The 42,267-nt window shown below is 73.1% G+C and carries 22 protein-coding genes and 2 pseudogenes; 18 read left to right on the plus strand and 6 right to left on the minus strand.

Features of this window, described 5'->3' with window-relative positions; genetic code table 11:
- The 4 genes and pseudogenes from AB0J02_RS35460 to AB0J02_RS35475 form a co-directional block, all read left to right on the plus strand.
- Window positions 1-195: pseudogene (locus AB0J02_RS35460) on the plus strand (hypothetical protein); the annotation flags it as partial.
- 385 nt (window positions 196-580) lie between these two features.
- Window positions 581-1,126, plus strand: a complete 546-nt coding sequence (locus tag AB0J02_RS35465) for a hypothetical protein (protein WP_363197961.1) — start codon at window positions 581-583, stop codon at window positions 1,124-1,126.
- Window positions 1,127-1,145: 19 nt separating this feature from the next.
- Window positions 1,146-2,339 carry a histidine kinase gene (locus AB0J02_RS35470; RefSeq protein ID WP_363197962.1) on the plus strand — a complete coding sequence of 398 codons (1,194 nt, stop codon included), beginning with the start codon at window positions 1,146-1,148 and terminating at the stop codon, window positions 2,337-2,339.
- A complete protein-coding gene (locus tag AB0J02_RS35475) occupies window positions 2,336-3,025 on the plus strand; it encodes a response regulator transcription factor (protein ID WP_363197963.1) in 690 nt (229 codons plus the stop codon). Before AB0J02_RS35470 ends, AB0J02_RS35475 begins: the two co-directional genes overlap by 4 nt.
- Before the next feature lie 452 nt (window positions 3,026-3,477).
- Here the strand turns inward: AB0J02_RS35475 and AB0J02_RS35480 are convergent, their stop codons facing one another.
- From AB0J02_RS35480 to AB0J02_RS35500, 5 genes are all read right to left on the minus strand, one after another.
- Window positions 3,478-4,413: a DMT family transporter gene (locus AB0J02_RS35480; protein WP_363197964.1), complete on the minus strand. Its 936-nt coding sequence runs from the start codon at window positions 4,411-4,413 to the stop codon at window positions 3,478-3,480.
- A gap of 141 nt (window positions 4,414-4,554) precedes the next feature.
- Complete coding sequence (locus tag AB0J02_RS35485; protein ID WP_363197965.1) at window positions 4,555-5,502, minus strand: LysR family transcriptional regulator; 948 nt, start codon at window positions 5,500-5,502, stop codon at window positions 4,555-4,557.
- Between the two features lie 74 nt (window positions 5,503-5,576).
- Window positions 5,577-6,494 carry a TIGR03619 family F420-dependent LLM class oxidoreductase gene (locus AB0J02_RS35490; RefSeq protein ID WP_363197966.1) on the minus strand — a complete coding sequence of 306 codons (918 nt, stop codon included), beginning with the start codon at window positions 6,492-6,494 and terminating at the stop codon, window positions 5,577-5,579.
- On the minus strand, window positions 6,457-7,572 hold the full coding sequence (locus AB0J02_RS35495; protein ID WP_363197967.1) for an MFS transporter: 1,116 nt from the start codon (window positions 7,570-7,572) through the stop codon (window positions 6,457-6,459). Before AB0J02_RS35495 ends, AB0J02_RS35490 begins: the two co-directional genes overlap by 38 nt.
- 123 nt (window positions 7,573-7,695) lie before the next feature.
- Window positions 7,696-9,114 carry an MFS transporter gene (locus AB0J02_RS35500; protein ID WP_363197968.1) on the minus strand — a complete coding sequence of 473 codons (1,419 nt, stop codon included), beginning with the start codon at window positions 9,112-9,114 and terminating at the stop codon, window positions 7,696-7,698.
- A 90-nt stretch (window positions 9,115-9,204) separates the two neighbouring features.
- Here AB0J02_RS35500 and AB0J02_RS35505 point away from each other — a divergent pair, with 90 nt between their 5' ends.
- On the plus strand, window positions 9,205-10,134 hold the full coding sequence (locus AB0J02_RS35505; RefSeq protein ID WP_363197969.1) for a LysR family transcriptional regulator: 930 nt from the start codon (window positions 9,205-9,207) through the stop codon (window positions 10,132-10,134).
- Window positions 10,135-10,234: 100 nt separating this feature from the next.
- Here AB0J02_RS35505 and AB0J02_RS35510 read toward each other — a convergent pair.
- Window positions 10,235-10,393 (minus strand): annotated as a pseudogene (locus tag AB0J02_RS35510) (inorganic diphosphatase); the annotation flags it as partial.
- 281 nt (window positions 10,394-10,674) lie between these two features.
- Between AB0J02_RS35510 and AB0J02_RS35515 the strand changes: the two are divergent.
- The 13 genes from AB0J02_RS35515 to AB0J02_RS35575 all read left to right on the plus strand — a co-directional run bounded on the left by AB0J02_RS35515 (window position 10,675) and on the right by AB0J02_RS35575 (window position 42,184).
- Window positions 10,675-12,324, plus strand: coding sequence for an ISL3 family transposase (locus AB0J02_RS35515; protein WP_363198038.1), 1,650 nt, complete (start codon window positions 10,675-10,677; stop codon window positions 12,322-12,324).
- Between the two features lie 855 nt (window positions 12,325-13,179).
- Complete coding sequence (locus AB0J02_RS35520) at window positions 13,180-13,434, plus strand: acyl carrier protein (RefSeq protein WP_363197970.1); 255 nt, start codon at window positions 13,180-13,182, stop codon at window positions 13,432-13,434.
- 73 nt (window positions 13,435-13,507) lie between these two features.
- Window positions 13,508-13,693, plus strand: a complete 186-nt coding sequence (locus AB0J02_RS35525) for an MbtH family NRPS accessory protein (protein WP_363197971.1) — start codon at window positions 13,508-13,510, stop codon at window positions 13,691-13,693.
- Window positions 13,694-13,703: 10 nt separating this feature from the next.
- Complete coding sequence (locus AB0J02_RS35530; RefSeq protein WP_363197972.1) at window positions 13,704-25,745, plus strand: amino acid adenylation domain-containing protein; 12,042 nt, start codon at window positions 13,704-13,706, stop codon at window positions 25,743-25,745.
- Window positions 25,742-27,301, plus strand: coding sequence for an amino acid adenylation domain-containing protein (locus AB0J02_RS35535; protein WP_363197973.1), 1,560 nt, complete (start codon window positions 25,742-25,744; stop codon window positions 27,299-27,301). The genes AB0J02_RS35530 and AB0J02_RS35535 overlap by 4 nt, the downstream gene beginning before the upstream one ends.
- Before the next feature lie 6 nt (window positions 27,302-27,307).
- Entirely contained in the window at window positions 27,308-30,559 is a 3,252-nt protein-coding gene (locus tag AB0J02_RS35540; RefSeq protein ID WP_363197974.1) for an amino acid adenylation domain-containing protein, read from the plus strand.
- The gene (locus AB0J02_RS35545) at window positions 30,556-34,944 is read left to right on the plus strand and encodes an amino acid adenylation domain-containing protein (RefSeq protein ID WP_363197975.1); all 4,389 of its coding nucleotides are present in this window, start codon (window positions 30,556-30,558) and stop codon (window positions 34,942-34,944) included. The genes AB0J02_RS35540 and AB0J02_RS35545 overlap by 4 nt, the downstream gene beginning before the upstream one ends.
- Window positions 34,945-34,994: 50 nt before the next feature.
- Window positions 34,995-35,906 (plus strand): hypothetical protein, encoded by a 912-nt coding sequence (locus AB0J02_RS35550; RefSeq protein WP_363197976.1) that lies wholly within the window; start codon window positions 34,995-34,997, stop codon window positions 35,904-35,906.
- An 86-nt stretch (window positions 35,907-35,992) separates the two neighbouring features.
- Window positions 35,993-37,060: a pyridoxal-phosphate dependent enzyme gene (locus AB0J02_RS35555; protein ID WP_363197977.1), complete on the plus strand. Its 1,068-nt coding sequence runs from the start codon at window positions 35,993-35,995 to the stop codon at window positions 37,058-37,060.
- On the plus strand, window positions 37,057-38,331 hold the full coding sequence (locus AB0J02_RS35560; RefSeq protein ID WP_363197978.1) for an ATP-grasp domain-containing protein: 1,275 nt from the start codon (window positions 37,057-37,059) through the stop codon (window positions 38,329-38,331). Before AB0J02_RS35555 ends, AB0J02_RS35560 begins: the two co-directional genes overlap by 4 nt.
- A complete protein-coding gene (gene argH, locus AB0J02_RS35565) occupies window positions 38,328-39,803 on the plus strand; it encodes an argininosuccinate lyase (protein ID WP_363197979.1) in 1,476 nt (491 codons plus the stop codon). Before AB0J02_RS35560 ends, argH begins: the two co-directional genes overlap by 4 nt.
- 12 nt (window positions 39,804-39,815) lie before the next feature.
- On the plus strand, window positions 39,816-40,895 hold the full coding sequence (locus AB0J02_RS35570; protein WP_363197980.1) for a GntG family PLP-dependent aldolase: 1,080 nt from the start codon (window positions 39,816-39,818) through the stop codon (window positions 40,893-40,895).
- Window positions 40,892-42,184 (plus strand): MFS transporter, encoded by a 1,293-nt coding sequence (locus tag AB0J02_RS35575; RefSeq protein WP_363197981.1) that lies wholly within the window; start codon window positions 40,892-40,894, stop codon window positions 42,182-42,184. The genes AB0J02_RS35570 and AB0J02_RS35575 overlap by 4 nt, the downstream gene beginning before the upstream one ends.
- Window positions 42,185-42,267: the final 83 nt, after the last annotated feature.

A 42,267-nucleotide genomic window follows, 5' to 3' on the forward strand; every position in this document is an offset into this window, starting at 1 on the left:
GAGGCCGACCACGGGTTCGTCCACACCGAGGTTCTTCAGCTTGGCCGTCAGCTGGAGGAGTCACTGCCACAGCTCCTGTCCATCATCGACGCCGTCACCGCAGGCGACCCCGACGCCGCCGACGCGGCCGCCGAGGCGCAACTGGCCAGCCTGATCGACCAATTGCGCATGACCGAAAGACTGCCGTTGCACTGAGCACGATCCGGCCGAGGATCCTGGGGCTTTCAGCAAGCTCCGCCGCCTCGGTCCTCAGGGTTCTTTGCGCACGTTCTGATACACCGCCGCAGGCAACAACCGGTTCAGGCAGTCCGAACGGGCGTTGCGGCACCTTCGAGAGTTTCGCGACAGCCTGCAAGTCCCGTCCCCCGCGCCAGCGCATCAATCGGGTTCGACGGCCGAGCTGCCCGGGATCCTCACCATGACGACGGGCACCAACTCCCGTTCGCAGGCGGTGATGTGCCGTGCCGTCATGTGAAGGGACTCCCTCCACCGGGATCGTGGGTGAGCCTCGGGAAAACTCCACCCGCGGCTCCACCCATGGGCCCAGGTGTGTACGGGCGCGTGGCGACAGGCTAGGTGCATGACCACGACCGACTGGATCACCGACATCGCCCTCCTCCTCGTCGTCTTCCGGCAACTGCGAGAAGGCCGCCTGGACATCAAGTCCTACCTCATCCCGCTGGGGATCGTGTCCTACGTGGCCCAGACCTATCTGAGCAGCGTGCCCACCGCGGGCAACGACCTGGTGCTGATCGGCACGCTGGTCGCCATCGGCGCGGCGCTCGGCATAGCGGGCGGCGTCTACACCCGTATCCGCAGTGCCGGCGAGCATCTCTTCATCAAGGCGGGCGCGGTCTCCGCCGTCCTATGGGTGCTGGGCATGGGGGCACGCATGGGCTTCCAGCTGTGGGTCGACCACGGCGGCTCCGACAACCTGGCCCGGTTCAGCGCCGCCCACCAGATCACCACGGCGGACGCCTGGGTGGCCGCGTTCGTGCTGATGGCGCTCACCGAGGTGGTCACGCGACTTGCCACGATCTACGTCCGCAGCCGCATGGTCACCCGTGCACAGCAGCCGGCCGTGGACGGGCAGGGTGCGGTGGCCACCGCGGACCAGGCACTCTGAGACGGGTTATCGTCGCGCCGTGTTCGTTTCTGACAACTTCTGCGCCCCTGGGCCGTCTTCCGAACGGGAGTCCGGCCCTCGGGCCGTGCTGCCCCGGCGCGACGCCCCTCTCCAGTGGGTCATCACCCTGGTGATCATCGTCATCGCGGTCTCCACCGTCCGGCCGGTGGGCGTCAGTGGCCGTGGCCTTGCCGTGGCCGTCCTGCTCGTGCTCAACTCCGTCGCCCTGATGGCCAGACATCTGCCGCCCGGTTTCCCGCCCCGGGCCGGCCTGGCCTGGCTGACCGCCGGTGTCGTGGCGGCCGCCGCCCTGTTGCAGGTGAGCACCAGCGGTTCCGGCTATCTCTACGCCTACTTGCTCGTCGGCCACGCCGGCTACCGGCTCACTCTCAAACCGGCCCTGGCGGTCGCGGCCCTGTCCAGCGTGTTGTGCGGCGGTGTCCTGTACTTCTACCTCGGCCCCGGTCACCAGGTGCTGACCTGGACCTTCGGCCTCGGAACCGGCGTCCCGGTGGTCGTCGGAATCCTGAGCCGCAGCAGACAACAGGCCGTGGAGGCGATGGTCGAGGCCGTCGAGTCCACAGCGCGGGCCGCGCAGGCCGAAGCGCAGGCGGCCGTGCTCACCGAACGCGGTCGCATCGCCCGGGACGTCCACGACGTGCTGGCGCACTCACTGGCCGGGATCAACATGCATCTGGAACTGGCGGACGCCCTGATCGACACCGGCGACCTCGACAAGGTCCGCGCGGCGCACGACAAGGCGCACAGCATGGTCAAGGAGAGCTTGAAGCAGGCCCAGTGGACCGTGCACGCGCTGCGCGAGGACTCCCTTCCGCTGCTGGAGAGCCTGACCGCCATGGTCGAATCGTCCGGTCACCGTGACGTCCTCACGGTCACCGGAACCGTCCGCGAGCTGCCGGCCCAGGTCACCCAGAATCTCTTGCGCATCGCACAGGAGGCGCTGACCAACGCGGCCCGGCACGCTCCCGGGGGCGAGGTCGGGGTGGAGTTGGTCTTCGACGCCGGGTCGACCGCGCTCACCGTCCGCAACGGGCCCGCGACCGGCGAGGTGAGCGCCGGTGTGGGCAGCGGAATGGGGCTGATAGGAATGCGCGAACGCGTCGCTCTGCTGGGCGGCACCATCGCCGCGGGTCCGCTCACCGAGGGACCGGACCGGGGCGGCTGGCAGGTGGAGGCAGTGATCCCAGGATGACGACGAACGAACCGACCCAGGACGCGCAGAACTCGGAGAACCCGCAGCCTTTGAGGGTGGTCGTCGCCGATGACCAGGCCGCCGTCCGCGAGCCCTTGGCCGCGGTGCTCGACATGGCAGAGGACATCGAGGTCGTGGCGGTCGCCGCGGACGGCGCGGAGGCACTCGCCGCCGTCGCCGCCACACCGGTCGACGTCGTACTGATGGACCTGCGCATGCCTGTCATGGACGGGACCGAGGCGACCCGCCGGCTCAGCGAGGAGCATCCGGAGGTGGCCGTGGTCGTGCTGACCACCTTCGCCGACGACGACTCGATCCTGGCCGCGCTGAGCGCCGGGGCCCGCGGCTACCTGACGAAGAACGCGGGGCGCCAGGACATCATCCGCGCGATCCGGGCCGCCGCCGCGGGACAGGCCGTGCTCGACCGCGAGGTCCAGAACCGTCTCCTGGCCACCGCCCGCACGCGTCCGCCGACCGGCACACAACCGCTCCCCCCAGACCTCACCCGCCGCGAACGCGAAGTCCTCACGCTCATAGGCCAGGGGCTGCCCAACCGGGCCATCGCCGAGAAGCTCTTCATCAGCGAGGCCACGGTCAAGACCCACATCAACAACTTGTTCGCCAAAGCCGGGTTCCAGGACCGCGCCGACGCCGTCCGCCGCGCCATCGCGGCCGGCCTGGTGTGACCCGACCGCTCGGTTCCGGGTCGTTGGCACGCGCTACCGCGCCCCTGGGAACAGGTGGAGGATTGCGGCGAGTTGGCGCATGTGGTCGGACGGGTTGGTGCCGGAGTACGGGGTGACCGTGTCGAGGACGGCGCCGAATGTCGCAGCGGCGGCGGTGCGGCCGCTGGGGACACCAATACGGTGAGGCGTCCCCCGGGGTATGGACACAGGGGCTCATGCCGCGATTGAGAGTTTAGCTGCTCGCAGATGCTGCTGTTCGAACTCCACCGGTGACCCTCGAACTCGCCAACTGACGTACGCCATGTCTTTCCCCCTGTAGTTCAGTTGTCAAGTCGTTTGCTGACGGGCCAGGTTATGTCGCCGGACGTGGCGCAACCTGGCCGGGCACATACCGAGCCCGTGGGTCCGACCGCCCCGTTGCGGTCGGACCCACGGGCTCCTGCCCGCCGTGCTTACGGTTTGCCGGCGGCGCTGCCGACCTGTGGTGTGACGGGTCGCGCCGCGGGCTCGGGCGCCGACTTGGGCTTCCGGCGCAGCAGTCCGGTGGCGGCGAGCACCGCCACGGCGCCGACCCAGACGGTCCAGCCCAAGGGTTCGTGCAGGGCCACGGCGCCGAGGAGTACGGCGACCGCGGTCATCAGGTAGGTGACGGTGGAGGCCACCGTCGCGCCGTCCTTGATGATGAGTTCGAAGTTGAGGAGGGCCGCGAAGCCGGTGCAGACCACGCCCAGGACGATCACCGAGAGCACCGAGTCGGTGCGCCAGGTGATGGACTGCATGCCGAGGAAGGGCAGGACCACGGCGAGCATCACCGTGGCGAGGGAGAGCTGGCCGCCTGCCAGCATCAGCGGCGGGATGCCGCGGCCGACCAGGTACTTGCCCATGTAGGCGAAGCTGGCGCCGAAGCTGATGGAGCCGAGGAAGAAGCACAGGATGCTGGATCCGCTGCCGGTGCCCGCACCGTTCCAGGGCGAGGCGATCAGCGCGGTGCCTCCCAGGCCGAGCAGGACACCGGCCGCCTTGGCTCCGGTGACGCGCTTCTCGGAGCCGAGCAGCAGAGCGGCGGCCAGGGTCCAGATCGGGGCGCTGCCGTTGACTACGGCGGCCACGCTGCTGGAGCCGTCCATCTCACCCTCGGCGTACAGGGTCCAGGGAATCGCGTTGCCCAGGAGTGCGGCCACCGCGAGGTGCCCCCAGGTCGCCGCCCCCTTGGGCAGCCGCAAGCCCTTGGCGTATCCGATCGCGAGGATGACGATCGCGCCGAGCGCCAGGCGGATGAGGACCATCTGGACTGCGGAGAACCCGTATCCGGAAATCTTGATCCACATGAATACCGAGCCCCAGATGAGACTCAATGCGGCCAGCCGCGTATAGGTTGCCTTGGACATGGGTGTGCCCGCCCTCCGGGATGATGCGGTGATGTGGCGGTGTGCGCGCCAGCGGAATGAACCTGCCTCAGCGTGGCATTCGGCAGGCGCCGTGATCCAGCAATGTCTGGTGGGGGGGTACCGTCCACCGGACGTGGATGGTCAGGCGGCGCTGCGCGCGTCGGTGTCCTGTTCCGGCAGCCTCGGGGCCACCAGTTCGGTGGCGACCTCGCGCAACGCGTCCAGGACCGCGGCGATCTCCGGGGATGCCTGGCTGCCCTCGCGGACGGCGGCGAACACGTAGCGGCTGGGCGGGGTGTCGGCGAAGGAGCGGATGGCCACCTCGGGCCGGGGCGCGGGGCGGGCCAGGCGGGGCACCAGGGCGACGCCCAGGCCGAGTTCGACCGCGGACAGGGTGGCGTCCCAGTCGCCGATCGCGTGGGAGGCCTGGGGGGTGAAGCCGGCCGCGGTGCAGGCCGCCACCCCGATGTCGTGACACATCCCGGTGGTGGCGAAGATCCATGTCTCGTCGGCGAGGTCGGCCAGTCGGAGGCCGTCCTCGGCCGCCAGCCCATGCGAGACGGGCAGCGCCACGTCGAAGGGGTCCTCGCACAGGATGACCCGGTGGAAGCGTGGTCCGTCGCCGCCCGGGCTGTGGGCGGTGTCGGCGGAGATGACCACGTCGGTCTCACCGCGGTGCAGCATGGCGAAGCTCTCTGGCGGATCGGCCTCGGCCAGGGTGGTGCGCAGCAGCGGCCGGTCCTTCTTCAACCGGGCCACCGCGGGCAGGATGAGTGCGGACAGGGTCGTGGAGAACCCGGCCAGGGCGACTTCGCCGCACTCGCCGCTCTGGTGGGCCGCGAGTTCGGCCTGCATCTGCTCCATCTGCTGGAAGACCGTGTCCGCGTGGCGCAGGACGATCCGGGCGGCACTGGTGAGCCGCAGCCGGCGCCCGGCCGGCTCGGTCAGCTGCACACCCAGCTCCTTGCCCAGGGCGCTGATCTGCTGGGAGACCGCTTGCGGTGTCAGGTGCAGCGCCTGGGCGGCCGCGCCGATCGTGCCCTGCTGGCTCAGTTCTTGCAGCACGCGAAGTTTGCGCAGGTCAGGCACGTCTGACGTCCTCCGTAGGGGGGTGTCACGTGCAGCACCATGCGGGAACCTGCACGTCCAGCGCGATCAAGTGGTCACAATATGTTGCCTGTTGCGGGATCGATGATTTGGTTTACGAACATTTCAAGAACCTCCAGGTCCTCGTCGGTTCGTCCGCGAGGCCGGTGCTCGCCAGGGTAAGTGGGGTCCAGGATCACCGCCTGCGCGCCCCCGGCGGCGAGCAGGGCCAGGTCGTCGCGGATCTGGGACGGGGTGCCCTCGCCCAGAACCCGGGCGTTGTCCAACGGGCGCTGGGTGAGGCGCAGTTTGATCCGCGGGGCCAGGGCGGGCACCGGTCGTTCCTCTTCCTCGGCCGCCTGGCGCAGGGCCGGCACGCCGACGCCGAACAGCCAGTCCCCGGAAACCGATGTGGGGTGCCAGGCGTCGCCGTAGCGCACGGCCCGGCGCAGGGCCCCGCGGCTGTGACCGCCGACCCAGACCGGCGGGCCCGGACGCTGTACGGGCAACGGTCCGGTGTGCACCTCGCGGAAGGAGACGTGCACACCGTCGAAGGAGGCGACCTCGTCCGCCCAGCACTCCTTCATGGCGGCCAGGTATTCGTCGCTGATGGCACCCCTCTTGCGGTAGGGGACGCCCAGGACGGCGAACTCGCGTGGGGCCCAGCCCGCCGCGGCGCCGAAGGTCATGCGCCCGTTGCTGAAGCGGTCGATGTTCGCGACGATCCGCGCGGTGTGCACGGGAGGCCGGTACGGCAGGATCGCCACGGTCGTGCCGAGGCCGATGGTGTCGGTGGCCGCTGCCAGGTAGGCGAGGGTGGTGAGCGGGTCGTAGAACGGGGCCGGGAAGAGGTGGTTCACCTCAGGGGTGAGCGCCACACGGTCGGAGACCATCACGTACTGGAACCCGGCCTTCTCGATCCGCAGCGCCCACTCGACCAGGTTGTCGGGCGTGGCCTCAGGGCCGTAATTGGGGAGATTGACGCCGATCTTCATCAGGGGTTCCCTTCCGGGGGCCGGTGACAGAGGGCTCCTGCCGGGCGGAGGCAGGCAGGAGTAGTGAGAGGCAGTGCAGGAGGAGACCGGCCGCGGCGGCGATGGCGGCGAGGAGGGGCAGCCAGCGGGCGCCGAGCCCACCGGCCAGGGCCAGCCCGCCGAGCGCGGCGCCGACGGAGCCGCCAAGGTAGGTGGCCGAGCTGTTCAGGGCGACGGCCGCTCCTCCCGGGGCGTCCGCCGCGATCAGCCGGTGCTGCTGGGGGACCACAAAGGCCCAGCCCACGGCGCCCCACAGAAGGAGCGGCAGAGCGACGAGGCCGGGGGGCGCACCGCTGAACGGGAGCACGGCGAGAGTGAGGGCCAGTGCCGCCAGGAGCAGGCCGGACAGCAGGGCGGGACGGCCCAGTCGGTCTGCGACCGCTCCCGCGAGGAAGCTGCCGCAGACGCCGCCCAGGCCCCATACCCACAGGTACACGGTGAAGTCGGTGACGTGGGCGGTCCGGTGCAGCACGAGTTCCAGGTAGCTGTACAGGCCCAGGCTGGCCACGGTCTGGGTGAAGGTCACGCCGAGGACGAGCGCGGTCCGCGGGCGAGTGAGTCCGGACAGCCGGGCGCGCGGTGCGGGCACGGCGCCAGTGGCGACTTCGGGAAGCCGAAGGGCCAGGGTGGCACAAGCCAGCGCCCCGGCTCCGGTCACCAGCCACAGCGCGGACCTCCACCCCTGCCCGTCGGCCAGCAGCAGGCCGAGCGGGACGCCCAGCACGGTGCCGCCGCTCATTCCGCCGAGCACCAGGGCCGGCGCGCGCCCGCGCCGCTCGGCCGGGGCCAGCGCGGCCGCCGCGGTGGCCGCGTTCGGGCTGTACAGCCCGGCTCCCGCCCCGGCGATCCCCCGCCAGACCAGCAGCGCGACGTACGAACCGGCCAGTGCGCTGCCCGCGTTGGCGATGGTGAAGACCAGCAGCGCGACGATCAGCACCCCGCGGGCCGACAGCCGGGCCAGTGCGGCCGACGCAAGGACCCCGAGGCGGCCGTCGAGTACTACCTGTGCGCCGGCTACCCGCCCGCCGCGGTCCAGCACTATCTGCGCGGCCTCGCCAACGCCCGGCTCATGGACCTGCCCACGCGCCAGGCCCTCACTGAACCTCGACGCGGGACGCCCACGGTTCGGGGATTGCCCCGGGGCGTCGCTGGGGGCCTCGCGTCAGGAGGCCGGCTTGACCGTGGCCTTGGCCACCAGGAGAACCGCGAGCAGGCCGACACCGATGAGGACGTAGCCGGACGTGCTGAGGGCGCCGAGGGTGCCGAGCACCGCGACCCCGAGCGCGGAACCCGCCTGCCGGATGCCGTTGAGTGCGCCCTGGCTGGTGGCGGCGTACTCCGGCGGAGCGGAGACGGCCATGGCAGCGGCGGCTCCGGGAATGGACAGGGTGCCGGTCGCGGCCAGCGTCAGTTCGGCCGCGACGATCAGTGCCATCGACGGGTGCTGGCCGACGCAGAAGGACAGCAGCACACCGGAGACGACAGCGGCGGTCATGCCGGCCAGCAGGATCGGTCGCGGGCCGTAGCGCGCGACGAGACGCCCCGTGAAGAACGGCATCACGCATACGGGGAACGCGATCGGCAGAGAAGCGAGACCGGCCTTGAACGGCGTCAGATCATAGGTGTGCTGCAGCCAGACGGCGAACATGTACATTCCGCCGAAGTAGGCGAAGCAGGACACCGCGGCGGCGACCATGGCGGCGCGGACCTTCGGCAGGGCGAGCAGCGCCGGCGGAAGGACGGGGGACGAGACACGGCGCTCCACGACGGCGACCAGGCCGAAGCAGAGCAGTGCGGCGACGACGGCGGTCAGCGCGTACGCGGAGCCCCAGCCCTCGATGCCGGCTTCGACCAGGCCGAAGGTGAGCAGGCCGAGACCCGCGGTGGACAGGGCGAGCCCGGGGCGGTCCAGGGCGCGGGGGGCTCGCATCGGCGGCATGGGAAGCCGCCGGGCCAGCAGCAGCGCGGCCAGTGCGATGGGGGGGTTGACGAGGAAGACCAGCCGCCAGCCGCCGAGTTCGACCAGCGCACCGCCGAGTACGGGCCCTGCAGCGGCTCCCAGACCACTGAGCGCGGTCCAGGCACCGATGGCTCGGGTACGCCGCGCCGGATCGGGGTTGAGGTGGATCAGCAGCGCGAGGGAGGCGGGCACGAGTCCGGCGCCCGCGGCACCGAGCAGCGCCCGACCGGCGATGAGGGAGCCGACGTTGGGTGCCAGAGCGCAGACCGCGGACAGCACGGCGAAGAGGCCGAGGGCGCTGGCGTAGACGCGGCGTGCGCCCCACCGGTCGGCGACGACACCGCCGGCGAGGAGCAGCCCGGCGAAGACGACGGTATACGCGTCGACGGCCCAGGGCAGGGCGGCGGCGGCCGGGTGCAGCGACTTCTGCACATCGGGCACGGCCACGTTGAGGATCGAGGTGTCGAGCAGGACGAGCAGGTTGCCGGTGGCGATACCGGCGAACGTCAGCTTCGAACGCAGAGAGGACGGTGCGGGCGTCTCGGCGGGCGCCGCAGCCACGGTGGGTTCCTCCGGCGTGACGACACCGGTGGGGCGGGACATGGGGTCGGCTGTGGTCATGACCGCAGCGTGTCCCGGACGCTCCCTGGCCGGCGACGCCGCAAGTCCGATACCCCTATCGGAAAGTCCGATGACGCTTATGCTGGTGCCGTGGACTCTCGCTATCTGCGCGCCTTCGTCGCGGTCGCCGACCATGGCGGTATCTCCGCCGCAGCACAAGCCCTGGGATACGCGCAGTCCAGTCTGAGCGCGCAACTCAAGCGTCTGGAGGCGGACTTGGGGATGAGCGTACTGGTGCGGGCCGGCACCGGGGCGGTACTCACGGAGGCGGGCCATCGGCTGCTGCCGCACGCGCGGGAGGCCCTGGACCTCGAGGAGAGGATGCGCCGGGCCGTGCGCGGTGATCGGCCGCGGTTGCGGATCGGGGCTCAGGAGTCACTCGCGCACGCGTGGATGCCCGATGTGCTGGCGGCTCTGGAGTACGGCGCGGGTGGTACGGAGACCGGAGCGGACGTGGAGTTGACGGTCGCCAACCGTCGAACGCTGGAACAGGCCTTCGGCGCGGGCGAGCTGGATCTGGTGTTCCAGTACGACAACGGCATTCGGGCCCTTGGCCCGCACGCCGTGGTGGGGCACGACCGCTCGGTTCTGGTGGCGGCGCCGAGCCATCCTCTGGCACAGGAGGACGCGGTCACACCCCAGCAGATGCTCCGTTACGACTTCCTGGTGGCCGAGCCGGGCTGTACCTCGGAGATGCTCGTGGACCGCTTCGGGCGCGATCTGCTGGCCGGCGCCCAACTGGCCATGGTCCAAGGCTCGTTGTCCGCTCTGCTGCGGCTGGCGGGGCACGGCCACGGGGTGTCGCTCCTGCCGGAGCTCGCGGTCACCCGGGAACTGCAGGACGGCGAGCTGCTGGAGTTGCGCCTGGTCGAGCGGATCCGTCCGGTGAGCATCGTCGCGCAGTGGCGGCCCCGTCTCGGACCTGCCGAGCGGACTCTGCACGCTCTGCTCGAAGTGGCCCGCCGAGCGGACCCCTTGCCCGAGGTGACGCGCACGGCGCGAGCGGCGCGGGCCTCCTGACCGGGCCGCGCACCCCTCGACGCACGCACACCACGATGCCCGACGGACCGGGAGTTCCCCGGTCCGTCGGGCATCGTGGTGTGCGACGGTGCTCTGTGCGTCAGAGCCCCTGGTGGGAGTTGGCCAGTCGCTTCACCGACTCGGTGATCTCCTCTTCCGCCTCCGCACGGCCCACCCACTCGGCACCCGTCACGGACTTGCCGGGCTCCAGCGCCTTGTAGACCTCGAAGAAGTGCTGGATCTCCTTGCGGTCGAACTCCTGGCTTTATTCACGCGTTGTGAAGCCGGTTGTTCATGGGTTTGGAAGGCACCCAGATCCACGGTCGGGTGATGTTCACGAGTTTCGGCTCTGGTCCACTTGGTGTGGTCGCGTACGCAGCGTGACTGTCGATCTACTCGTGATGGTGGCTGAGAAAGCCCGAAAATCGCTCGGCCGGTGTGCTGTGTGGTCGACAGTGCTGCGCCGTGAACGAAGTACGGCCGCGACTTGAAGAGTTGCTGTTCTCCTCGCTGGAGCGTGTGTTGGTGGATTCGGTCGAAATGACCGACATGGCCGTCCGGGTGGAGGCCCTGAGCACGGCCCGGCAGGCGACTTGCCCGGGCTGCGGGCGGCTGTCAGGGCGAGTACATGGCTCCTATCTGCGGTTCCCCCATGACCTACCGACAGTGGGCAAGTCCGTCGTGTTGGCATTGAGGGTGCGCCGGTTCATCTGCGCGGAGGGCTCCTGTCCGCGCAAGACCTTCGCCGAGCAGGTGCCAGGGCTCACCCGCCGGTTCGGCCGGCGGACGGAACGGCTTCGATCGACGCTCATCTCGGTCGGCCTCGCGCTTGCGGGCCGGTCCGGGGCTCGCATGACGGACGTCTTCGGGGCGCCGGTCAGCCGGAACACCCTGCTGAGGTCGATCGCCTCGCTCCCGGATCCGCCCACGGCCACGCCCCGCGTGGTCGGGGTGGACGAATACGCCCAGCGCAAGGGACGGATCTACGGAACCGTGCTCGTCGACGTCGAGACACGACGTCCGATCGACCTCCTGCCCGACCGGGAGGCCGACACGCTCGCGGCCTGGCTCGCCGAACGACCCGGCATCGAGATCGTCTGCCGCGACCGCGCACCCTTCTCCGCCGACGGTGCCACCCGCGGCGCCCCGCAGGCCCTCCAAGTTGCCGACCGATGGCACCTATGGCACAACCTGGGCGAAGCCGCCGAGAAGTGCATCTACCGGCACCGCGACTGTCTGCGCCCCCTGCCGGAACAGCCGGAGGAGCTCCAGGAGAAGCCAGATCCGGCTGCGTCCTCGCCGTGGCCGACAGGGCACCGGTTCGCCGAACGCACCCGCGCCAAGCACGCCACCATCCACGCGCTCCTCGTCGCCGGACACAGCAAGCGGTCCGTCGCCCGGCAGCTCGGCATGACGCTCAACACGATCCTGCGGTTCTCCCGCGCCACCCCGGAGGAGATGTTCACCGGGCAGTGGCAAGACCGTCCGACCAGGCTCGACGCCTACAAGCCCTACCTCGATCAGCGCTGGCAAGAAGGCTGCACCAACGCCTGGAAACTATGGGAGGAGATCAAGGAACAGGGCCCTCCCCGCGGTTACGCCGGTGTCCGCGCCTACGTCAGCAGGAATCTCCGCGGCAAGCCCCGACCAGTCGGCCCCCGCCCGCCGTCGGCCCGCGCCGTCACACGCTGGATCCTGACCCACCCCGACACCCTGCCTGAATGCGACCGGATTCAGCTCAAGGTGGTTTTGGCCAGCTGCCCTGAACTGACTGCGCTCGCCGAGCACGTGCGTTCCTTCGCCTGCATGGTCACCGAGCTGCAGGGTGAGCGACTGCCGGAGTGGATCGAATCTGCACGAGCCGACGCCGACCTGCCCAGCCTCAGCCGGTTCGCCCAGCACCTCGAACGTGACCTCGATGCGGTCATCGCCGGTCTTACGCAGCCGTGGAACTCGGGTGTCGTCGAAGGCCACGTCAACCGGATCAAGATGCTCAAACGGCAGATGTTCGGGCGCGCAGGATTCGAACTCCTCCGCAAGCGGGTCCTGCTCTACGGACAGGGGGCAGCTCAGGAGTCTTCCTCAACCAGTCCGAACCCCTCGGGGAAGCCTTCCAAGAACTCGCGACGCGAGGGGTCGGTCTCCTCCGCAGCCATCGAACCGAGCAAGTCCGTAAACTCGCTTCGCTGATCATGCGACAGGTGAGACACCAGCGCAGCAGCACCTTCCAGGACCTTCACCGCGTCATCCGGGTCCATCTGCTCGTCCTCGCACCCCTCCACGAACCAGAGGACGTCGACCAGCGCCTCTGCCAGAGCGCGTGTCAGCGACGGATACCCGGACATAGAACGGCCTCCTCCACATCAACCGACAGAGCGCGGCCATCTCACCACAGGTCACTGACATCACCGCCGGTGAGCTCTCCACACCAAGTGGACCAGAGCCCGAACTCAGCGACAAACGACATCCGTGAAGGGACGCACAGCCAGTGCTTCCTCACGAGGCAGGCAGGACACCGAATATCCGAATATCCGATCCCCGGTCCGGTCATCGCTACCAAGGCACCGCACAGCGCGGACATGCCCTGGCCTCCGGCGGGCCGGTTCCGCGGCAGTGTCAGCGGCAGGAGCGGGGCTTGTCCTCGATACGGTCGTCGGCGACGTCTGCCGGGCCCCCGGTCGAGATCTCGGCCGAACTGTCCTTGACCACCTGTGTGACCTCAGGCTTGTCGATGGAGACTCTGCCCTTCTTCAGGGGCGGGGGTGTTCTTGCCGATCCAGGTGATGAAGGCGTACTTCTTCCGCGGCTCTCCCGGATGGGCCGGGGGCCCGGTGCCCGTGTGCCCGCATGGTCGGCTCGGTCAGGTCGGGGCCCCGCGTGCTTTCCCGGCCGAGCCCTATGTCACCCGCTCATTTTCGTGTCGTGCAGGTTCATGAGTGGCGTCTGGGCTGGAGGCCGCGTCCCTTGCGGAGCCACAGTGATGACGCGCCGAGGGCGCTGAAGAAGTCCCTGGGTCATCGGCTACGAAGGGAACACATGATGACGGTGGAGAGCAATGCACAGGACACCCGTGCCATTGCCGTACAGATCGCCGAGGTCTTCCAGGAAGTCCTCGGCGCGGTGGAGGTGCCCGACACGGCCGGCGGGTTCCTGGACATGGGCGGCGACTCGCTGACGGCCCAGCGCGCGGTGGCCCTTCTCAGCTCGCAGCTAGGTGTGCGAGTCACGGTCAGGGACCTGTTCCGGGCGCACAGCGCCGACGCACTCGCCCTTGTCGCCGCGCGCCGGCTGGCCTCCTAGCGGTCCCCGGTCCCGGCCCCCCGATCACACGTCCGTAGTGGCTCTACGCAGCGAATTCTCGAGAGGTGAAGACATGGTGGCGCAGACATATCGCGTGGTGGTGAACGGCGAGGAGCAGTTCTCGATCTGGCCGGAGGGGCGGGAGCTGCCCGAGGGCTGGTTCGACGAGGGCACCTCCGGCACCAAGGAGGACTGCCTCAGCCACGTCGACGAGGTCTGGACCGATATGCGGCCGCTCAGTCTCCGTCAGGCGCGGTGACCCGACAATCATGACGACGCGGAGCGGAGAAGCGGCCGGAGCGGCGGAGCCGATGGCAGCGAAGAAGAGTGAACTGAGCGCACACAAGCGCGAGTTGCTGAGGCGGCGGCTGCTCGGCGGGGCGCGGACCGCGGCTGCGTCCACGGGCGCCGCGCTTACGGTGCCGCGCCGTTCCGGTACGGGGAGCGCCGCGCTGGCGCCCGTCCAGCACAATCTGTGGGTCGCGGACCGGTTGCTGTCCGACAACTCCACGTTCAGTGTCCACCGGGTGCTGCGCCTGAGCGGCCCGCTGGACCGGGGTGCTGTCCGCCGCGCCCTGGACGCTCTGGTGGCACGGCACGAGACGCTGCGCATGGTGTTCCGGGACGAGAGCCCGCCCCGGCAGGTCCCGGCACCTGTCGGGCCGGCCCCGCTGCGCACCGTCGACCTGTCACACCTGCCGCCGGTGGCGCGGTCGGCGGCGGCGGTCCGGCTCGCCGAGGAGGAGATCAAGCAGCCCTTCGACCTGGAGCGCGGTCCCGTGTTCCGGGCTGTGCTGGCCGTCTGCGACGACTCCACCCACGTCCTGGTGCTGAACCTGCACCACTGCGTCGCCGACGAGTGGTCCTGCGGGGTACTGGCCCGCGAGTTCGGTGTCCTGTACGCGGCGGGCGCCCGCGGGGCGGACGACCTCTCGGCAGAGTTGCCGGCGCTTCCCGTGTCGTACGCCGACTACGCGGACTGGCAGGCGGCGCGGCTGGGCGGCGACCTGCTCACCCGGCAACGTGCCTACTGGCGCTCGGCACTTGACGGTGTGCCTCCCGTCCTGGAGCTGCCCGCCGACCATGTGCGTCCCCCGGAGCCGTCTTTCTGGGGGCACCAGGCCCGGCGGCTGTTGTCACCCGAACTAAGTTCCGCGCTGCGGGACTTCGCCCGACGGCACAACGTCACCCTCTACACGGCCCTGCTCGCGATGTTCGCCGGGTACCTGCACCGCTGGAGCGGCGGACAGGACCGTTTCTCGGTGCTCACGCCCGTCTCCGGACGGGTGGTCGCCGAAACCGAACCGCTGGTGGGCATGTTGGCGAACACGCTGCCGCTGGCCGTGGATGTCAGCGACGACCCCGCGTTCGGTGCGCTGGTGCGGCGGATGAACTCGGTGGTCCTCGGGGCGCTGGAGCACCAGGACGTCACCTTCGAGCAGTTGGTCGCGGACTCCGGGCAGCCCCGGGACGCCTCCCGTAACCCGCTCTCCCAGGTGATGTACCAGTGCATCGAAGCGCGTGAACACGTGTGGGAGCTGCCCGGTGTCACGGTCGAGCGGGTGCCCGTCGGCACGGCGTCCGCGAAGGTGGACCTGTCGCTGATCGGGGCGAACCTGGAGGAGGGCGTCCGGCTCGATCTGGTGGGTGAGAGCACGCTGTTCGAGCCGGCGACGGTCGAGCGGATGCTCGACGTGCTGGTCGAGGTGGTCTCCCGCGCGGTCGCCGAGCCCGGCACCACCGTGGGCGAGGTCGGGCTGCTCTCGGCCGCCGACAGCGCCCGCGTCGTGGAAGGCGCCCGCGGTTCGGGCACGCCGGTGCCGGAGGGCACCGTGCTGGACCTCTTCGCCACCGTGGTGGCCGCCACGCCGGACGCCCCTGCGGTCGTGTCGGGCGCCACCTGTCTCACGTACCGGGAGCTGGACGAGCTGTCGGACCGTGTGGCCGCGCGGATCCGTGCGGCGGTGCCGGGGGCCGGCGCGCTGGTCGGGATCCATCTGCCCCGGTCGGAGCAGCTGGTGGCCACGGTGCTGGGGGTGTGGAAGGCGTCCTGCGCGTTCCTCCCGCTGCCGTTGGACCAGCCCGGCGAGCGGCTGCGGGCCATGGCCGAGGACGCGCAGGCCGCGCTGGTCGTGGCTGAACCGGGGCGGCACGAGCCGTTCGCCGGGGTGCCGGTGCTGCACGCCGGCACCGGGGACGCCGTGCGCGGGACCGCAGGGCCGGTGCCGCTGGCCGGCGATCTCGCCTATCTGATGTTCACCTCAGGCTCCACCGGCCGTCCGAAGGCGGTGGCGATCGAGCACCGGGGACTCGTCAACTTCCTCGCCGGGACGGCGCTGCGGCTGGACGCCGGCCCGGACGACGTGTGGCTGGGCCTCACCGGCATCGGGTTCGACATCTCGCTGGTGGAGATGGTCCTGCCGCTGATCACCGGCGGCCGGGTGGTGCTCGCTCCGGAAGGGGCCGCGCAGGACGGCGGCGCCGCTGTCGCGACGGCCCGGGAGCACGGCGTCACCCATGTGCAGGCGACCCCCTCGGGCTGGCGGGTGCTGCTCACCGCGGGAGCGCGGCTGCCACGGCTTGCGCTCGCCCTCACCGGCGGGGAGGCGCTGGCGCCCGCGCTCGCCGCGGAGCTGCGGCTGGTGTCCGCCCGGGTGGTGAACTGCTACGGGCCGACCGAGTGCACGGTGTGGGCGACCTACGACGACGTCACGGACCCGGCCGTGGACATCACCCTCGGCACGGGGCTCGACCGGGTCGCCGTGCACGTGCTGGACGCCGCGATGCGTCCGGTGCCGGTCGGGGTCCCGGGTGAGCTGTACATCGCGGGGCCCGGGGTGGGCCGCGGCTACCACGGGCGGGCGGAGCTGACGGCGAGCACCTTCGTGCCCGATCCGTACGGGCCGCCGGGATCACGGCTGTACCGCACCGGTGACCTCGCCTCGCGGCGACCGAACGGCCGCATCCGCTTTCTAGGCCGCAACGACCATCAGGTGAAGATCCGCGGTCACCGCATCGAACTCGGGGAGATCGAGGCGCGGTTGGCCGCGCACCCGGGTGTGTCGCACGCCGTGGCCGTGGTCGACCGCCCACAGGACGGGGCCCGGCTCGTGGCCTACGTCGTCGGGGAGGCGCAGGAGGAGGCGCTGCGGCGCCACCTGGCGGCCGCGTTGCCCGCTGCCATGGTCCCGGCCGTCTTCGTGCGGATGGAGCGCCTGCCGCTGTCCACGAACGGCAAGGTGGACCGGCGCCGGCTGCCCGCGCCCCGCGCCGCCGCTCCCGCGGAGCGCACGCCGCCCGCCGAGGGGGCCGAGCAGGTGCTGGCGGGCGTCTGGAGCGAACTGCTCGGCGTGTCCTCGGTCGCAGCGCAGGACAACTTCTTCACCCTGGGCGGCGACTCGGTCACCGCCGTGTTCCTGGTCTCCCGTGCCCGGGAGGCGGGGTACGTGTTCACCGCGCGCCAGGTCTTCGCACACCAGACGCTGTCCGAACTGGCGGCCGTGGCCGTGCCGTCGGGCGAGGGAGCGGCGAGGGGTGGCCCGGGCCCCGGGGACTTCCCGCTCGCCGGTCTCGACCGGCAGGGCCTGGACCGCGTCCTGTCCGGGCTGTCCGCCGAGGACGTCGCCGACATCCAGGACATCTACCCGTGCACCCCGCTGCAGACGGGCATGCTGTTCCACAGCCTGCACGACGACGGCGCCGACTCCTACTTCAACCAGTACCGCTGGGAGATCGACGGCGACCTCGACCAGGAGGGGATCGTCGCGGCGTGGACGCACGTGCTGGAGCGGCACGACGCGCTGCGCTGCTCGTTCCGCTGGGACGGTCTGGAGCGTCCGCTCCAGGTCGTGCACCGCACTGCGCGGCCCGACTTCACCGTCCTCGACTGGACGGACACCCCGGCCGGTGAACTCCCCGGCCGTGTGGAGGCGCTGCTCGCCGGGGAGCGGGCCGCCGGATTCGACCTGTTCCGGGTGCCGCCGCACCGCTTCCACCTCGTGCGCACCGCGCCCGGCCGCCACCTCCTGATATGGCACAGCCATCACATCCTCGCCGACGGCTGGAGCGTGGGCCCGCTGCTGAACGAGGTCTTCGCCACCCTCACGGCGCGCCGCCACCCGGGGCGCCCCGCGCCCGAGCTGCCCGCCCCGGTCTCCCACCGCACCTACGTGGAGTGGCTGGCGGGGCAGGATCCGCGGGCCGTCGAGCGGTACTGGCGGGACGCGCTCGCCGGTTTCACCCAGCCGACCTCGATCCCGGTGGTGCGGCCGGCGCCTCAGGGGTCGCCCGCCGGGGCCGCCCGTACGGTCGAACTCGCTCTGGACTCCGCGTCGACCGCCGCGCTGGCCCGGCTCGCCCGGAAGCGCGGGTGCACGGTGGGCACCGTGTTCCAGGCCGCCTGGGCGCTGTTGCTGGGTCGCTGGAGCCGCAGCCGTGACGTCGTGTTCGGGCTGACCGTTTCGGGGCGCTCGGTCGATCTGCCGCAGGTCGAGCAGGTCGTCGGCCTGCTCTCCAACACCCTTCCGGTGCGGGTGCGCTGGGAGAACGAGGACCGGCTCGATGCCTGGCTGGGCCGGCTGTCCGGACAGTTCGCGGGGCTGCGGGACGTCGAGCACACGTCGCTGGTCGACATACACGACTGGTCGGACGTCCCGGGCGACAAGCGGCTCTTCGACAGCATTCTGGTCCTGCAGAACCTGGCGGTGGCCCCGCGGGCGGATCTCGGCGGCCTGTCCGTGCGCATGGGCCCGGTGCACCAGAGCAGCGGCTATCCGCTGATGCTGAACGTCCGGCTGTCCGCCTCGGACACCGTCCTCCAGCTCATCCATGACGACACGCGCGTCGGGGCCGCTGACGCCGAGCGACTCCTCGCGTCGTTCGGCCGGCTTCTCGGCGCATTCGTGGAGCGGCCGGGAGCGCGGGTCGGGGACCTCGACATCCTCCCGGACGCCGAGCGCGACACGCTCGTACGCCGCTGGAACGACACCGCGCGGGCCTTCCCGGCCGCCACGACCGTGCCCGCGATGATCGGGGAGCAGCGGGCGCGCACCCCGAACGCCCCGGCACTCGTGTACGGCGGCGAAGAGTGGTCTTACACGGAACTGGACAGCCGGACAACCGAGTTGGCGGCGCGACTGCGGGCCGCAGGTGTGCGGCCCGGGGACCGGGTGGGCCTGCGCCTGGACCGTTCGGCGGCCATGGTCGCCGCGGTGCTCGCGGTGTGGCGGGCCGGGGGCGCCTATGTCCCGCTGGACCCGGAGTACCCGGACGCGCGCACGGCCTACGTACTGTCGGACTCCGGGGTGCGGGTGCTGCTGTCGTCCGGCGAGTTGGATCAGGCGTCCGTACCGCCCGGAGTGGCCGTGCTACGTGTCGGTGACGGGCCCGCGGGCCCGCCGGGCGCCGGGGAGACGACGCCGACCGCGGCTGGTCCGTGCGGGCCGGACGACGTGGCCTACGTGCTGTACACCTCCGGATCCACCGGCCGCCCCAAGGGCGTGGAGGTCACCCACGGGTCGCTGGCCCATCTGACCGCAGCCATGACGCACGTACTGCGGTCCCGCGAACCCCAGACGTGGCTGGGACTGACCGCGCTGTCCTTCGACATCTCCGCGGTGGAGATGTTCGTGCCGCTGACGACGGGTGGGCGGGTCGTGGTGGTGCCGGAGGAGGGGCGCTGGGACGCCGCTGCCCAGCGCGACCTGATCCGCGCCCACCGGGTCACCCACGTGCAGGCCACTCCGTCCGGGTGGCGGCTGCTGCTGGCCGCGGGCTTCGGTGCCGCGGACGGGGTCGCCGTCGGCCTCACCGGTGGTGAGGCGCTGCCGCCGGCCCTGGCGGGCGAACTGCGGACCCGGTTGCCGCGACTGGTCAACGTCTACGGCCCGACCGAGGCCACCGTCTGGTCCACCTGGGACGAGGTCGGCCCGGAGCCGTCGGAGGTGACGATCGGGCTGCCGCTGCCGAACACCTCCGCCCACGTTCTGGACGAGGCCCTGCGGCCGGTACCGGTGGGCGTGCCGGGCGAGTTGTACCTCGGTGGTGCCGGGGTCGCGCGCGGCTATCTGGGGCGGCCCGGGCTGACGGCGCGGCAGTTCCTGCCCGACCCGTTCGGCGGCCCCGGAGCGCGCCTGTACCGCACCGGCGACCTGGCGGCACGGGGCGCCGACGGCCGTATCCGCTTCCGCGGCCGCGACGACCACCAGGTCAAGGTCCGCGGCCACCGCATCGAACTCGGCGAGGTCGAGGAGGCGTTGGCCCGTCACCCGGACGTGCGCCTGGCCGCCGTCACCGTCCACCGGGACACGGCGGGCGAGGCGTTCCTGGTCGGCCATGTCGTCGGCGACGGGCCGGACCCGGCCGGAATACGGGCCTTTCTGCGGGGCGAGGTGGCCCGGGCGATGGTGCCCGACCGGCTCGTCGTGCTGGACCGAATGCCCCTGAACCCTGCGGGCAAGGTGGACCGCACGGCCCTGTCCGTCCCCGAGGTGCCCGCGCCGGACCCGTCCGCGCGAACCGCTCCCCGCTCCCCGGCGGAGCGGGCCCTGGCGGACATCTGGGCCCGGGTCCTGGGCACCGCCGACATCGGCGTGGCGGACGACTTCTTCGCGCTGGGCGGCAACTCCCTGAAGGCGGTGACGGTCTCGGCGCTCGCCCGGGAGGCGGGGCTAGGCGTCGCCACCCGGCAGATCTTCGCGCACCCCACGGTGGAGGCGCTCGCCCGCCTCGGTGCCACGGCGCCGCGGCGGGTTCCCGCGGAGAGCGGACCGGCGCGGTTCACCGGGCTGGACGACGACGTCCTGGACGGGCTGCTCGACGTCGTGGGCCGCGATGAGGTCGAGGACGTCCTGCCGCTGTCGCCGCTGCAGACCGGGCTGTTCCTGGACACGCTGGCGGAGACGGGCGACTACGTGCGGGTCTTCGCCGTCGACATCGAGGGCGACTTCGACCCGGCCGCCTTCGAGGAGGCGTGGGCGCGCCTGATCGAGCGCCACGCGATCCTGCGGTCCACGTTCCACTGGGCGCATCTGCCCCGCCCCGTGCAGGTCGTCCGGCGCGCCGCGCCGCCGCGCTTCCGGCACGCCGACGTGACGGGTCCGGGCGCGGGCCCGCGCGCGGAGCGGCTCGCGGCGCTCGTCGCGGCGGAGGAGCGGACCGTCTTCGACCTCGGCGCCGCGCCGCCCGCCCGGTTCCTGCTGATCCGTACCGGCGCCGACCGGCACCGCTTCGTGTGGACGACCCATCATGTCGTGTTCGACGGCTGGAGCCTGCACGCGCTGCTGAGCGAGGCGTTCGCCCTGTACCGCGGCCGGCGGGAGAGCGGCCGGCTGCCCGTGCTCGCCGACCCGCCGCCCTACCGGGAGTTCCTGCGGAGGCTCGCCGAGCACAGCACGCCCGAGGAGGTCCGGCGCGAGGAGGCGTACTGGCGCTCCTGCCTGGCGGGCTTCACCCGCCCGACGCCGCTGCCGGGCAGCCGTCCCACCGGGGCGGACGACGGTGTGTGGCTGGCCCGGCGGACCCTGCCGGCTGCTCTGCACGACGCCCTGGAGCAGGCGGGCAGGCGCCACCACGTCACCGTGGGCACCCTCGTCCACGCCGCGTGGTCGCTTCTCCTGAGCCGCACCAGTGGCGAGCGGGACGTCGTCTTCGGTACGACCGTCTCGGGCCGCTTCGGTGAGGTCGAGGGCATCGAGCGGATGGTGGGCCTGCTGATGAACACCCTGCCGCTGCGGGTCGAGGTGGACCCCGGCGCCCCGCTCACCGAGCTGTTGCGCGACGTCCAGCGGCGGGTCACGCAGGTGGCGGGACGCGCGCATGTCGCGCTGCCGACGGTGCAGCGGGCCAGCCAGGTGGCGCCCGGACGGCGGCTGTTCGACAGCCTGCTGGTGTTCACCGACACCGGCACCGGCGCTCTGCCCGCGGGGGTCGTGCCGGTCGCCGAGGGCGAGGCCCGCGACACCGGCTATCCCCTGGTCCTGGAAGCCACCAGCACCGACCGCCTGACCTTCAGCCTCAGCTGCGAGAAGTCCGATTACGACCAGGTCACCGCGGACCGGCTGCTCGCGCAGTTCGTGCGGCTGCTGGAGGGGCTGGCCGGTGACCACGCGGCGGTCGGCGAGGTGCCCATGCTGTCGGCCGAGGAGCGGGAGCTGGTCGTGCACGGCTGGAACGACACCGCTGTCGCGTTCCCGGCCGACCGCACCCTGCACTCCCTCGTCGGGGACCAGGTCGCCGCCACCCCGGGCGCCGTCGCGGTCCGGCTGGGCACCGATACCTGGACCTACGCCGAACTCGGGGCGCGCGCCGACCGGGTGGCCGCGGGCCTGCACCGTGAAGGCGTGCTCCCCGGCGACCTGGTGGCCCTGTGCACGGAGCGTTCCTTCGAGCACGTCGTGGGGCTCCTGGGCATCCTGAAGGCGGGGGCCGCGTTCGTCCCCGTCGACCCCGACCATCCCGCGCGCCGCCAGGCGTACATGCTCGCCGACTCGGGCGCACGGGTGGTCCTCACCCAGTCCCGGCTGCGGGCCGCGCTGCCTCAGGCCGCCGGGGTGAGCGTCCTCGCGCTGGACGACCCCTGCGCCTTCCCGGACGGGCCCGGTCCGGGCCCCCGGCCGAGCGCGCTGCCCGCCGACCTGTGCTCGCTGTACTACACCTCGGGTTCCACCGGCGCGCCCAAAGCGGTGGCGTCGCACCACGCGGGGTGGGTCAACCGGATGGCGTGGATGCAGCGCAGGCACGGACTGCGGCCCGGTGAGGGCGTCCTGCACAAGACGACGCTCAGTTTCGACGATGCGGCGGTGGAGCTCCTCTGGCCGCTGATCTGTGGGGGCGAGGTCGTCCTGCTGCCGCCGGGTGCGCACCGCGACGCGCACGCGATGGTCGAGGCCGTCGCGGCGCACGGGGTGGTGCACGTGCAGTTCGTGCCCAGCGTGCTGGAGGTGTTCCTGGACATCCTCACCCCCGAGCGGGTCCGGTCGATGTCGCGGCTGCGGTCCGTGCTCACCAGCGGTGAGGCGTTGCGGCCCGCGCTGGTGCGCCGGTTCCGCGAGTCCTTCGGGGAGCGGGTCAGCCTCGACAACACGTGGGGCGCCACCGAGGTGTCCATCGACTCCACCTTCCGGGTGTGCACCGCGGAGGACGCGCTCGCCGACACCGGCGCGGTCGCGCTGGGGCTGCCGCTGGACAACAACACCGTCCACGTGCTCGACGGGGCGATGGTCCCCCTGCCGACCGGTGCCACCGGGGAGCTCTACATCGGCGGTCCCGGGCTCGCCCGCGGCTACTTCGGGCGGCCGGCGCTGACGGCCGAGCGGTTCGTGCCCGATCCCTTCGGGCCGCCCGGTGCCCGGTTGTACCGCACCGGCGACCTGGGGCGCAGGCGGGCCGACGGCGTCCTGGAGTTCGTCGGACGCGTGGACCACCAGGTCAAGCTGGGTGGCGTACGCGTGGAACTGGGGGAGGTCGAGGACGCGTTGCGCCGGACACCCGGCGTCCGGGACGCGGTCGCCGACGTGCGGACCGTGGCCGGGGTGCGGGCGCTCGTGGCCTACACCGTCGGGGCCGGCGAGCGGGACCGTACGCTCGCCGCGCTGCGCGCCGAGCTGCCCGAGGTCATGGTGCCCCGGTTCCTGGTCTCCCTGGAGTCCTTGCCGCTGAACGCCAACGGCAAGGTCGAGCGGGCCGCGCTGCCCGATCCGGACCCGGCTGTGCGGGAGACGGACCCGGAATCGGAGGTCCCCCCCGGGACCCCGACCGAGGAAGTACTGGCGGCTGTGTGGTGTCAGGTCCTCGGGCTGCCGCGGGTGGGCGTCCACGACAACTTCCGTGCGCTGGGCGGAGACTCCATCCTGCTGATCCACACCGTCGCCAAGGCGCGGGAAGCGGGCCTGTCGCTGACACCCCGGATGGTCTTCGAGCACCCGACGGTCGCCGCGCTCGCCGCGGCCTGTGACGAGGCGGCACTCCTCGGACGTGCAACGGCCGTCCACGCCGAGCAGAGCGCGGTCACCGGTGAGGTGCCGCTGGGCCCGATCCAGCACCAGTACGCGGCGCTGGGCCCCCGTGACCGCTTCAACCAGAGCCGGCTCCTGGAGGTCTCCCCCGGCGTCGACGCCGACACCCTGCGGGCGGCGCTGCGGACCCTGACACGTCATCACGACGCGCTGCGGCTGCGCTGGCACGGCGACGGTGGCGGTCAGCGGCAGCACCTGGCTCCCCTGGGCGGCGACAGCGGCGACCCGCTCACGGTCGTCGGCACACCGGCGCAGGCCGAGGCCGCGGTGGAGGCCGCGCACGCCGGACTGGACCTGGCCGAGGGGCCGCTGCTGCGCGCCGTGCTGCTCCGGCACACCGGCGAACTGCTGTTGGTGGTGCACCACGTGGCTGTCGACACCGTGTCCTGGCACATCCTCGTGGAAGACCTCACCACCCTGTGCGGCGGGGGTGAACTGCCCGCGAAGACGACGTCCGTGCAGCACTGGGCGCGGCGGCTGCACGAGTACGCACACAGCGCCGAGTTCGCCGCCGAGGCCGCTTACTGGGCGTTGCCGCGTCCCGCCGCCGCGTCCCTGCCGGCCGGCCGGGAGAGCGGCGCCGGGACCGAGGGCCGGGCCGGGGTGGTGAAGGCCGTGCTGGCGGCCGGGCCGACAGCGGCCCTGCTGCGCCAGGCCGCCGCGCGGCGCGGGGCGGAGCTGGAGCACCTGATGCTGGCGGCGCTGGCCCGCACGCTCGCCGAGGCCACGGGCGGCGACACGGTGGCGATCGACGTGGAACGGCACGGCCGTGAGCCGCTGTTCGACGACGTCGACCTGACCCGTACCGTCGGGTGGTTCACGAGTGTGCAGCCGCTGTTACTCACCCGTCCCGGCGCGGACGACCCGGATGCCTGGATCGACCTGGTCGCCGAGCACACCCGCACCCCGGCGGGGCGCGGCATCGGGCACGGGCTCGTACGGTGGCTGCGCGGTGACGACCGGGCGGTCCCGCCGGCGCAGCTGTCGTTCAACTACCACGGCCGCGGCGGCACCGCCTCGGCCCAGGGCGCCCTGCTGCGGCCCTTGCCGCGGACGCTCGGCGAACCCGTCGATCCCGGGCAGCGCCGCTCGCACCCGGTAGAGGTCGAGGCCGCCGTCCTCGACGGTGAACTGCATCTCCAATGGCGCTACGCGCAGGACAGTTTCGACCACGGCGCGGTCCGCGACCTGGCCGAGCAGCACCTGCGCCACCTCACCGAGCTGCGCGGTACGCCGCCGGAGGCGGCGCGAAAGCCTGCCGAGCCGTTCGTGCGGCGGCTGTTCGCCGGTTCTCCGGCGCCGCGGCTGCCCATGCTGCGGCACCGGGTGCCGGGCGTGGGGATCGCGGTGATCGCCGACGGCGAGCTGCACGGCGCCTGGGGCTTCGGCACTCTCGGCTCCGACGACCCGGCCGAGGTCGACGAGCGGACCGTCTTCCAGGTCGGCTCGATCAGTAAGCACGTGACCGCCCTCGGGGTGCTGGTGCTGGCCCAGGAGGGGCGCCTCGACCTCGACACGGACGTCAACCGGCTGCTGACCGGCTGGCGCCTTCCGGGCGACGGGGTCACCCTGCGCCATCTGCTGACCCACACCGCGGGGCTGGGCGCTCAGTCCTACGACGGCTACCGCGCGGGGCTGACGATGCCGACGGCGGCGCAGGTCCTCGCAGGTGCTCCCCCGGCGCTCACCCCGCCGGTGCGGCCCGTGGGCCCGCCCGGCTCGCCCTACCTGTACTCCAGCAGCAACTACACGGTGGTGCAGCAGGTGCTCCAGGATGTGACGGGGCAGGAGTTCGCGCCATTGATGCGCAGGCTGGTCCTGGACCCGCTGGGCATGCGGGACAGCGATTTCGCGCCGCGTGTACCGGACCTCCCGGGCACCACGCTCGCCCGCAACCACGACGCGAAGGGCGCGCCGTACCCGGAGGGCTGGCACCTGTACCCGGAGTCGGCCGCGGGCGGGCTGTGGTCCACCCCCCGGGACCTGGCCCGGGTCGCCATGGAGATCCAGCGGGCCGCCAGCGGCGGTGCCGCGCTGATCCTCGGCGCCGACGCGGCGGCCGAGATGCTGCGCACCCATCCCGGTACCCCGGGCGGTCTCGGCACGGCCGGCAAGGCGTACGGCGGGCGCAGGTGGTTCGGCCACACCGGGGGTGTCCCCGGGTTCCGCGCCCTGACCTGGGCCGACCCGGACCGCGGTCTGGGCCTGGTCGTCACCGCGAACTCCGACGCCGGTGAGGACTTCCTGCGCGAACTGCTCCACGACCTCGGAGTCGGACTGGAGGACGCACGGTGGTGACGATCGATGCCGCGTTCCGCCGGTGGGCGGCGCGCACACCGGACGCCGTGGCGCTGCGCGCGCCCGGCAACCGGCTGACCTACGGCGAACTGGACCGGTCGGCGACGCGGCTGGCCGGGAGCCTGCGGCGGCTCGGCGTACGGCCGCGGGAGCTGGTCGGGGTGGCCGCCGCGGCGTCCCCCGGGTTCGTGGTCGCGGCGCTGGCGGTGCTCCGTGCGGGCTGCGCCTACGTGCCGATGGATCTGGCCTACCCCGAGGAGCGGCTGGCGCACATGCGGCGCGACAGCGGCATCCGGGTCCTGATCTGCGCCGGTGGCGACGGAGAGCTGCCCGCGGCCCTCGCGGACTGCGTGGTCCTCGACCCGGACGCGACGGACGCCGGCGGTCCTGTTCCCGAGGTGGCGGCGAGCGGGAGTGCGGAGAGTGATCTGGCGTACGCCATGTACACCTCTGGTTCGACGGGGCTGCCCAAGGCGGTCCTGGTGGAGCAGCGCAACGTCACCGCGTTCGCGCTGCGGCAGGACTTCGCGGCGCTCGGGCCGGGCCGCACCATGCTCCAGAGCAGTTCCTTCTCGTTCGACGCGTCGGTCCTGGAGATCTGGGGGGTGCTGCTGCGGGGTGCCTGTCTGGCCTTCCCGCCCGACCCCCTGCTGACGCCCGCCGAACTGGGCGAGGTGCTGGCCCTGGAGGGGGTCACCGACCTGTGGCTGTCGTCGGGTCTCTTCCACCGGGTCGCCGACGACCTCCCGCAGGCGCTGGCCCCGCTGCACACAGTGATCACCGGCGGGGACGTGGTGTCCCCGCCCCGGGTGCGGCGCGTGCTGGCCGCCAACCCCGGCCTGACCGTGGCCCACATCTACGGGCCGACCGAGACCACGGTGGCGGTCTGCCGCCGGCTGCTGACCGCTCCCGGCGAGGTCGAGTCGCCACTGCCGCTGGGCACCGCGATTCCGGGCACGCGCCTGCGCGTCATGGACGGACGCGGCCGGCCCCTGCCCGCGGGTGAGACCGGCGAGCTGTGGATCGCGGGCGAGACCGTCTCCCGCGGCTACCACGACCGCCCCGGGCTGACCGCGGAGCGCTTCGGCATCGATCCGGAGACGGGCGGGCGGTACTACCGCAGCGGTGATCTGGCCCGCCGCCGCCCGGACGGCACCGTGGAGTTCATGGGCCGGGCCGACCACCAGGTGAAGATCCGCGGATTTCGGATCGAGCCCGGCGAGATCGAGGCGGCGCTCTGTGAGGCGCCCGGGGTGCGTACCTGTCTGGTCACCGCGCGCACCGCGCCCCCGGGCGACCGGCGCGTCGTCGCCTACGTCGTCCCGTGTGCGGCAGGCCCGCTGCACGCGGCAGACGTACACCGCCACCTCGCCGCGCGGCTGCCGCGGCACATGCTGCCCTCCGAGTACGTGGCGCTGGACGCGCTGCCCCTGGACGCCAACGGAAAGGAGGACCGGCGCCGGCTGCCCGAGCCGGTCTGGGGACGCGGCAGCCTCGCCGTGCTGGACGTTCAGCCCTTCCCCGCCACCCCGGCCGCCCTGCCCGAGAGGATCTGATCACCCATGTCTGTCACCCCCGGCCGTACCGGGGTCCACGTGCCCCTCAGCCGCGACCAGGAACGGACCTGGTTCGTCGACCAGTTGAGCAGTTCCTCCTCCGACTACCTCATCCCGCTGCGCCTGCACTTCGCGGGCCCCCTCGACCGGGACGCGCTGCGCCGTGCGCTGCTCGCTCTGGTGACCCGGCACGAGGTGCTGCGCACCGGGGTGGTGGCGCGGGAGGCGGGGCCGGTGGGCGTGGTCCGTCCGCCGGAAGAGTTTCGGTTGCGGGAGACAGCGGCGGCGGACGCCTCCGCGCTGGAGGCCGCGCTGACGGCCGAGGCGGCGACGCCGCTGGACCTGGCCTGCGAACTGCCCCTGCGGGCCCTGCTGATCCGGCACGGCGAGCGTGAGCACACCCTCGTCCTCACCGTGCACCACGTCGCCGCGGACGACTGGTCCTGCGCTCTCCTCTTCGACGAACTGGCGGCGGACTACGCGGCGTTCACCGACGGGGCCCCCTCCCCCGTTCCCGCGCCCGAGGAGCCCTACCGTGCCGTGGCGGCGCGCCTGGACGGTGCCGCGGCCGAGGCGGCTGCCGAAAGCCTGGGCCACTGGCGGGAGGCGCTGGCCGATCTCACCGCGTTCGAGCTGCCCGTGGACCGGCCCCGGCCTGCCGTACGAGCGGGCCGGGGGGCGACCCGTACCGCGTTCGTGCTGCCGCCGGAGGTGGCGGGGCAGCTGGCCGGTCTGGCCCGTGCGGCGGGCGCCACGCCCGCGATGCTGCTGACCGCCGCCGTGCAGACCGTGCTGTACCGCTACACCGGGCGGCAGGACGTCACCACCGGCACCACCTATGCGCGGCGCGAGGACCCGGCGACCGAGCGGCTGATGGGGCTGCTCATCAACATGCTGCCGCTGCGCGGCCGGCCGGGTCCGCGGCTGACGTTCCGCCGGTTCGTCGAAGAGTTCCGGGACGTGTCGCTCGACGCGTTCGAGCACGCCGGCGTGCCTTTCGACCGGCTCGTGGAGGAGGCGGCCCCCGAGCGGGACCCGTCCCGCACCCCGCTGTTCCAGATCCTGGTCAACTTCCGCACCGGCCGCCGCCGTACACCGCGACTGCCGGAACTGACCGTGACCGAACTGCCGATGCCCTACCACGGCGCGAAGTACGACCTGTGCGTGAGCTTCGAGCAGGGAGACGCCGGAGTGTGGTGCGGCGTGAACTGGGACGTCGACCTGTACGACGACTCCACGGTCGAGCGGCTCGGGAACTGGCTGGAGCGGCTGCTGCGGCACGTCGCCGAGCATCCCGACACCCTCCTCGACGACATCCCCCTGGTGTCCGCGCCGGAGCGGGTGGCGCTGCTCGCCCTGGTCTCGCGTCCGACCGTGGACGTCCCCGCGGACACCCTGCACGGCCTGGTGTCCCGCCGGGCGGCCGCCCAACCCGACGCGCCCGCCCTGGTCGACGCCGACGGCGGTACGACGAGCTACGCGGAGCTGGAGGCGGCGGCCAACGCCGTCGCCCGGCGGCTGATCGGCCACGGCGTGGCACCGGATGTCCCGGTGGGCCTGCTGATCGACCGGTCGCCGGCGATGGTCACCGCCCTGCTCGGCATCCTCAAGGCGGGCGGCGCCTACCTGCCCATCGAGACCGCCACACCCCCTGCCCGGGTCGCCACCCTGCTCACGGACGCGGGCGCCCCGGTCTGCCTCACGTCGGGCGACGCCGGCCACGCCGCGACGGTCGCCGCCGCGGGCGCCGTGCCGCTCGCCGTGGACCCGCTGGAGCGGGCGGCGCCCCCGTCCGTGACCGTCCGTCCCGATCACCTGTGCGCGGTGTACTACACCTCCGGCTCCACCGGCCGGCCCAAGGGGGTGGCCTGCACCCACCGCGGCTGGGTCAACCGCATGGCGTGGATGCAGCGCAGGCACGGGCTACGGCCCGGCGAGATGGTCCTGCACAAGACGACCCTGCCCTTCGACGACGCCGCGGTGGAGCTCCTCTGGCCGCTGATCACCGGGGGCACGGTGGCGCTGCTGGCGCCCGGCCTGCACCGCGATCCGCGTGCCCTGGTCGACGCGGTCGTGCGCCACCGGGCCGTCCACGTCCAGTTCGTGCCCAGCGTCCTCGACCTCTTCCTGGAGGAACTCACCCCCGGCGACACCGCCGCGCTGCGCTCGACGCTGCGCAGCGTGCTGTCCAGCGGGGAAGCCCTGCGGCCGTCCCTCGTGAAGCGTTTCCGGGCCGCGTTCGGCGACGCGGTCAGCCTCGACAACACCTGGGGTGCCACGGAGGTGTCCATCGACTCCACCTTCCACGTCTGCACCTCCCGGGACACCCGTGGCGCCGACGCGGTCAGCCTGGGGCGACCCATGGACAACAACGAGGTACTGGTCCTCGACCACCGGCTGGCCCCGCTGCCGCCCGGTGTCCCCGGCGAGCTGTGCATCGCGGGGACGGGCCTGGCCCGCGGCTACCTGGGCGACCCGGCCAAGACCGCCGGCGCCTTCGTCCCGCACCCCTACCGGCCCGGGGAGCGCCTGTACCGGACCGGCGACCGCGGCCGGATGCACCCGGACGGCACGTTCACCTACCTGGAGCGGATGGACCGCCAGGTCAAGGTGCGCGGCGTACGGGTCGAACTGGGCGAGGTGGAGAGCGCGCTGCGGGAGCACCCCGGGGTCGCGGACGCCGCCGTGGTGACGCGCCGCGCCGCCTCCGGTGACCTGCGGCTGGCCGCGTACGCCGTCCTGGACGGGCCCGGGGTCCCCGTGCGTGCGCTGCGCGAGCACCTGTCGGCCCGGCTGCCCGGGTACGCGCTGCCCACCACGCTCACCGTGCTGTCCGCGCTGCCGCGCTCCGCCAGCGGCAAGCTCAGCCCCGCGCTGCTGCCCGACCCGGACCCCGCGGACCACGAGAGCGGCGAGCACGTCGCGCCCCGTGACGACACCGAGGAGGTCATCGCCGGCATCTGGGCCGACGTCCTCTCGGTGCCGCGCATCGGCGTCCTCGACGACTTCTTCTCCTTCGGCGGCCACTCGCTGATCGCCACCCGGGCCGTGAACCGGATGCGGCAGGTGTTCGACGTCCCGCTCCCGCTGAGCGTGATCTTCGAACGGCCGACCGTCGCCGGAACGGCCGAGTACATCCACGACCTGATCCTGGCCGAGATCGAGGCGATGTCGGAGGACGAGGCGCAAGGGCACCTCGCCGACGCCTCCACTTCGGCCACCCGCCCCGCGGACGACGAACGAGGTACGACGCGATGAAGACCCCTCTGCTGTACGAGGCGTTCCTTGAGCGCGCCCGGCGCTCCCCCGACGGCCCGGCTCTCCTGTGGCAGGGCGGCGACCTGTCCTACGAGGGCCTCGCCCACCGCTCCGCCGCGCTGGCCCGCCGGCTGCTCGCGGCGGGCGCGGGCCCGGGAACCCTGGTCGGGGTGTGCGTCAGCCGCGGCCCGGCGCTGCCCACGGCGCTGCTCGCCGTGGCGCGGGCCGGGGCCGCCTGGGTGCCGCTGGATCCGGCCTACCCGCAGGACCGGCTCGAGTACATGCTGCGCGACTCCGGGGTCGGCCTGGTGATCGCGGACGGGGCGGCGGCGCCCCGGCTGCCGGACGACGTGCGGGTGCTCGACCCGGACGCCGCCGGCGGGCCCGTCCCGGACGGTGCGCTGGACCGTGCGGGCCCGGGGGATCTCGCCTACGTCATCTACACGTCCGGCTCCACCGGCAGGCCCAAGGGTGTCCTGGTCGAGCACGGCAGTGTCGCCGCCACGGTCGCCGGGATGCGCGGCGCGTGGGAGGTGGGGCCCGGTGACCGGGTCCTGCAGTTCGCGTCCGCCAGCTTCGACGCCTGCGTACTGGAGACCGGGGTGGCCCTGACCGGCGGCGCGACGCTGGTCCTGGCCGACGCCGAGACCGTGCTGCCGGGCCCCGGCCTGGTGGAGCTGATGGACCGCCTGGAGGTGACCTTCACGCTGCTTCCGCCGTCGGTCGCGGCCGCGCTGCCGGACGCCGAACTGCCCGCGCTGCGCACCCTGGTGTGCGGCGGGGAGGCGCTGCCCGCCGAGGTCGTGGCCCGCTTCGGTGCGGGCCGCCGGGTGTTCAACGCGTACGGTCCGACGGAGATCTCCATCGTCGCCACCACCGGAGACGTCACCGGTTCCGCGACACCCGACATCGGGCGCCCGCTGCCGGGTGTGCACATCGACCTGCTGGGCGAGGACGGGCTGCCAGTCGCCCCGGGCGAGGTCGGCGAACTGGTCGTCTCCGGCGCCGGCGTGACGCGCGGCTACCTCGGCCGCCCCGCCCTGACCGCGGAGCGCTACGTTCCCGTCGCGGGCGGCCGTGCCTACCGCACCGGCGACCTGGCGCGCCGGCTCCCCGACGGCCGTTACCTCTACGTCGGGCGCGCCGACCACCAGGTCAAGATCCGGGGTTTCCGGGTGGAGCCGGGAGAGATCGCGGAGGTGCTGCGGGCGCACCCGTCCGTCTCCGACGCCGTCGTCGTCGCCCGGGACACCTCCCTCGTCGCTTATGTGGCCGCGCCCGGCGTCGCCGTGGACGCCGACGAGCTGCGGACGTGGTGCGCGCGCACCCTCCCGGCCCACATGGTCCCCTCCACCGTGGTACCGCTGTCCGCGCTGCCGCTGACGCCGAGCGGCAAGGTGGACCGTGAGGCTTTGCCGTCGCCGTACAAGTCGCGGGTGAGCCGGGGCGACGAACCGGTCACCGCGACCGAGCGGGCCGTCGCGGCGCTGATGGCGCAGCTGCTCGGCGGCACCCCGGTCGGCGCCACGGACAATTTCTTCCAACTCGGCGGACACTCCCTGCTGGTGGGGCGGCTGGCCGCGCGGATCCGTGCCGATCTCGGCGCGGACATCCCGCTCTCCCAGCTGTTCCGCCTGGTCACGCCGCGCCAGATCGGGGCGCTCGTGGACTCGGGCGCCCCCCTCGACGCGGGCACCGCCGTCCCCGCCCCGCCTCCGATGCGGCACGCCGACCGCTCCCGGCCGATCCCGCTGTCCTTCCCGCAGGAGCGGGTGTGGTTCCTGGAGCGGCTCTCGCCGAGCAACCAGGCCTACCGGATGCAGGCCACGCTCAGCCTGCGCGGGCCGCTGGACATGACCGCGCTCCAAGCCGCGCTGACCGAGCTGGTACGCCGCCACGAGATCCTGCGGACCGGGTTCCGCGAGGTCGACGGCAGGCCGGTGCAGTGCCCGGTGGGGATGGACGCCATCGACATCGAGGTGCCGCTGGTGGACCTCTCCGCGCTGTCCGAGGCGGACCGGGAGCGGGCGTGGCAGGAGCTGTCGGCGCGCGAGCAGGCCGAGCCGTTCGACCTGGAGAAGCCGCCGTTGGCCCGCTGGGTGGTGGCGCGGGACGCGCCGGACGTCCACCGGCTGATCCACATGGAACACCACCTGGTGCACGACGGCTGGTCGTTCGCGGTGTTCGTGGACGAACTCACGCGCCTGTATGCGGTCTTCGCCGAGGGCGCGGAGGCTCCCCCGGAGCCCCGTTTCCAGTTCGCCGACCTCGCGGCGTGGCAGCGGTCGTGGTTGGAAGGGCCTGTGATGGACCGCTATCTCGGCCACTGGGCGCAGGTCCTGGACGGTGCGCCGCCGGCGCTGGAACTGCCCACCGACCGGCCTCGCCCGCCCGAGTTCACCTTCCGCGGCGACATCGTGCGGGTGACCCTCGACCCCGACGAGTACCGCCGGCTGCGCGAGCGGGCCCGGGCGTTCGGGGTCACCCTCTACTCGACAATGCTCACCGCATTCGCGGTCCTGATGGCGCGCTACGCCGACCAGAAGGACTTCGTGCTGGGCGTGGGCGTGGCCAACCGCCGTCTCGCCGAGGCGGAGCGGCTGATCGGCATGATGGTCAACACGGTCCCGCTGCGGGTGCGCCTCGACGGCGATCCGACGTTCCGTCAGCTGCTGGACCAGGTCCACTCCACCGCGGTCGAGGGATACGCCTGGCAGGACGTGCCGTTGCAGCGGCTGGTCAAGGCGGTGGCACCCGCCCGTGATCTCTCCCGCAACCCCTTGTTCTCCGCGATGTTCAGCTTCCACGACTCCGCGGTGCCGGACCTCGACTTCGCCGGGTTGCGCGGGGAGGTGCAGATGGAGCACAACGGCTCCGCCAAGGCCGACCTGAACATCGTCGCCATCCCGCGGGCCGAGCAGCGGGTGGGCAAGCGCCCCAGCAGCGAGGACGACGCGCTGACGATCATCTGGGAGTACGCCAGCGATCTGTTCGACACCGACACCATGGAGAGCATGGTGCGCGCCTACCGGGATCTGCTGCGCGCCGCGCTCGACGCGCCGGACCTGCCCGTGTCGCGGTTCCCGCTCACGGGCGCGGCCCCGGCGAGCGCCGGTCCGGCCGGACCGGCCGCGGCCGACGTCCTCGGCCTGGTGGAGCGGCACCTCACCGAGCACCCGGACGCGCCGGCCCTGAGCGCGGGCACCGCCACTGTCAGCTACGCCGAGCTGGGCGCGCTCGCCGGGCGGTCCGCGCGGGAGCTGTCCCGGCTCGGGGCCGGGCCCGGACGGCCCGTCGCCGTGCGGCTGCCGGCCGGCGCACCCCTGGTGGCCGCCCTCTTGGCCGCCGCCCGTGCCGGCGCCCCGGCGCGGATACTCACTCCCGGGGACGCGCCCCGGCCGACGGAGATCCTGCTCACCGACCGCGGCGCCGAACCCGCGCCCGCCCCCGGCACAGGGGACGGCGACGACACCGTACTGGCCCTGGTGGGCGGCGCGGCGGTCACCCGGGCCGCGCTCGGCGGCGCCGTCGCCGCGCTCGACGCGCTGCAGTTCCGGGCCGGACCGGTGCTCCTGAGCGCCGAGGCGGACAGCTCTCTCTTCCTGCTCCAGATGTGGACCACCCTGGCCCGCGGCGGCACCCTCGTCGTCCCTGGGGCGCCGCCGCGCTCGGCCGGGGAGCTGGCCGCGCTGCTGACCGGACGGCACGAGCCGTTCGCCGCGCTGCTGCTGCCCGACACCACGCTCAACGCGCTGCTCGCACACCACCGCGACGCCCTCGTCCGGGGCACCGAGGCCGTCCTCGCCGTCGGCGCCGACCTGGATCCGAGCGCGCTGCGCGAACCCCTCGGAGTGCGCCTGGCCGGGGGGTTCGCCGCCGCGGGCATGCCGCTCGCGCTGTACCGGCCGCACGGTGCAGCCCCGGAACCGTCCGCGGCCGTCGTCCCGGTCGGCCACCCCGTGCCCGGTGTCGTGGCCGCCGTCCTCGACGGCAACGGCGAACCGCTGCCCGCCGGAGTCCTGGGCGAACTGCACCTCGCACAGGGCGGCTCGGCGGACCTCGCGCCCACCGGCCACCGGGCCCGGCAGACCGACGGCGGGTTCGAGATCCTCGGCCGCACCGGGAGCTGGCCGACCGTGTCGGGGTTCCGCGTGGCGCCCTGGGAGACCCGCACCCGGCTCACCGCCCATCACGGGATCGCCGAGGCGGCGGTCGTCGACGCCGACGGCGAACTCCATGCCTACCTCGTGCCGCTCAGCGGCTGCACCGTCCCGGACGGCGACGAACTCGTCGACTTCCTGTCCGAGTCGCTGCCCGACTACCAGATCCCCGCCCGCTTCGTGGCGGTTCCCGCGCTGCCCGCGCCGGCGCCGGGCCGCGCGTGAGCGCTCCGGCGCACCTCCCACCAACCCCGAGGGAAGCCATGCTGCACGACATGTCCACAAGCCCGGCCGGAACGGCGGTCCGCAGCCGGGGAGCCCACCGCAGCGTCGGCCACCATGGAGAGATCCTCCAGGGCGTCTTCGAGCACGGGGGACGCCTGCGCCGCGCCCTGATCACCCTGCCCTGCCCCCTCTACGAGTCCCACGCCGTCTTCGAACCGGCGGACAGCACCGGGATCACCCTGGCCGACCCGTGGCGGACCAAGGCCCGGCGGGCCGCCGAGCTGACGCTGCGCTCCCTCGGCGGCGTACCCGCCGGCGGCACCCTGACACTGACCAGCAACATCCCGCCCAGCCGCGGTTTCGGCTCGTCCACCGCGGACGTCGTCGCGACCATCGGCGCGGTCCACGATGCCGCCGGACGGCGTCCGGGCCCCGCGCGGTACGCCGCACTCGCCGTCGCCGCCGAGACCGCCTCCGACGCCCTGATGTACGCCCACCGGACGGTGCTGTTCGCACACCGGGAGGGCACGGTCGTCGAGGACATGGGCGGCCCGCTGATGCCGCTGACGGTGGTCGGCTTCGGCACCAGCGCGCACGGCCTGGGCACCGACACCCTCGTGCTGGCGCCCGCCCGCTATTCGGTGTGGGAGATCCAGGCGTTCCGGCCGCTGCTGGGCTCGCTCCGCCGTGCCCTGCGGACCGGGGACGTCGCCCTGCTCGGCCGGGTGGCGACGGCCAGTGCCCTCATCAACCAGCGCCATCTGCCGGTGCCCGGCTTCTCGGACCTGCTGGCGGTCGCGGAGGCGGCGGGCGCGGCCGGGCTCCAGGTCGCGCACAGCGGGGACGTGGCCGGGCTGCTCTTCGATCCCGCAGCGCCCGACCTCACCGCCCGCACGGACCAGGCCCGCAAGCGACTGGCCGATCTCGGCATCGACAACACCTGGGCCTTCACCACGCCATGAGCCCCTGCCCCGCCTTCCCGGCCAGCCCGTCGAGGGCTCCTGCCCCGGCCCCCACCCCGCACCACGACATCACCAGAACGGAGAGCATGCGAGCCCTCACCCTGCCCTCGGCCAGTGCCTCGGTCGTCGACGCGACCGTCCTGCCGCGGCTCATACGGATCGGCCCCAACTTGTGCGTGGCCGCGTTCACCCTGATGAAACTGCTCCCCGCCCGCTTCATGATCGACCGCGCCGAGCAGCGCGGCGACCTCACCCCCGGCACCACGGTCCTGGAGACCTCCTCCGGCACCTTCGCCCTGGGTCTCGCCATGGTGTGCCGGCTGCGGGGCTACCCGCTGGTCATCGTCGGCGACCCGGCCATCGACCCGGCGCTGCGCCGCAGGCTCGGCGCGCTGGGCGCACGGGTCGAGATCTGTGCCGAGCCGAGCCCCGAGGGGGGCTTCCAGCGGGCCCGCCTGGACCGGCTGGAGGAACTGCGGTCCGTCTACCCCGACCACTACGTTCCCGGCCAGTACCACAACCCCGACAACCCGCACGCCTACGCCCCGGTCGCCGAGCAGATAGCGGAGACCGTGGGGGCGGTGGACTGCCTGGTCGGTCCGGTCGGCTCCGGCGGATCGACCGGGGGCACCGCCGCCTTTCTGCGGCTGCTCCAGCCGCAGATGCGCCTGATCGGCGTGGACACCTCGCCCAGCACCATCTTCGGCCAGGACGACGGGCCGCGGGCGGTGCGCGGGCTCGGCAACAGCCTCGTACCGCCCAACGTCAGCCACGACGCCTACGACGAGGTGCACTGGGCGGGGCCGGCGGAGGTCTTCGGGGCCACCCGTGAACTGCACGCCCGGCACGCCCTGTACATGGGCCCGACCAGCGGCGCGTCCTTCCTCGTCGCCCGCTGGTACGCCGAACGCCACCCCGACGCACAGGTGGTCGCGTTCCTGCCGGACGAGGGGCACCGCTACCAGGAGACGGTCCACCAGGACGAGTGGCTGGCGGAGCGCGGCCTGTTGACAGGGCCCCGGGACGCCGTCCCCCGCGTCGTCACCGACCCCCGTGACGCCGTCGGCGGCTGGGCGCGCATGGCGTGGCGCCGCCGCTCGCTCGACGAGGCCCTGCGGGACGCCCGCGGCCACTTGGTGCGGGAGGAGCGATGACCGAGCCGTACCTGCTGCTCGTGGAGTCCAACACCTCCGGCACCGGCCCGCTGTTCGCGCGGCGCGCCCGGGACCTCGGGGTGCGGCCGGTCCTGCTGGCCGAGGACCCCGGCCGCTACGCCTACGCGCGCGCCGACGACATCACCGTGGTCGAGGCCGACACCTCGGCCGCCGGGCCGGTCCTGGCGGCGGTCGACGCGCTCGGCGCCGGTCCGCCGGCCGGGGTGACCACGAGTTCCGACTACTTCGTGCCCGTGGCCGCCGAGATCGCGCACCTTCTCGGCCTGCCGGGTCCCGACCCCGCCGCCACGGTCCGCTGCCGTCACAAGGGGCGCCAGCACGCGGCGCTCGCCGCGGCCGGCGTGCCGGTGGCCGCGCAGACCTGGGCGACCGACGCGGTCACGGCCGCGGACGCCGTACGGCGTCTCGGCGCGCCGGCGATCCTCAAACCGGCCGACGGCTCCGGCAGTACGGGGGTGCGGCTGTGCGCCGGTGCCGGGGACGCCGACCGACACGCCGCGCTCCTGCTGGCCCGCACCCACAACGAGCGGGGCATCCCGACCGTGCCCGGGCTGCTGATCGAGGAGTACGTGGACGGGCCGGAGTTCTCCGTCGAGGTGTTCGGCCGCACACCGGTGGCCGTCGTGGGTAAACACCTGGGCGCCGCCCCGTACTTCGTGGAGAGCGGTCACGACGTGCCCGCCGCCGTGCCCACCGGTACGGCACGGCTCCTCGCCGACACGGCCGTGGCCGCGGTCGAGGCGCTCGGCCTCGGGCACGGAGCGGCCCACGTCGAACTGCGGCTGGCCGCCCGGGGCCCGGTGGTGATCGAGGTCAACCCGCGCCTGGCGGGCGGCATGATCCCCGAACTGGTGCGGGCCGCTCTCGGGATCGACCTGGTGGCGGCGCAGGTCGGCGCCGCCCTCGGTGACCTCCCCGACCTGAAGCCCCGCTCCGCGCGGCACGCCTCGCTGCGTTTCCTCGTCGTCGAGGAGCCCTCGGTGCTGGAGGAGGTCCCGGTGCCGGCGGAGCCCTCGGTGCTGGAGGAGCCGCCTGCCGACCCCTCCACGGCGTCTCCGTACGTCACCACCAGTGTGCTCACCGCACGCCGGGGCGTTTCGCTCGTGCCGCGGCACGACCACCGCGACCGGGTCGGCCACGCCGTCGCCACCGCCCCCGACGGCCCGTCCGCCGCGCGGGCCGCGGACGGGGCGCTGGACCTGCTGCGCGCCCGCCTGCACATCCGATCCGCCCCGAGGAGCACCGTATGACCGTCACCGCCACCGGACGTCTGACCTCCGCCGTGACCCCGGCCGCGGCGGACATCCTCTTCGACCGGCACCTGCGGCTGCCCCCGGACCCGGTGGCCGCCGAACTGCGGCCCACCAGTGAGGTCGACCGCGCCCACGTCGTGATGCTCGCCGAACAGGGCGTCATCCGGCGCGAGACAGCCGCCCGGCTGCTGGCCGGCGTCAAGGAGCTGCGCGCCCGGGACTTCGGCCCGCTGCGGCACCTGCCGGCGCCGCGCGGCCGCTACCTCGCCTACGAGGGGTACCTCGTGGACGTGCTGGGCGAGGAGACGGGCGGCGTCCTGCACAGCGGTCGCTCCCGCAACGACCTCAACGCCACCGTCCTGCGGCTGCGGTTGCGCCGCCCCTACGACCGTCTGCTCACCGAGACCGACGCGCTGGGCCGGGTCCTGACGGAGCGAGGACGCCGCTGGCGCACCACCGTCATGCCCGCGTACACCCATCACCAGCCCGCCGTCCCCATCACCTACGGCCACTACCTCGCCGGAGTCGCCGCCGCCCTCGTACGCGACCTGCAACAGCTGGAGGACGCGGGCCGGGAACTCGACGAGAACCCGCTCGGTGCGGGGGCCACCGGCGGGACCACGCTGCCCGTCGACCCGGCGCGCACCACGGAGCTGCTGGGTTTCACCGCGCCTCTCACCAACTCCCTGCACGCGGTGGCGTCCCGGGACGTGGTGCTGCGCCTGCTGGCCGCGTGCACCGTCCTCGGGGTGCTGCTGACCCGCACCGCCCATGACCTGCAGTCCTGGACCAGTGCCGAGAACCCGCTGCTCGTCCTGCCCGACGACCTGGTCGGCAGCAGCTCGATGATGCCGCAGAAGCGCAATCCGTTCCTGCTGGAGAACGTCCAGGGCAAGGCGGCGCACGCGCTGGGCGCGCTCACCGCGGCGACCACGGCCATGTCGACGGCGCGGTTCACCAACGCCATCGCCGTGGGCACCGAGGCGGTCGACCACGTGTGGCCCGCCCTGGAGGCCACCACGGACGCGGTGGTCCTGTTGCGGCTGATGGTCGAGGGCGCCGCGCCCGACCCGGACCTCATGCTGCGGCGCGCCGCGGACGGGCACACCGCCGCGACCGCGCTCGCCGAGCGGCTGGTCGTGGCGGGGGTGCCGTTCCGCACCGCCCACCACATGGTGGGTGCGATCAGCGGTACGGCGCTCGCCACCGGCCGCGCCTTCGAGGCCGTGGCAGCCGAACAGCTCGGTGAGCGTTTTCGCGCCCTGCTCGACGCCCTGGACCCCGCGTCAGTGGCCGCCGCCGCGGACGCGGGCGGCGGCCCCGCCCCCGCTTCCGTGAGCGCCGCCCTCGACGACGCCGAGGGCCGGCTCGACCGGTTCGCCGTCGCTGCCGAGGCCCGCAGGAGCCGCTGGACGTCCGCCGCACGCGCGCTCGACGCCGCCGTGTCCGCCCTGATCCGCCGACCGTGAGGAAGCCCTCTGATGAGCCATGTCGTAGAACTGCGCAGCGACACCTTCACCCTGCCCACCCCCCGGATGCTCGAAGCCGCGGCGGCAGCGCCTCTTGGCGACGACGTCTACGGTGAGGATCCGACCGTCACCGAACTCGAGTCGCTGTCCGCCAAGTTGCTGGGCAAACCGGCCGGCTGCCTGATGCCCAGCGGCACCATGGCCAACCTCGCCGCTCTGCTGACCCACAGCCCGCGCGGCGGCAAGGCCGTCGTCGGTTCCGAGTCCGACCTCTACGTCTACGAGGCGGGCGGCGCTTCGGTGTTCGGCGGCATCGTCTACGAGCCCCTCACGGCAGACCCGGACGGCACCCTCCCCCTGGCGGCGGTCGCGGAAGCGTTCGAGGTGGACCGGGAGGACCCCCAGTTCGCGCTGCCCGCCGTGCTCTGCCTGGAGACACCGCACAACCGTCTCGGCGGCGTGCCCCTCGATCCCGGCTACCTCGCGGCGGCCGGTGCCCTCGCTCACGATCACGGCGTTGCCCTGCACCTGGACGGGGCGCGTGTCTTCAATGCGGCTCTTGCCCTCGGCGTCCCGGCAGCCGACCTCGCATCGTCCGCGGACACCGTCCAGTTCTGCCTGTCGAAGGGGCTGTCCGCGCCCGTCGGGTCGGTGCTCGTCGGGGACGAGCAGTCCATAGCCACCGCCCGCCGGTACCGCAAGATGCTCGGCGGGGGTATGCGGCAGGCGGGCCTGATCGCCGCGTGCGGCATCATCGCGCTGACCGAGATGACCGACCGTCTCGCCGACGACCACGCGCACGCCGGCCGGCTGGCCGACGGCCTCCGGGACGTCCCCGGCCTGTTGCTCGACCCGCAGCCCCCGCGCACCAACATGGTGTTCTTCACTGTGGACCCCGACAGCACCCCGCACACGACGGAGAGCCTCATCGAGGCGGCGCGGGCCCGCGGGGTGCACCTCGCGGAGCTGGGGCGGGGCCGCGTCCGCGCGGTCACCCACCGCGGGGTCACGGCGGCCGACGTCGACCGGGCCGTCACGGTGCTCACCGAGGTCATGGCCGACACGACCGCCGCGCCCGGGCCCCGGGAGTGAGCGGCGGCCCGGTCACCGTGCCCGCGGCCCCGGCCGGCTCGCTGCGCGACGGGCACGCCTTCCACCTGTTCTGGGCGGCGGAGTCGGTCAGCCAGTTCGGTACGTACATCGGCAACACGCTGCTCCCGCTGCTGGCCGCCACCGCGCTGGCGGCGACCCCGCTGGAGATGGGCCTGCTCAGCGCCGCGGAGACCACGGGCTACCTGCTGATCGGCCTTCCGGCCGGGGTGTGGGTGGCCCGGGCCCGGCAGCGGCGGCTGATGCGGCGCGCCTCCGCCGGGCGGGCGCTGCTGCTGTGCACGCTCCCGGCGGCTTGGTGGGGCGGGCTGCTGACGGTGACCCAGCTGATCGTGGTGGCCTTGCTGTGCGGGGTCCTCGCCGTCCTCTTCGACGTCGCGTACCAGTCCCATCTGCCCGCTCTCGTCGCCCGCGAGGGACTGGTGCGGGGCAACGCGCGCCTGCAGTCCAGCCAGTCCCTCGCCCAGATCGCCGGGCCCGGTGTGGGCGGTGCGCTGGCGCAGCTCGCCGGGCCCGCCTACCCGGTGCTGGCGACGGCGCTCGGCTATCTGGCGTCCTGCGCGCTGCTGCGGCGCGTGCGGGAACCGGACCCGGCGGGGGCGGCGGGCGGGGCGGGCGGGGCGCTGTTCGCCGAGATCGGCGCGGGCCTGCGCTTCCTGGGCCGCGACCGGACCTTGCTGGCCATCACCGGCTGCACCGCGACAGCGAACTTCTTCGCCGGTGTGCTCAGCGCCGTCCAGGTCCTCTTCCTGACCCAGGTGCTGGGCCTGACCGGTTCCGTCGTCGGGGCGGTCCTGGCCGTGCTGGGCCTGGGCGGTGTGCTGGGAGCGCTGTCGGCGTACCGGGTGGTCCGCCGGATCGGTCAGGCGCGGGCGGTGTGGCTGGTTCCGTCGGTGACCTTCCCCGCGCTGCTGCTGGTACCGCTCGCGGGGCGGGGCCCGCTGCTCGCGCCGGCGCTGCTCGGCCTGTTCGTCATGGGGTACGGCGTCGTCGTCTACAACGTCGCCCAGGTCAGCTACCGCCAAGCGGTGTGCCCCGAGGCGATGCTGGCCAGGGTGAACGCCACGGTCCGCTTCGTCGGCTTCGGCGCGATGACCGTGGGCGCACTGACCGGGGGTGTCCTCGGCACGTCCCTGGGCATTCGCGCCACCTTGTGGGCAGCGGCCTGCGGCAGTTGCCTGGCCGCCGTGTGGGTGGTGTGCTCCCCGCTGCGCGGCATGCGCGAGTTCGCTGCCGCGGGGGAACGGGAGTTCGCCTCCGGGCAGGGGTGAACGGCACGCGGCTCACCCGCCGCAGACCCGAGCGCGGCGGCCGGGGCGCCGCCGACGCGAGGGGGGGGCCCCGGGCCCGGGCC

The sequence above is a fragment of the Streptomyces sp. NPDC050264 genome (genome assembly GCF_040655895.1).
In the GTDB taxonomy this organism is placed as follows: domain Bacteria; phylum Actinomycetota; class Actinomycetes; order Streptomycetales; family Streptomycetaceae; genus Streptomyces.

Coding starts and splice junctions, on each gene's coding strand:
- AB0J02_RS35550 (WP_363197976.1), top strand. CDS start 34,995: ATGTCCACAAGCCCGGCCGGAACGGCGGTCCGCAGCCGGGGAGCCCAC.
- AB0J02_RS35545 (WP_363197975.1), top strand. CDS start 30,556: ATGAAGACCCCTCTGCTGTACGAGGCGTTCCTTGAGCGCGCCCGGCGC.
- AB0J02_RS35480 (WP_363197964.1), bottom strand. CDS start 4,413: ATGTCCAAGGCAACCTATACGCGGCTGGCCGCATTGAGTCTCATCTGG.
- AB0J02_RS35475 (WP_363197963.1), top strand. CDS start 2,336: ATGACGACGAACGAACCGACCCAGGACGCGCAGAACTCGGAGAACCCG.
- AB0J02_RS35515 (WP_363198038.1), top strand. CDS start 10,675: ATGACCGACATGGCCGTCCGGGTGGAGGCCCTGAGCACGGCCCGGCAG.
- AB0J02_RS35540 (WP_363197974.1), top strand. CDS start 27,308: ATGTCTGTCACCCCCGGCCGTACCGGGGTCCACGTGCCCCTCAGCCGC.
- AB0J02_RS35525 (WP_363197971.1), top strand. CDS start 13,508: ATGGTGGCGCAGACATATCGCGTGGTGGTGAACGGCGAGGAGCAGTTC.
- AB0J02_RS35530 (WP_363197972.1), top strand. CDS start 13,704: ATGACGACGCGGAGCGGAGAAGCGGCCGGAGCGGCGGAGCCGATGGCA.
- AB0J02_RS35555 (WP_363197977.1), top strand. CDS start 35,993: ATGCGAGCCCTCACCCTGCCCTCGGCCAGTGCCTCGGTCGTCGACGCG.
- AB0J02_RS35465 (WP_363197961.1), top strand. CDS start 581: ATGACCACGACCGACTGGATCACCGACATCGCCCTCCTCCTCGTCGTC.
- argH (WP_363197979.1), top strand. CDS start 38,328: ATGACCGTCACCGCCACCGGACGTCTGACCTCCGCCGTGACCCCGGCC.
- AB0J02_RS35560 (WP_363197978.1), top strand. CDS start 37,057: ATGACCGAGCCGTACCTGCTGCTCGTGGAGTCCAACACCTCCGGCACC.
- AB0J02_RS35490 (WP_363197966.1), bottom strand. CDS start 6,494: ATGAAGATCGGCGTCAATCTCCCCAATTACGGCCCTGAGGCCACGCCC.
- AB0J02_RS35500 (WP_363197968.1), bottom strand. CDS start 9,114: ATGACCACAGCCGACCCCATGTCCCGCCCCACCGGTGTCGTCACGCCG.
- AB0J02_RS35570 (WP_363197980.1), top strand. CDS start 39,816: ATGAGCCATGTCGTAGAACTGCGCAGCGACACCTTCACCCTGCCCACC.